Genomic DNA, 57,671 nt, shown 5'->3' with positions numbered 1-57,671 from the left:
GGCGCTGAATAGGAATTGACGCTGACGGCGGTGACCCCTCTGGGGTCGCCGCCGTCAGTCATTCGCGGTCCCGCCTGGCGGTCATGTGGTTCACTACAACGGGTCTGTGCTCCTCGCGTGCGCGGGCGGCGTTAGGTGTGCGGGGGCACTTCTCAGCGATGGGGTCCGACGGCTCCCGGGGTTCACCGGCAGCAGGAGGGGTTTGAGATGCGACGTGCGTTGATTGCCATGCGGGCGGTGCTGCTGACCGCGGTCCTGGCGGCCGGGCTGTGGACTTCGTCGGTCCTCACCGGAGCTTCGGCCCGCGCCGACGGTGTCGAGTACCTGATGGTGCCCTCGGCCGCGATGGGCCGCGATATCCCGGTGGCGTTCCAGGGCGGTGGACCGCATGCGGTGTTCCTGCTCGACGCCTTCAACGCGGCCCCCGACGTGAGCAACTGGGTCAACGCCGGGCACGCGATGAGCACGCTGGCAGGCCGCGGCATCTCGGTGGCCGCCCCGGCCGGTGGGGCGTGGAGTCTCTATACCAACTGGGAGCAGGACGGCAGCAAACAGTGGGAAACCTTCCTCAGCGAGGAGCTACCGAACTGGCTGGCCGCCAACAAGGGGCTGGACCCGGGCGGGCACGGCATCGTGGGTGCCGCGCAGGGCGGTACCGCGGCAGTGACGCTGGCCGCATTCCACCCGGACCGGTTCCGCTTCGCCGGCTCGCTGTCGGGCTTCCTGACGCCGTCGGCCACCACCATGAACGGCGCCATCACCGCCGGGTTGGCGCAGTACGGCGGCGTCGACAGCTACGGCATGTGGGGTGCACCGCAGCTGGGCCGGTGGAAGTGGCACGACCCGGACGTGCACGTGCAGCTCCTGGCCGATGCCAACACCCGGCTGTGGGTATACACGCCCGACACGATGACCTGCAGCGATCCCCCCGCGATGATCGGTGTCTGCGATCAAGCCCAGGGCAGCAACCGGGCGTTCTACTCGCACTACCGTTCGGTCGGCGGCGGCAACGGCCACTTCGACTTCCAGGGCGGCGGCCAGCATGACTGGGGCAGTTGGGCTCCGCAGTTGGCCCAGATGTCGGGCGAGCTGGTGGCCACCATCAAGTAACCGTGGCGAATTCGGCTGTCCCGGGGCACTTTTTGACAGCCGGTACCGTGGAGCCGTGCAACGCTCGGTACGGTCGGCCACCCTGGTTCTCGCGGCGTCCGCGGCGTTGTTGCTGTCCGGCTGCGGCATGGGCAGTGACGTGATGGAGCCGCTCGCCATGCCGACATCGCAAATCAACGATGCGCACCCCCAGTCGGGTGCCCCCTCGTCGACGCCGAGTTCTCCGGTCCTCAACGCCCAGCAGCGGTCGTATCTCGATGCGCTGGCCGCTGCCGGGGTGAAGCCGTCGAGCGATCTTCAAGCCCTGACCATCGGGTCCTATGTCTGTCAGGCTCGGGCCGCGAAGCAGAATGATCAGGCGGTGTGGGATCTTGTGCTACCCCTGGTGCGCAGTGATGTGCACGCCGAACACGCGGTGGACGACACAGTGCCGGCCTGGGACGACTCGGCCGGGGACGTGTCGGCCGGTGAAGTCACCACCGCGGCCACCGACTACATCCGCATCGCAACCGAACAACTCTGCTAGCAGGGAGACATGGCAAAAAATTCTCGACGCAAGCGGCATCGCATCCTGGCGCTGATCGCTGCCGGCGCGATGGCACTCGTCGTGGTGCTTGTGGTGGCGATCGTGGTGATCGTGATGCGGCGGCCGGAGACCCCGTCTGGTCCGCCCAGCGCCCAGCCGTCCCCCGGCGTGCAGGTGCCCCCGACGGCGCGCAAGCCGCGTCCCGCGTTCCAGAGCGCGGACTGCCCGGACGTCTTCGTCCTTTCGATCCCCGGCACCTGGGAGTCCTCGGTGCAGCTGGACCCGACCAACCCGGTGCAGTTCCCGATGGCGTTGCTGCTCAACGTGACCAATCCGCTGCGGGACCAGTTCGACAACTCACGGATAGAGACCTACACCGTTCCCTACACCGCGCAGTTCCACAATCCGTTTTCCGCCGACAACCAGATGTCCTACAACGACAGTCGGGCCGAAGGCACGCGGGCCGCGGTCAAGGCGCTGACGGACATGAACGACCGTTGCCCGTTGACCAGTTACGTGATCATGGGTTTCTCCCAGGGCGCGGTGATCGGCGGGGACATCGCCAGCGACATCGGCAACGGTCGCGGCCCGGTCGACGAGGATCTCGTGCTCGGCGTGACCTTGATCGCCGACGGACGTCGTCAGATGGGTGTGGGTAACGACGTGGGCCCCAACCCCGTCGGGCAGGGTGCCGAGGTCACGCTGCACGAGGTTCCGACGCTGTCGGCCCTCGGGTTGACGATGACCGGAGCCCGCCCAGGGGGCTTCGGTGCCCTCAACGACCGCACCAATGAGATCTGCGGCACCGGTGACCTGATCTGCTCCGCTCCGGAGGAGGCGTTCTCGATCGTCAATCTGCCGGCCACGTTGTCGACGCTGTCCGGTAGCACCGCGGGTCCGGTGCACGCCCTCTACAACACTCCGCAGTTCTGGGTTCTCAATGGTCAGACGGCCACCCAGTGGACGCTGGCGTGGGCGCAGAACCTCATCGAGAACGCGCCGCATCCCGCACACGGATAACAGTTCGGCCACGCGCGCGCCGGATTTGGTTGGGACCGCTGGACTCCCTTAATGTTAAGAGAAAAGTAAGGGCTTCATATATGTGTGGCGAGTCCGATCGCGCGTACCATCTTCGGGGTTTGGGTACGCGCGGTCGGTTGACTGGCTGAGGCGCACCGTGAATGACGTGCGACAACAGGCTTCACGATGAGTGCGGCTCCGACGGGAGAAGAGATATGCCGTTCCACAATCCGTTCATCAAGGACGGACAGATCAAGTTTCCTGACGGCGCCAGCATCGTTGAACACGTCGAGCGCTGGGCCAAGGTGCGTGGCGACAGGCTCGCTTACCGGTTCCTCGACTTCTCCACCGAACGCGAGGGCGTCGCCCGCGACCTGACGTGGGCGCAGTTCAGTGCTCGCAACAAGGCCGTCGCCGCCCGGCTGCAGCAGGTCACCCAGCCGGGAGACCGGGTCGCGATCCTGTGCCCGCAAAATCTCGACTACCTTGTCGCGTTCTTCGGCGCCCTCTACGCGGGCCGCATCGCGGTGCCGCTGTTCGATCCGTCCGAGCCGGGCCACGTGGGCCGGTTGCATGCGGTGCTCGACAACTGCCACCCGTCGGCGATCCTGACCACCACCGCCGCCGCCGAGGGCGTCCGCAAGTTCTTCCGCAGCCGGCCCGCCAACCAGCGGCCGCGCGTGATCGCCGTCGACGCGGTCCCGGATGACGTCGCCGCCACCTGGGTCAAGCCGGATCAGCCCGACGAGACCACCATCGCGTACCTGCAGTACACCTCCGGGTCGACCCGTATCCCCACCGGTGTGCAGATCACCCACCTGAACATGGCCACCAATATCGTGCAGGTGGTCGACGCGCTGGAAGGCGAGGAGGGCGACCGCGGCCTGTCCTGGTTGCCGTTCTTCCACGACATGGGTCTGGTCACCGGGTTGATCGCACCGATGATCGGCCACTACTTCACCTTCATGACCCCGGCAGCGTTCGTTCGCCGTCCCGAGCGCTGGATCCGGGAGATGGCCCGCAAGCCCGACGACACCGGTGGGGTGATCTCGGTCGCGCCGAACTTCGCGTTCGACCATGCCGCGGCCCGCGGTGTGCCCAGAGAGGGCTCGGCGCCGCTGGACATGTCCAACGTCAAGGCCGTGCTGAACGGCAGCGAACCGATCTCTGCGGCGACCGTGCGCCGGTTCAACGAGGCGTTCGGCCCGTACGGATTCCCGGCCAAAGCCATCAAACCGTCCTACGGACTGGCCGAGGCAACGCTGATGGTGTCGACTACCCCTGCCGCCGAAGAGCCCAAGATCATCACCGTCGACCGTGACGAACTCAACAACGGCCGGATCGTCGAGGTGTCCGAGGATTCCCCGAAGGCCGTCGCACAAGCCTCCGCAGGCCAGGTCGGCATCTCCGAATGGGCCGTCATCGTCGACGCCGAAAGCGCCACCGAACTGCCTGACGGTCAGATCGGCGAGATCTGGATCAGTGGCCAGAACATGGGCACCGGCTACTGGGGCAAGCCGGAGGAGAGCCGCGAGGTATTCCAGAACATCCTCAAGTCACGGACCAGCCCCTCGCACGCCCAAGGCGCGGCCGACGACGCCACCTGGGTGCGCACGGGCGACTACGGCGCCTTCTACGACGGTGACCTCTACATCACCGGCCGCGTCAAGGATCTGGTCATCATCGACGGCCGCAACCACTACCCGCAGGATTTGGAGTACTCGGCGCAGGAGGCCAGCAAGGCTGTGCGCACCGGGTATGTGGCGGCCTTCTCGGTGCCGGCCAACCAGCTGCCCGACGAGGTCTTCGAGAACGTCCACGCCGGGCTGCACCGTGACGCCGACGACACCTCTGAACAGCTCGTGATCGTGGCCGAGCGGGCGCCGGGCGCACACAAGCTCGAGGTCGGCCCGATCTCCGACGACATCCGTGCCGCCATCGCGGTGCGGCACGGCGTCACCGTCCGCGACGTGTTACTGACCGCCGCGGGAGCCATCCCGCGCACGTCGAGCGGCAAGATCGGCCGCCGCGCGTGCCGGGCCGCCTATCTGGACGGCACCCTGCGCAGCGGCAAGATCGCCAATGCCTTCCCCGACGAGACCGACTGATGAGCGCTTGCGCGAAGAAGAGATGGCACTGATGAGCGCTTGCGCGAAGAAGAGATGGCACTGATCTGCGTTAGACGCGTCGCCGACTCCCGCGGCCGGTCTGAGACAACAGTGAGCTGAACCCCGCACGCGAGGAGGACAACCCGCGATGGATGAAACACAGAACGACTCGAATCTTCCAGCCGACACTGGGTCTGCCGGCCGATCGACGTCGCGCCCCGACATGACGGTCGCGGAGATGCGTGAGTGGCTGCGTAAGGCGGTGGCCACCGCCACGGCACAGTCGCCCGATGCCATCGACGAGACCACCCCGCTGATCGAACTTGGCCTGTCTTCGCGGGACGCGGTGGCGATGGCCAGCGACATCGAGGATCTCACCGGTGTGACGCTGACGGCCACGGTGCTGTTCCGGCACCCGACCATCGAGTCGTTGGCCACCGTGATCATCGAGGGTGAGCCCGAACCCGAGAACACCGGTGACGAGGACTGGTCACGGGATGTGGACGAGGACAGGTTCAACATTGCCATCGTCGGCGTGGCAACCCGCTTCCCGGGAGACCTGAACACCCCCGACGAGATGTGGACCGCGCTGCTCGAGGGCCGCGACGCCATCACTGATCTACCCGAGGGCCGGTGGGAGGAGTTTCTCGACGAGCCGCGCATCGCCGAGCGAGTCGCCAAGGCCCGCACCCGCGGCGGCTACCTCAAGGACATCAAGGGCTTCGACTCCGAGTTCTTCGCGTTGTCGAAGATGGAAGCCGACAACATCGATCCGCAGCAGCGCATGGCGCTCGAACTGACGTGGGAAGCCTTGGAGCACGCCCGGATTCCGGCGTCGAGCCTGCGCGGGGCCAGCGTCGGGGTGTACATCGGCAGCTCGACCAACGACTACAGCTTCCTGGCGATGAGCGACCCGTCCGTCGCGCACCCGTACGCGATCACCGGAACCGCGAGTTCGATCATCGCCAACCGGGTTTCGTACTTCTACGATTTCCGCGGCCCGTCGGTCGCGGTGGACACTGCATGCTCCAGCTCGCTGGTGGCCGCACACCACGGCGTGCAGGCGTTGCGCTCCGGCGAGGCCGACGTCGCGGTGGTGGGTGGCGTGAACGCGCTGATCACCCCGCTGGTGACGGTCGGTTTCGACGAGGTCGGCGGCGTGCTGGCGGCTGACGGACGCATCAAGTCGTTCTCGTCGGATGCCGACGGCTACGCCCGTGCCGAGGGCGGCGGCATGCTGGTGCTCAAACGGGTATCCGATGCGCGCCGCGACGGCGACCACATCCTGGCGGTCATCGCAGGTAGTGCGATCAACCATGACGGCCGGTCCAACGGTCTGCTCGCGCCCAACCCCGACGCGCAGGAAGCCGTGTTGCGCAAGGCTTACCAGGATGCGGGAATCGACCCGCGGACCGTCGACTACATCGAGGCGCACGGCACCGGCACCATCCTGGGCGACCCGATCGAGGCCGACGCGCTCGGCCGGGTGGTCGGCCGCGGTCGTGACGCCGACAAACCAGCCCTGCTGGGTGCGGTGAAATCCAATGTGGGACACCTGGAGTCGGCCGCTGGCGCAGCCAGCCTGGCGAAGATGACGCTGTCGCTGGCCAACGACAAGCTGCCACCGTCGATCAACTATGCGGGGCCCAACCCCTACATCGACTTCGACAAGGAACATCTCAAGGTCAACGACACCCTCTCGGAGTGGCCGCGCTACAGCGGGCACGCCGTCACCGGTGTGTCGGGCTTCGGGTTCGGTGGCGCCAACGCGCACCTCGTGCTGCGTGAGGTACTGCCAAGCGATCTGACCGAGCCCGAGCCGGAACCCGAAGCCGTCGAGGACAAGTCGGCTTCCGACGATGCCAACGCGGTCTATGTCGGTGGCGTGCGGATGGACGAGTACGGCGAGTTCGTGCACGATGAGCCGCTTGCGCGAAGAGCAACAGACAGCGATGAGCCGCTTGCGCGAAGAGCAACAGACAGCGATGAGCCGGAAGCGGACGAGTATCCGGCCTACGACGAGTCGACGCATGAACCCCCCGACCTGACCGACGAGGCCAAGCGCCTGCTCGAGGTGGCCCGCGAGGAACTGGCCGCCGCTGAAGCCGCCGAGCCCACCAAGAAGCTTGTCCCGCTGGCGGTTTCGGCATTCCTGACGTCACGCAAGAAGGCCGCCGCGGCCGAGCTGGCGGACTGGATCGATAGCGCTGAGGGCCGGGCGTCGTCGCTCGAGTCCATCGGGCGTTCGCTGTCGCGACGCAACCACGGCCGCTCCCGCGCGGTCGTGCTGGCTCACGATCACGACGAGGCCGTCAAGGGCCTGCGTGCGTTGGCCGAGGGTAAGCAGCATCCCAGCGTGATCACCGCCGACGGGCCGGTCACCAACGGGCCGGTGTGGGTGCTGGCCGGATTCGGTGCGCAGCACCGCAAGATGGGCAAGAGCCTGTACCTGCGCGACGAGATCTTCGCCGAATGGATCAACAAGGTCGACGCCTATGTGCAGGACGAGCTGGGCTACTCGATCGTCGAGTTGATCCTCGACGACTCGAAGGACTACGGCATCGAGACCACCCAGACCGTGATCTTTGCGATCCAGGTCGCGCTCGGTGAGCTGCTCAAGGCGCACGGCGCCAAACCCGGTGCGGTCGTGGGCCAGTCGCTCGGCGAGGCCGCCGCGGCCTACTTCGCCGGCGGCCTGTCGCTGGCCGACGCGACCCGCACGATCTGCTCGCGCGCGCACCTGATGGGTGAAGGCGAGGCGATGTTGTTCGGCGAATACATCCGGCTCATGGCGCTCGTGGAGTACTCGGCCGACGAGATCAAGACCGTCTTCAGCGATTTCCCCGATCTTGAGGTGTGCGTCTTCGCCGCGCCGACCCAGACCGTCATCGGCGGCCCGCCCGAGCAGGTCGACGAGATCATCGCGCGCGCCGAATCGGAGGGCAAGTTCGCCCGTAAGTTCCAGACCAAGGGCGCCAGCCACACCCAGCAGATGGACCCGCTGCTCGGTGAGCTTGCCGCGGAAATTCAAGGGATCCAGGCTCATCCACTGACCACGGGCTACTTCTCGACCGTGCACGAGGGCAAGTTCATCCGCTCCGGAAGCGAGCCCATCCACGACGTCGAGTATTGGAAGAAGGGGCTGCGGCACAGCGTCTACTTCACCCAGGGGATCCGCAACGCGATCGACAACGGGCACACCACGTTCCTGGAGCTCGCTCCGAATCCGGTGGCGCTCATGCAGGTTGGGCTCACGACGGCGTCCGCGGGGCTGCACGATGCGCAGCTGGTCCCGACGCTGGCCCGTAAACAGGACGAGGTCGCCTCGATGACCACGGCCATGGCACACCTGTATGTGCACGGCCACGATCTGGACCTGCGCACGCTGTTCCCGCGCAAATCCAGTGGCTTGGCCGGGGCGCTCGATTTCGCCAACATCCCCCCGACCCGGTTCAAGCGCAAGCAGCACTGGCTCGACGTGCACTTCACCGGTGACAGCTCGACGGTCATGCCGGGTAACCACGTCGCGACCCCGGACGGCAGGCATGTCTGGGAGTTTGTGTCGAAGGGTGCGAGCGACCTGGCGGCCCTGGTGAAAGCCGCTGCCGCACAGGTTCTTCCGGATGCCAAGCTGACCGCGTCTGAGCAGCGCGCGGTACCCGCCGAGGGATCGCGACTGGTCACGACGCTGACCCGGCACCCCGGCGGCGCCTCGGTGCAGGTGCACGCGCGTATGGATTACGGGGCCGAGTCTTCCTTCACCCTGGTCTACGACGCGATCGTGACCCGAGGTGGTGCGGCGACCACGCTGCCGACCGCCGTGGGCGCCGGTGTTGCCGCGCCAGTGATCGGCCAGGCAGTGGTCGAGGACGACGCTGAGCCCGATGTCGCCGCCGGAGCGGCTCCGGAGATCCTGCAGGACAACCTGACCCAGGGCGCCAATCTCGGTGCGGGCTTTGCCAAGTGGTCACCGGACTCGGGCGAGACCGTCGCACAGCGACTGGGCACCATCGTCGGTGGCGCCATGGGCTACGAGCCCGAGGACCTGCCGTGGGAGGTGCCGCTGATCGAGCTGGGTCTCGACTCGCTCATGGCGGTGCGGATCAAGAACCGCGTCGAGTACGACTTCGACCTGCCGCCGATCCAGTTGACCGCGGTGCGTGACGCCAACCTCTACAACGTCGAGGAACTGATCAAGTACGCGATCGAGCACCGCGACGAGGTCGATCAGCTCGCCGAGTCCCAGAAGGGCAAGACCGCCGAGGAGATCGCCGCCGAGCAGGCCGAGCTGCTGGGCGGGGCGTCGAGTGTTGCCGAGGTCGAGGCCAAGCTCGCTGAGGCGAGCGGAGCGACGGGGAATAGTCCGGCGGCGAGCGGAGCGACGGGGAATAGTCCTGAGGCGGCTATCCCGGCACCGCCCACCGATCCGAGCGGGCCGGCAGTGCCGCCGCCGCCGCCGCCGACCGATCCTGCGGGCCCGGGCCCTGCCAAGGCCACCGCGGCTGCGGCAGCAGCCAAGGTGCTCACCCAGGAGGCGGTGACCGAGGCACTCGGTGCTGACGTGCCGCCGCGTGACGCCGCGGAACGCGTCACGTTCGCGACGTGGGCGATCGTCACCGGCAAGTCACCCGGCGGCATCTTCAACGAGTTGCCCGCGGTCGATGATGCGACCGCGACCAAGTTGGCCGAGAGGCTGTCCGAACGCGCCGAGGGCACCATCACCGTCGACGCCGTCAAGTCGGCCACGACCATCGAGGACTTGGCCACGATCGTCCGTGACCAGCTTGAGGAAGGTGTGGTCGACGGGTTCGTCCGCACGCTACGGGCTCCTGTAGAAGGTTCCGCACGCGTCCCGCTCTTCGTGTTCCACCCGGCCGGCGGATCCACCGTCGTCTACGAGCCGTTGCTGAAGCGGCTGCCCGCCGACACCCCGATCTACGGGTTCGAGCGGGTCGAGGGTTCCATCGAGGAGCGCGCGGCCGAGTACGTGCCCAAGCTGTTGGAGATGCACAAGGGTCCGTTCGTGCTGGCGGGCTGGTCGCTCGGCGGTGCCCTGGCCTACGCGTGCGCCATCGGGCTCAAGCAGGCCGGTGCCGATGTGCGCTACGTCGGGCTGATCGACCTCGCGCTTCCGGGGGAGCCGATCGACCAGAGCAAAGAAGGGATGCGGGCCCGGTGGGACCGCTACGCACGGTTCGCCGAGCGCACCTTCAACGTGGAGGTTCCCGAGATCCCCTACGAGGAGCTCGAGAAGCTCGACGACGAGGGCCAGGTGAAGTTCGTTCTGGAGGTCGTCGCGCAGAGCGGCGTGCAGATCCCGGGCGGGATCATCGAGCACCAGCGCACGTCATACCTGGACAACCGCGCTCTGGACACCATCGAGATCCAGCCGTACGACGGGCACGTCACGCTGTACCTGGCCGATCGCTACCACGATGACGCGATCGTCTTCGAGCCCGCGTATGCGACGCGTAAGCCCGACGGCGGCTGGGGTGAATTCGCCAAGGACCTCGAGGTGGTGCCCATCGGGGGCGAGCACATCCAGGCCATTGACGAGCCGTACATTGCCAAAGTGGGTGCGCACATGAGCGAGGCGCTCAACCGTATCGAAGCTGAGAGCGAGAGCAAGTGACGACTGAACCGTCCCCCGCCCATTCGCCGAGAACCACCGCTGAGCTGCTGGCCGACCTCCGCGAAAAGCTCGAGGTCGCCAAGGAACCCGGCGGTGAGAAGGCCCTCGCCAAGCGCGCGAAGAAGGGCATCCCCAGTGCCCGCGCGCGGATCCACGCGCTGCTCGACCCCGGCAGCTTCCTGGAGATCGGCGCGCTGTGCAAAACCCCGGGTGACCCGAACGCACTGTTCGGCGACGGTGTGGTCACCGGCCACGGCACCATCAACGGCCGCCCGGTCGGCGTGTTCAGCCACGACCAGACGGTGTTCCAGGGCACGGTCGGTGAGATGTTCGGCCGCAAGGTGGCCCGGCTGATGGAATGGGTGGCCATGGTCGGCTGCCCGATGATCGGCATCAACGACTCCGGCGGCGCGCGCATCCAGGACGCGGTGACCTCGCTGGCCTGGTACGCCGAACTCGGCCGCCGCCACGAGCTGCTGCGCGGCATGGTGCCCGAGATCTCCATCATCCTCGGCAAATGCGCAGGCGGCGCAGTGTATTCACCGATCCAGACCGACCTCGTGGTCGCGGTGCGCGACCAGGGCTACATGTTCGTCACGGGACCGGACGTCATCAAGGACGTCACGGGTGAGGACGTGACCCTCGATGAGCTCGGCGGCGCGGACGCGCAGGCCCGCTACGGCAACATTCACCAGGTGGTGGAGGACGAGGCCGCGGCGTTCCAGTATGTGCGTGACTACCTGAGCTTCTTGCCTCCCAACACCTTTGACGATCCGCCGATCGTCAACCCGGGCCTGGAGCCCGAAATCACGCCGCACGACCTCGAGCTGGATTCCATCGTGCCGGACGCCGACAACATGGCCTACGACATGCACGAGATCCTGTTGCGGATCTTCGACGACGGCGACGTGTTCGACGTGGCCGCACAGCGCGGGCAGTCGCTGATCACCGCGTTCGCGCGGGTCGACGGGCACCCGGTGGGCGTGATCGCCAATCAGCCGATGCACATGTCCGGTTCGATCGACAACGAGGCGTCGGACAAAGCCGCCGGTTTCGTCCGGTTCTGCGACTCCTACAACCTGCCTTTGGTTTTCGTGGTCGACACCCCGGGCTTCCTACCGGGTGTCGAGCAGGAGAAGGGCGGCATCATCAAGCGCGGCGGGCGGTTCCTCAACGCCGTCGTGGAGGCCGACGTGCCAAAGGTGACCATCACGATCCGCAAGTCCTACGGCGGCGCGTATGCGGTGATGGGCTCCAAGCAGCTCTCGGCCGACCTGAACTTCGCGTGGCCCACCGCACGCATCGCAGTGATCGGCGCTGAGGGTGCGGCGCAGTTGCTGGTGAAGCGCTTCCCGGATCCGAATGCGCCCGAGGTGCGTAAGATCCGCGACGAATTCATCAAGGGCTACAACGAGAACATGGCCACGCCGTGGATCGCCGCCGAGCGCGGGTTCATCGACGCGGTGATCCAGCCGCACGAGACCCGGCTGCTGCTGCGCAAGTCACTGCATCTGTTGCGCGACAAGCAGAATCACGAACGCATCCAGCGTAAGCACGGCCTGACCCCGATTTAGCGCGAGCAGACACTGCGGTCCCCGACGCGCCGCCGTTCGGGTACCGCGGTGCCTGCTCGGCAGGGGTTGGGCGTGGTTAGCACCGCCGCGACGTTCGACGGTCGGACCCGGTACTTCACGGAGTTGAAGTGAAGGTTGAGTTCTTCGCCCGCCGCCTTGTAGCTGGCCTCCGTACTCAGTTACACCCGGAGTGTGTCACGTAGCCGCGCATCGTTGGCGGTGTCCGACGCCAGTTCGCCGAGCGCGTCGCCGACGAATTCGCGTGCCGCATTGAGGTTCTCGCCCAGCAGCGCCACCGCAGCGAGCCCGGGATCGCTTGCGGTGGTCACACCGTCAGTGCCGGCGGCGATGGCGACCGCGCGGGCCTCACGGCTTGGCGCCCCGGATGTACACCCCGCTTTACACATACATAGCTCACGCATACTTTCTTGCCAGAACTCCGATAACATCGGTCGCTAGAGTCCCTCCTGTAACAAGCATTTCGTCATGAAGGGAGAGATCATTGTCGAGTAGGGTGCACCGTAGCGTGTTCGGAACGATCGCCGTCTCCGCCGGACTATCCCTGGCGGCGTTGGGGTTTGGCGCCGGAGTCGCCAGTGCGGCACCGCCACCGCCACCGCCTCCGGGCCCGGGAGCCCCCGGTCCTGGGCCCGTGCAATGCGGACCTTTCCAGCCGTGCCCACCCGGACCGCCCGCGCCGCCCCCGGGTCCGTCCGGGCCACGGCGCTGACGGATTCGTGAGCGTGCGGTGCGGATCGGCGTGCCGCACGCTCACGTGCGGGAAGCCATAGCTTGCGCACATGAACTCCACAGTTGACGGCTAACAGGGGCTACGACGATCGGATAGTGCCAACATCCGAAGCAGTCACCGGACGGTCCGTGATGACCCGAGCCGACGGTAGTTCCGTCCGGGTCCTGGTGGTCGACGATGAGCCAGGGCTCGCCGAACTCGTAGCGATGGCGCTGCGCTATGAAGGATGGCAGGTGACGACGGCTCCAGACGGCACCACCGCGATCCGTCTGGCTGAGCAGGACCCGCCCGACGTGGTTGTCTTGGACGTGATGCTGCCCGACGTATCCGGCCTGGCGGTACTGCAGAAACTGCGTGCCGCACGGCCGGGTCTTCCGTTGCTGCTTCTGACGGCCAAGGAGACGCTCGAGGACCGCATCGCCGGACTTGAGGCCGGTAGCGACGATTACGTGACCAAGCCGTTCAGTGTCGAGGAATTGGTGCTGCGACTGCGGGCACTGATGCGACGCAGTGGCGCGGCGGCGGACAACAGTGATGCCCGGCTGATCGTTGCGGATCTGATCCTGGACGAGGACAGCCACGAGGTGATGCGCGGTAGCGATGAGATCCAATTGACAGCAACGGAATTCGAGCTGCTTCGGTTCATGATGCGCAACCCGCAACGCGTGCTCACCAAAATGCAGATCCTGCAACGGGTCTGGAACCACGAGGATGACGGGCGTTCCAACGTAGTCGAACTGTACATCTCCTACCTGCGTCGGAAGATTGACGCCGGACGCATCCCTCTGATCCGCACCGTTCGCGGAGTCGGCTATGTCCTCAAACCACCCCGCTGATCTGCCTCTGGCCACCCGGATCTGCAGTCCGCACACGTGGTCACTGCGGACGCGGCTGGTGGTGGTGCTGGTCGTTCTGTTGGCGTGCGTCTGTGCGGCCGTCGGCGCGGGAACACTGCTGGCGACAGAACGGTTCCTGCTGCGGCAACTTGACAACCAGGTGCGCGATGCGGCCTCACGGTCGGCGACATTTTACGACCTGGGGCCGCCGCCGGGCCTTCACTTCGAGGGACCGGGTCCCGTATTCCTCGACGCGCCAGGTCAATCGACGGGAACTGCGGGAGCGGTCGTCGTCGGTGGACGGGTCGACGAGGCTGCGGTGATCAGCATCGACGGTACGCGGGAACAACTGTCGATGGACGCCGCGAGCCAACTGGGCGATGTGCCCACGGGCCATCCGGTCCGTGAGTTTCTTGATGGTGTCGGAGAATACGAGCTGATCGCCATTCCGGCGGCAGACGGCAACTACGTGGTGGCCGGGCTCTCGCTGGAGGGCGTGAACCAAACGCTGGTGTCGCTGATGGGCATCTTCTGGGGTGTCGCCGCGGTTGCGCTGATAGTGGCGGTGGCGGCCGGCGTTGTCGTCATCCGCCGTCAGTTCGCACCGCTGTCACGGGTTGCCCTGGCTGCACGGCGAGTAGCGCAGCTGGAGCTCGATCGGGGCGAAGTGTGTTTTCCCACAGTACTTGTCGGTATCGGCCCGCAGTCCCCGTACACCGAAGTCGGGCAACTCGGAATGGCGTTCGACCAGATGCTGGACCGAATCGCGGATGCACTGTCGGCTCGGCACGCCAGTGAGATGAGAGTGCGTCAGTTCGTCGCCGACGCCAGTCACGAACTCCGTACCCCGCTGGCCTGCATCAGCGGCTACACCGAATTGGTCGCTCTGCGTGCGCCGTCGACATTGCCGCCGGACCTCGCCTACGCGATCAGTCGGGTGGACGCAGAAGCCAAACGTATGACACGGCTCGTGGGGGACATGCTGTTGTTGGCCCGCATGGATGCCGGATGCCCGCTGGAGTTCGGCGAGGTCGACGTGTGCGTGCTTGCCGCCGACATCGTGATGGATGCGCGGGTTACCGGACCGGAGCATCAGTGGTCAGTCCAGGTGCCCGACGAACCCGTCATCGTCACCGGAGACGGCGTTCGACTGCATCAGGTGCTCGCCAACCTGCTCTCGAACGCGCGCATCCACACCCCGCCCGGAACCCACGTCAGCACCACATTGAGCTGTCCCGAGGGTGGGCTGGCGGTGCTGAGGGTCACCGATGATGGTCCGGGAATCCCGCAACACCAACAACCCGAGATCTTCGAACGTTTCACCCGCGGTGACTCATCGCGTTCTCGCCGAGCCGGCAGCACCGGCCTCGGGCTTGCAATCGTCTCATCACTTGTCAAGTCCCACAACGGAACCATCGCTCTGCATAGCGTCCCCGGTGCCACCACTTTCACTATCACCCTGCCGAGAGTGCACTCAACCCAGCTGTCCAAGCTGCACCGGTAGCAACCGGTGCGCGGCTACGATTCGAACCGTGTCAGGCCTAGAGGATCACCCCGTGGTGACGGTTGCCGCGGGTGCGGCAGCGACCGCCGTCGTCGGCGTCGGCGCGGTCTACCGCGGTGTGGAGCGGCTGCCCGTGATAGGTGGGCTGCTCAAGCAGGCGCGCGGCGATTTGTCCGCGCGTGGCGAGCGCGTCATCGCCGCAGGCGTCGAACCGGTCAAGGCGGTGGTGGCCGCCATCGCCGTGCAGGTCGTCGACATGGTTCTGGACGAGCTCGACCTCAACGAACTGGTCCGCCAGCGCGTCGACCTCGTCGGGCTGGCCAACGAGGTGGCCGACGGAATGGACCTGCCTGCGATCATTCGCAAGTCGACCGATTCGGTGACCGCCGAGGTGATGACGGACGTCCGCAGTCAGAGTGAACGGGCCGACGACGTGGTGTCCGGCTTCGTCGACCGGTTGCTGGGCCGCGGGTCACGGCCGTGACCGAGGATATCCGAACGGCCGGAATCGTGAGTCGGGGAGTGGCTGCGGTGATCGATCTGGCCGTCGTCGGAGTCGTGCTCTCAGCGTTGTACATCGGCCTGATCCTGACGCGGTTGATGTTCGGCCCCACCACATTCATCCTGCCGACGGTGTCGGCGATCTTCTCCTCTCTGGTGATGTTCGCCGTTTCGGTGCTCTACCTGACGGTGTGCTGGGCGGTGTCAGGCTGCACGGTCGGCGCGGTCACGATGGGGCTGCGAGTGGTGGGCCGGCGGTGCGAGCGGCTGCCGCCGGTGGTGGCGCTGCTGCGCGCCGTGGCCTACGTGCTGTTCCCGGTCGGCCTGCTGTGGGTCGTGGTGGATGCGCGGCGAAGATCGTTGCAGGACATCGTCTTGGGTAGTCGCGTGGTGTACGTGCGGGTATAGCCCTGTTTCCGCTGCGGCCCGGCAGCATCCGAGGTTGGATGGGCATCATGTCCAACCACTTCACCGGGCTGAGCCTCGGGCCACCGCTGGGCGATCAGCGACTCGATCTGTGCGATCTGTATGCCTTCCAATCACCGGCAGATCCGGAGCGCACGGTGTTGATCCTCAACGCCAATCCGCAAGCCGACGCCCTACATCCCGATGCCATCTATCGCCTGGCCATCGACAACGATGGTGACCTGCGCAATGACATAGCGTTCAGCTACGTGTTCTCCGAACCGGCCGACGGCCGTCAGACCGTGGACGTGTACGTGGCGTCCGGCGACGACGCGGAATCACCCGAAGCGGTGGGGGAGCGGATCTTCACGGGCGTCGAGGTGTCGTTCGGGCGGGAGCCGGTGATCGCCCGGACGGATGCCTACACGTTCTTCGCGGGTGCCCGCAGCGACGCCTTCTTCTTCGACTTCGACGGCATCAAGAACCTGTTCGACATTCGCGGCGGGCGCAACTTCACCGCACTGCACCTCAGTGGCCAATTCCCGTGGACGGGTGTGGATTCCAACCTCGAGGCCAATGTGTGCTCGATGGTCTTTGAGTTGCCGACCGAACAGCTCGGCGCCGACCCGGACATCCGGATCTGGGGCCGGTGCAGCGTGCGCGTCGATGGCGAGCTCCTACACGTGGACCGGGCCGGGCATCCGTCGGTGAGCAGCTTCTTCAACACCGACGACACCAAGCTGGAGTACAACGCCAGCGTGCCGATCCACGACCGGGAGCGTTGGATGGGCCAGTTCATCCACCTGCTGGGGCACACCGGTGGCTACTCGCACGACGAGGCGATCGCCGCCATCGACGCCGAGGGCATCCTGCCCGACATGTTGACGTTCAACCCGTCGAAGCCCGCCAAGTATCCGAACGGCCGGGTGTTCACCGACGACGTGATCGACTACCGGCTGGCGTCGTTGACCAAGGGTGACTGTCCGCCCTCAGGGCTCAGCCCCCATACCGACACCCTGCAGGTGTTCCCGTATCTGGGGCCGCCGCACTGAAGTGCTTTCCCGCCGAATGGCCAGTTATGTACGCGCGCCGCGAAAAAGCGTGCAGTAACTGGCCACTCGACGCGAAGTGCTAGGGCTGGATGCGGATCTTGCCCGGCGTGTACAACCCGCTGCGGGTAGCAGTGCCCAGGTTGATCTGCGCCGGTGTGGCGTCGACGATGGTGTCGAACCTGCGCAGTGAGCCCCAGTCGCGGCCCCAGTCCTTGTTCAGATACGCCGCCATCACGTGTTGCCGCAGCAGCACGTCGGTGATGCCCAGCAAGCCACCGTTGAGGCCGTCCTCCCAGGTGTCGGTGTCTTTCATCTTGGCGTTGTAGTCCGGCGTGATGCGGAACTTCGGGATCTCGGTGACGCCATTGGCATGCAGCATCGGGTGTTGGCACGGGAAGGCCAGGCCCACGGCCCAGTCCATCAACACCGGCTGCTCTGAGCCGATGTACTCCTGCACGGTCTTGACCTCGGGCACCCGCGGCGGGGTGACGGCGATCCAGTCGCCCAGGCTCAGCGACTTGTCCTCGGCGATGACGCGGACGAACGTCGCATCGGCCGGGATCTGACTGCGGTCGAACCGCAGATTGCGCCATGACGGGATAGGTCCGAGGTCATAGGGCACCAGCCGGCCTGCGGGCAGCGGCGCACCGTCGGGCCCCGGACGCCCATATTCCAGCTCCACGGTCTGACCTTCGGTGCGGCCGTTGAAAACGCTGTTGCCCGTGATGGTTCCGGCGGCGGTGACGACCACCAGCGGGCTGCCGGGATCGGGCGCGGGCAGCTGGTACCAGGCCGAGGCGAGCTTGCTCTCCCGCTGCGCGGGCCCTTCCACGTAGCTGCCGGCCACCGGCACCCGAGCCGGATCCAGACCGTAGGGCAGCGGCACGGTCGAGCCGTTGATGCCGGGGTTCTTCAGCTTGGCCGGAGCATCCCAGTCGGAGTCGATACCCGGCATCGGCACGGTCAACCGAATCGCTTCGGCGACAATGTGATCCGGCACGCCGTTGGGCGTGAAACCAGTCGGTGCCGTTCCGCCCAGCGGGCCGAGTGGGCCGTAATCACCGGGCAGCGGCGTCAGGAAGCCGTTGTTGGGGTCGGGTTCGACCAGCACGTCGTCGGCCAGCCCGCAACCACCACCGAACGCCTGCAGGTTCGAAGACGCGTTGGAATAGGTGCCGTGCTGGCGCACCACGCCGTAGAGCATCGAGCCGACGAACACCACACACATGAACCCCGCCGCGAGCGGCACCGGCGCCGTGGTCAGCACCCGGGTCAGCTTGCCGCCTGTTCCCGGACGGAAATGCAGCCAGAACGCCCACAGCGCGGTGATCGCGAACAGCGTGAAGAAGATGGTGCTGACGGTGACGCCACCGATGGCCGGCTTGTCGTTGTTGAACGGCACGCCGTAGCTGGAGACGTACCACCAGCCGTTGGTGGTGGCGAAACACAGTGCCATCACGAACAGCACAGCCGAGGTGAATGCCATGCGGTTGCGCGCCGACCGCAGCACCGCCGGCGCGGCCAGCACGGTGACCACCGCGGCCATCGCTGCACCCACGGCGGCGAACAGGCCGAAGTGGTGCACCCACTTGGTCGGGGTGAACATCAGGCAGAACATGGTCGCGAAGATGATGCCCATCAACCGCCACACCGGGCCGCGGGCCACACCCGGCACCCGTTTGCGCCGCAACATGATGAACATCGAGGTGAACAGGCTCAGCGCGGTGATCATGAAACCGAACCGGCGCGACAGCGATCCGTCCACGGTCGGCAGGATCAGGTAGTAGTAGCGCAGGTTCTCGGTGTACCAGGCCTGGCTCGGTCCGATGGCCGTGCGAATCCTGGTGGCCTCCAACACTGTTGCCAGTGTTTGGTCGGCGAACACCACCGTGAGGATCACGGTTCCGGCGGCCAGCAACGGCAGGATCAGCGGCCAGGTGCCGACCACCTTGTGGCGCTGTACCAGGATGCGCACGATCGGGCGTCCGCCGGCCAACAGCGCGGCGACCGCGATGAGTCCGGTGGGCTGGATGCCAAGGGTGAACGCTGCCGCGATGATCGCCAGCGCGGCTGGGGTGACCCTGCTGGAGATGATGGCGCGTTCGATCAGCACGTAGGTGATCAGCGCGCCGGTGGCGATCTGGCCCTCGGGACGCAGACCGTTGTTGAACGGCATCCAGGCAGCCATCAGCACCAGGCCTGCGGCCCACAGGGCGGGCTTGCTCGCGATGACGGCGGGCCCGAGCCGCGGCAGCACCTCGCGGGAGAGCAGCAGCCAGCACACCAGCGCGCAGATCAGGTCGGGCAGCCGCATCCAGATGCTGGCGTCGCTGACATGGGTCATCAGCGCCAGCAGGTTGTAGAACCAGCCGAACGGGTCTTCCGGGCTGCCGAACCAGCGGAAGTAGTTCGACATGTATCCGGCGTGATCGGCCACGCGGGCCATCTGCAGGATGTAGCCGTCGTCCGACGAGTTGGCGCCGATCACATGCCACACCAGGAACCCGCCGACCACCACCACGTCGACGGCGCTGAACGTGCGCCAGCGCGACGGGATCAGGCGGTGCATCCGCCGGCCGTCGAGCCGGTCGAGGCGCCACAGTGCGAGCACCGCGATCACGGTGGCCGCGATGCCCAGCAGCATCGCCGTCAGCTTGAGCGCGGTGGGGGTGGTGGTGAATCGCGTGTCGATGGTCGCCGACAGTGAGAGCCCTTGTGGCGCAGGCCCGCTCAGCTCGGTGAAGACGCCGACGATCGCCGGCCGCAGGTTCGGGTCGGCGAAGCCGGTGCGCAGCTCTTTCCCGTCGGTTCCCGTCAACCCGACGAACGTGGCGAACGTGCCGGCTTCCGACGACGTGATCTCGATGCGGGAACAACCGGGGCTACCGGCACCGCCGACCGCTTTCTCCCGGGGAACGCTGGCGATCACCACGTTGCGGTCGGTGATGTCGACGCGCTGGCTCGTGACGTTGACGAACAGCGCGTTGAGCGGGGCCTGCCTGCCCTCCTTGGGTGCGGTGCCCAGCACCAGGGCGCCCTGCGGCGGCAGGGAGCGGATCAGGTCACAGGGGATCGTCGCCGTCATGTTGACCGGCGTCTCGCTGATCAGCGGTGCGGTGACGCTGTTCAGCTGACCCGCTGCGCCCGATGTCGCCGCCGTAGCGGTTCCGGAAGGCCAGTTCAGCGTCGCCGTCGTCTGCACCACCGGCAGCAGCGGCGTCAGCACCGAGCAGATGAACCCGATCAGGCCGGCGATCATGGCGACCCAGCGGGCCGTCTTCACGTCCTTGGCCGCCGTCGGCTCGCTCTCGGCGGGCTTGAGTTCGGTCGTGGTCATGGCAGGGCCCGGATCGGTCCGGGCCGGCTGAAGCCGAACACTCGCTTGGTTCCTTGATCGATGTGGGCTACGGGCGCCAGCTCAGGCGGTACCACCGGGTCGTATTTCTCGATCGAGCCCCAGTCCCGGTACCAGTCGTCGCGCAAGTACGTCGGGATGGTCGACGTGCGCAGCAGCGCCTGGATGAACAGGAAGGGCCCACCCTTCTGGGCGGACTGCCACATATTCGACGACACCACCACTTGCTTGACGTTGGGCAGGATGCGGTACTGCGGCAGCTCCGCGACACCGAGGTGCTCGGAGAACGGGCGCTGGCACGGGAAGTTCGCGGCGGTCGCGATGTCCATCATGATCGGCGTCTGCGAACCGAGGAACTCACTCGCGGTCTGCAGGGTCGGCACCCGCGGCGGGGTGAACCCGAACCACTGGTCATCGCTCAGGTTCGGGTCGTCGGCCACGATGCGCGCCACGTTGGCCTCCGGCGGCGCCCAAGCCAGCGGGAAACGCAGGTTGCGCCAGGCGAACTGGGCGAACACGTCGATCGGCTGCACCGAGTCCAGCGCCTGGTAGCTGCCGTCGGGACGGTGCACGCCCCACTGCAGCTTCAGCGACTGGCCGTAGTGGAATTCATGCTCTTCGTCGTAGTACCAGATGGCGCCGGCGGCCGCGACGGTGACGAGCGGCCGGTCGGGGCTGCGTGGCGGCAGCTGGTACCAGGCCGAGGTGGCCTTGGCGGCGACGGTGTTCTCTTTATAACTGCCCATCACTGGGGTGCGGGCGGGGTCGAGGCCGAAGGGCAGGAACACGCGGGATCCGTTGACGCCGACCGGACCGTAGCCGCCACCGGTGCCCGCGGCGTACGCGATACCGACGTTGGGCTTGTTGGGTGAGCCGTCGGAGTTCACGGTGCCGGGGTTGGCGACGACGGGCTTCGGCGGCTCCAGGGTGTCGCTGATCCCGTTGGGGTTGAACCCGACCGGGTTCTCGCCACCCAACGGCCCGTACTCGCCGTAGGTCTGGCCCGGCACGGGCTGCAGCATGCCCGCGTTGGTGTCGGCCTCGACCAGCACGTCGTCGGCCATGGCGCAGCTGTTGCTCGAGAGCCCCGAACTCAGCGCCCGCACGTTGGCCGCCGCTGTGGTGTAGACGGGGTAGCGCTGGACGAAGCCCTTGGCCATCGAGCCGACCTCGAGCACAACCATGATGATCGCGACCACCAGCAGCGGTGTGGAGGCCAGCACACGGTTACGTCGGGTGTTGGCGACCTCGGTGTGCCCGGCGTAGTCGATGCGGAAGTGCAGCCAGCCGGCGAGCACGGCGGTGATGATGGCCAGCACCAGGAACATCGTGGTCACGGGGTGCCCGGCGAGCACGGGCTGGCGGTCGAACCACGGCACGCCGAAGTTGCCGACGTAGAACCAGCCGTTGATCCCGGATGTCGCCCAGGCCAGCACGAACAGCAGCGCCGTCACGTACAGCGCGAGGTTGCGTCGGCTGTGCAGGCCCACCAGGGCGAACGCGAACGCCGTCACCCCACCGAGCGCACCGGCCAGCCCGGCGAACTCGCCGAACTGCACGGCCCATTTGGTCGGTGTGAAATGCAGCAGCAGCAGGCCGATCGCGGTGACACCGAGCAGCCGCCACACCGGCCCGCTCGCCAGCCCGGGCACCCGGCCCTTGCGCAGCAGCACAGCCATCATGCCGAACAGGCACAGCAACATGGTCAGCACCGCGAACCGCCGAGTCAGCGAGCCGTCCACAGAATCTTCCACGGTGAGGAAGTAGTAGCGCAGGAACTCCTGGTACCAGGAGATGGTCGGGCCGACGGTGTACTTGATCCGGGCCGATTCGGCGACCGTGGCCAGGGTCTGGTCGCGGAACACGATGACGAAGACCAGCGCGGCCGACCCGGCCAGGGCCGCCAGCGCGGGCAGCACGATACGCCGGGCCCTCATGATGCCGACGACGGCACGAGCCCCGACCAGCAGCGGCGCCAGTGCGATGAGGCCCTGCGGGGCCAGTGTCACGCTAAACATCGCCACGATGACGGCCGCGCAGGCAGGCCACAAACGTCGTGTTCCAATCGCATTTTCGATAAGAGCCCACACCGCGAGCACGCCGAAGGCGATCAGCGGCTCGGGGCGCAGGCCGTTGTTGAACGGCAGCCAGGCCGCCAGAAACACCGCACCGGCCGTCCAAACCGCGATGCGGTTGGTGGCGAGCCTGCGACCCAGCCGGGGTAGCACCCAGCGGCTCAACAACAGCCAGGTGCCGATGGCCGCCAGGGTTGCGGGCAGCCGCATCCATACGCTTGCGGTGCTGATGGCTGCGAAGTGCGCGAGCACCGACTGATACCAGTCGAAGGGAGCCTCGGTGGTGCCGAAGTAGCGGAAGTAGTTGGCGGTGTAGCCGGCATCGGCGGACACCCGTGCGATGGTGAGGTTGTAGCCGTCGTCGGACGAGATGGCGCCGATTATGTGCCACAGCAGCAGCGTGCCGATCACGCCGATGTCGGCGATCCAGGTCGCGACCGGAACCTTGATGAACCGGCGCCACGCACCGCGGACTCGGTGGGCGCCGCTGGGTTGAATGTCGCCGCCGGCGCAGCTCCGGTGGTCCAGCACGGCCAGCGCCGCGATCGAGGCCACCACGCAAACCACGCCGAGCGCCATCACCAGCAGCTTGAGTGCCGTCGGGCTGGTGATGAATCGGGTGTCCACGTCTACCCGCGCCGACAGGCCGGGTTGTGGCGCCACCTTCAGATCGGTGAACACACCGGCGACCTGGGGTTTCTTCTCGACGGCCGCGGTGCCGGTTGCGCCGGGAATGCCGGCGAAGTCAGCGCCCACGCCGCCGAGGTTGGCCCAGATGTGCAGCGCGCTGCACGTCCCCGCGTTGACTGCGGCACGTGGCGCGACGGCGGTGACGGTGTCTCGGAACGCGACGAAGACGGTGTCGGCGGTGGCCCGGACGAACAGGCCGTTGCGGGTGGCGTCGATGCCATCGGGCGGAATGGTGGAGAACACCAGCCCGCCCGCCGCGGGCAGGGTCGCAATGGCATGACAAGGGATCGAGACGTCGAGAGCCTGCGGGGCCCCGGACACCAGCGGCGCCGTGATGTTGGTGATGTTGCCGTCGGTACCGGTGCCCTGCGGCCACAGGATGGTCGCGGTGGCCTGTTTGACCGGAAGCAGTGGGACCAGACCGCACAGCACCACACCCGCGACACCGGCGATGATCGCGATCAGGCGAGCGATGCGGGATCGATCAGTGGCTGGATTACCTGTTTCTCGCTCATGTCGCTCATCGCCCGGCACGAGGGTCGATGGTATGCGACCCACATGTGAGCACCCGTTTCCCCTGCCGAGTGACCAGTGATGTCGCCGTATCGGTCCCACTGTGTGACATGACCCCCAGTTCGGGGACAAGCCGATTCCTCCCATTTTGCTGTGAGTCGGTAATACCATCACAGCCGCGCTCGGTGATCACCTCGACGACAGGAACACGATGGCTTTGACCCGCAAGATTTTTGGATTTCTTGGCATGGCTGTCGTCGCCGCGACGATCTCGGCAGGTTCGGCATGGGCGGGCGGCGGGGATGGCATGGTCGACGGTGGTGACGACATGTCCAGGGCCGTCGGCTCCGGTGTGCTCAACGGGGAGCTGGTCGGGTTCACCGTAACCGGCCCCACCAATGAGGCCGCCACGGCGGCCGTCGTCACCGCATGCCAGCAGGCGGGCGCCCAAGACTGCACCCGGGACGAGGTCACCAACGACAATCTCTGCATAGTGTCGGTCGGCGCCGATGACGACAGCGGCGTCGTGGCCGGCGGGGCAGGCTCGACGCTCGAGGCGGCTCGCGCCGACGCGGTGCGGCATGCTCAGGACGCCAATGCGCCCCTCGGCCCGGGCGCCCGGATCCTCACATCGGCCTGCCCGTGACGGGGCCGGTTCGGTCACATCCAGATACCGCGGTGAGGGAGAGGTCCATGACTGTGCGCAATAAGTGCTCACTACTACCGGTGGCGGTGCTGGTGGCGTCGCTGATCCTGGCTCCCGCGGCCGGTGCCATGCCGACATGCCAGGACGTGGGCGGCAACGTCAGGTGCGAGACGAGTGGCAGCGTGTCGATCAAAGCGGTGCCGCAGACGCGCGCCCCCCACGTGGGAGAGATCAACCCGCCGCGCCGCGGCATTGTCTGGAGCTGGTAGCCCCGCCGCTCAACTGGGTCGTAGCGGAGCCGGGCTCCACCACCCGCTGCGGGTGGCGGTCCCCAGGTCGAGCCGGGCCGGTGCGGCGTCGGTGTACCACGGTGTCAGCCGCTGCAAAGAGCCCCAGTCCCGGAACCAGTCGTCCTTGAGATAGGTCGGCACCGTCGCGGCCCGGAACATCAACTCGGTGATGCCCAGCGGCCCGCCGCCCAGGTAGTCCATCACCGGCGAGTTGGCCTCTGCGCCGAACCGGTCCGGCAGGATCCGCCACTTCGGCACCTCGATCACGCCGTACTGGTGGCCGAACGGCCGTTGGCACGGGAAGGCGAGGCCCACCAGCCAGTCCAACATCACCGGATCGGTCGAGCCCACCACGTCCTGCAGGGTGCGCAGGGTGGGGATTCGCGGCGGGGTCACCGCGATCCAGTGCTGCGGGGCCAGATCGTCGTCGGTCGCGACCAGCCGGATCTGGGTGGCATCCCGCGGGATGGCCGACAGCGGCGCCCGCAGGTTCCGCCACGCCGGGGCTGCCCCGACGTCGGCGAAGCCGACCCTGCCCCCGGGCCGGTCCGCGGCAGCCTGCTTGTCGGTAGCCCACTGGACCACGACCTCGCCTGCACTGAACCGTCCGGCGGCTGCCACCACGAGCAGGGGCCCGGCGGTATCCCGGTTCGGCAGCCGGTACCACGCCGAACGCAGCTCCGACGGAATCTGGCTGCCGGCCCGCCAGCTGCCCAGCACCGGTGTGGTGGCGGGGTTCAGGCCGAAGGGCAGCCGCGCGCGCGACCCATTGGCGCCTGCTGCGGCGGTGGTACCGCCCTCGGTCCCGCCTTCGCTGGCGGTCGTGGTGCCGGATTCGGTGTCGGCGAAGTTGGTGGAGCCGGGTTGCTCCATCACCGGGTCGGCCGAGACGTCCGACGGAATGCCGTTGGAGGTGAACCCCTGTGAGGTGACCGCACCGAGCGCCTGGCCGAAGGGCTGGTCGATCGGCGTGAGCATGCCCGCGTTCGGATTCTCCTCGACCATCACGTCGCTGGCCAGCCCGCACGTCTTACCGGTCAGGGCCTCCAGATTGGAGCGTCCCACCGACCAGGCCGGGTACTGGTTGATCATCGCCAGCGTCAGTGAAACCACCTCGAACATCACCAGCACCCACGCGGCGATCGCAAGCGGCGCCTGCACGAGCCGCTGCCATCGGCTCGGCGGGCCATCGGGGGACAGGTCACGTCCGCTGAAGTGGAACCAGGCGGCCAGCAGCAGTGCCAGCACCGAGAACCCGAGGAGGATCGTGGTGAAGCCGAAGTGCCACTGCGGGAACGAGTTCGACCACGGCACGCCGAAGTTCGACACGTACCACCAGCCGTTGACGGTCGCGAACGACAGCGCCGTCACGAACAGCACCGCCGCGCCGAACATGGCCCGGTTGCGTCGCGACTTCATCGCCGCGGCGGTCACCGCCACCGCGGCCAGCGCGCCCAGCGACCCGGCCAGCCCGGCGAACACGCCGAAGTGATGCGTCCACTTGGTGGGGGTGAACATCATCGCGAAGAACGAGATGATCGTGATGCCGATGATGCGTCGGCTCGGACCCGCCGCGGTGCCGGGCACACGGCCCTTCCGTAGCGACATGGCGATCGAAACTGCCAGCGCCAGAAGGAGAGTCAGCACTGCGAAGCGTCGAGCCACCGAGCCGTCGGGGCTCGTGGTGAACAGCCGCTCGTAACGGATGTGTTCGTCGAACCAGGCCAGGCTCGGACCCACGGTGGACTTGAAGGAGCTGGCCTGGATCTCACCGATCAGCGTCTGGTCCCGGAAGATCAGGATGATGGTGACCGTGCACGCCGCCAGGATCGGGGCCAGCAGGGCCAGATGCCCGAAGCGGGAAGTATGCCGAGCCACAATGGTTTTCAGCGGACCGACGGCCACCAGCAGCGCGCCGACGGCGGCGATGCCGGTGGGACCGGAGAACAGGGTGAGCGCGCCGATGATGATCGCGATGGCGACCGGCAGCATCCGGTTGGTGGCGACGCCGCGCTCCACCGAACACCAGGTCAGCAGGATGCCGAGGGCGATGATCGGCTCGGGGCGCAGCCCGTTGTTCAGCGGCAGCCAGAACGCCAGGAACATGCCTGCCGCGGTCCATGCCGCTGCCCGGCTGTGTTTGACGGCGTGCCCGAGTCGCGGGATGACCTCGCGGCTGATCACCCACCAGCAGGCCAGCGCCATCACCAGCGTCGGCAACCGCAGCCATACGCTGGCGGTGCTCACGTGGGCCCACAGCGCCAGCAGGTCGTAGTACCAGCCGAAAGGGGCTTCAGGGGTGCCGAACCAGCGGTAGTAATTGGCCATGTAGCCGGCGTGTTCGGACACCCGGGCCATGGTGAGGATGTAGCCGTCGTCGGACGTGTTGGAGCCGACGAAATGCCACCACACCAGCACAGCGCCGACCAGCGCGTCCAGTGGCGACAACGACCACCAGCGGGCCGGCAGGAAGTGCCGCTGTTTGACGCCGTCGGCGGAGTCGAGCACGTGCAGAGCGCCCAGGGCGACGACGGTCATGGCGACGCCGATGATCATCGCCAGCATCTTGAGCAGCGTGGGGGAGCTGCTGTACCGCGTGTCGATCGTGGCCGAGAAGGTAAGACCCTCCGGCGCGGGGCCGGACAGATCGGTGAAGACGCCGACGATCTGCGGGCGGAAGTCGTAGCCGCTGCGCTCACCGCGCAGCGGCGCATTGGGATCCTGGGACGGGTCACTCGACGGGCCCTGGGTGAGCCCGACGAACTCGCCGGTGATCTTGTCGGCGTGCGCCGTGAAGGTCAGGTACTTGCAGGCCGGGCTGAGCACCCGATCCAGCGAGGCGCTGACCACCGGGGTGTTGCGGACGATGACCAGCAGGTCGTTGTTGACGCGTTCGATGAGCAGACCGCGGTCGACAGCCTTGGGCGCCTGCTTGGGCACGGTCGACAGCAGGACCGTTCGGTCGCGGTTCTGCGGGCCGGCCAGCCCCGCGGCGGCCTGGCACGGCACGTTGATGGTCAGGTCGGTGGCGACATACCCGATCAGTGGGGCGTTGACGCTCTGCCAGGTGCCGTTCTGCGGCCAGTTGAGCTGCGCAGTGGTCTGCTTGACCGGCAGGAACGGGGTGGCGATGGCCATGAGCGCACCGAGCAGACCGGCGACGATGGCGATGAGTCGCGCTGTCCGGTGGTTGGCGCCCGTAGCGATCACGGGTTTCGATGCTATCGGCGCGTCAACGGCCATCGGGAGTCGCTTTCTGACTGGCGTTCTGATCGGGCTTGCGGATGGCCAGGACGAACGGCCCCACATCCGACAGATAGAACCGCGGATCGTCGAACAACGCCGAGTTCAGCTCCACGTGATAGCGGCGCACATTGGGCTGGTTCGGATAGACGTCGGAGGCCAGCCGCAGGGTGTAGGTATCGCCCGCGCCGCGGCGCATGAGAAACACCGTCGGCGGTTTCCAGGGCAACCCGTCGAGAGCCTTGATGAACTGGTCGGGGGTGCTCAGCGTGCCCCAGCCCTCGATGGCGGCTGCGCGTTCCTTGAACTGGGCCAGCGGGTTGGCGTAGTGCGATGTCAGCCCCTGGAAGCCGTAGTACGGGTAGTACGACAGGAAGCTGTAGTCGGCGGTGAGCACCACGGTCTGATCCCGGGGAACGCCCGTGACCTCAAGGATCTTGGCGTCGACCTCGCGGTAGTACTGCTCGGCGCCGGGCGGCCTGCGGTCAGCGCGCACGCCGGTGCCGTCGGTGTCGGTGTAGGCGACGTTGATGTCGGGACGCAGCACGTCGGGAATGTCCTGGCTGAACGTGAGGGCGCCGACGGTGCCGATCGTCGCTGCCACCGCGATGACACGTCGCCTCGTTTCGGGCTGGTAGCGCCGGGCGATCGCGAGCGTCGCCTCGATGAACCCGAACGCCCCCGCGGTGGTCAGCAGCACGGTCAGCATCGACTGCAGCCGGAACGACAGCAGCGTGGTGCCCACGAGCGTGGTCAGCATCGACAGCAGCGACCAGGCGTAGATCGCGACCACGCCGAAGGCCAGCGCTGCAGCCGTCGTGGAATTGCGATGAGCCTCTCGGGCGAAGAGCCCCCAGCCCGGCGCCCGCACCACCAGCCACAGCGTGCCGACCAGGCACAACGCGCCCAGCAGCGTGAAGCTCAGCATCGGGAAGGTCAGTTGCGCGCCCGCATCGGGCAGATAGTGCTGGGCGGTGCCCTTGTCGGCGGGCCGGCCCTTGGCCGCCGCCAGCAGGTACGGGCCCCAGCTGATCAGGGCGATCAGCCCCGAGATCGCGGCGATGACGACCAGCCGCAACAACGGGTCCCAGTGCCTGCGGGCCGCCGCCAACAGCAGTCCCATGATGGCCAGCGTGAACGCGCAGTAAGCGAACAGCAGCGTGTAGAACAGCGCGGCCACGCCGAGGAAGATGCCGGTGCCGACGATCGCCGCCCACCCGCCGTTGCGGGTGCTGCCGTCTCCTTCCGTGCTCCTCGCGTGCGCGCCCAGCCCCGACCAGGCCAGCACCAGCACGGGCGGCAACAGCACCGTGATGATCGCGGCATACGGTTCGGCCGGCGAATAGGCCAGCATGGCAGCGGTACTGGCCGTGGTGACGATCAGCGCGTACTCGAACCGGACCATGGCCGCCCACAGCACGAGTGCCAGTGCCGCGGCGACGGTGATGGAGCCGATGGCCCACGGTTTGAACATCTCCCAGGCCGGGGTCCCGGTCCAGGCGGCGATGCGCCCGCCCATCCAGAACCAGCCCGCCGGGTAGTAGGGCGGCAGCCCGAAGTAGGTCATGTCATGCAGGCCCGCGGTGTCGGTGAGCCGGGTCAGATACTCGGTGCGGAACTGCTGGTCTACCGACACCCCGAACAGGTACAGCTTGGTGGCGCCCAGCGGCATCGCCAGCGTCACCACCGAGAATGCCGACAGGAAGATCAGCGCGGCGAGCCGGGCCAGGGTGCGCCGACCCCGCCGCCAGATCAGGCCTGACACGAAAAGCCCTGCCAAACAACCGAACTGGCCCACGGTGGTCAGGGCGTGCAACTGATTGGAGGTGTTGTAGGCCGGCCACTGCACCCGGGCGATCGCAGTGATCGCCACCCCGGCAACCACCGAGGCGATCAGGACGGCGATGACCATCTGGCCGACCACCCTGGCCGGACCGAGGAGTCCGGCCCGCATCAGATGGGGAGCCGACGGAAGATGGGTCGCGGGATGTGCCGCAACACCATCATCACGTAGCGGAACGCCCCTGGCGCCCAGACCAGCTCTTTGCCCTTGGCCGAAGCGGTGACCGCCAGGTCGGCGACGTATTCCTTGTCGACGGTCAGCGGGGCTTCCTTGACGTGCGCGCTCATCCGCGTGCGCACCTGGCCGGGCCGGATCACCAGTACCCGGACGCCGAATTCCCGCAGCGCCTCACCGAGGCCGAGATAGAAGCCGTCCAGGCCGGCCTTGGTGGAGCCGTAGACGAAGTTGGAGCGACGCACGCGCTCACCGGCCGCGGAGCTCATCGCGATGATGCGCCCGGAGCCCTGAGCACGCATCTTCTCGCCCAGCAGCACACCGACCGAAACAGCTGCGGTGTAGTTGATTTCGGCGATCTGCACGGCCTTGCGCTGGTTCTGCCACAGTTCCTCGGCATCCCCGAGCAGCCCGAACGCCACGATCGCGACGTCTACATCACCACCGGCAAAAGCCTTGTCGATGACCGCGGGATGGCTGGCGGTGTCGACGGCGTCGAAGTCGATAACCTCGACCTCTTTGGCGCCTGCCGCACGCAGCTGGGCCACCGCACCGTCGCGGCCCGGGTCGTCGGGCAGCGCGGCCAGCACGATACGGGCCGGGGCGTCGCGCAGATAGCGCTCACAGATTGCCAGCCCGATCTCTGAGGTGCCGCCGAGCAGCAGGATCGTCTGGGGGTTACCTACGGCGTCGAACACCATCTAGCGCAGCTCCAAGCCTCGGGGGACATCGTGACGAGGGTACCGTGCGGCGTTCTCACCACGGCCGAACGCCGAACGCCCAGGCGGCCGCGAGGCCGTCCTGGGCGTCCGGATACTTCGGTTACGTGCCGATCAGACCTCGAGATCGAACCGGTCGTTGTCCATCACCTTGGCCCACGCCGCGACGAAGTCCTTGACGAACTTCTCCTCGGAGTCGTCCTCGGCGTAGAACTCGGTCAGCGCCCGCAGCTGAGAGTTGGATCCGAACAACAGATCGACACGGCTGGCGGTGTACTTCTGTTCGCCGCTGAGCAGGTCCTTGCCGACGTAGGTGCCGTCATCGGCCGACGACGGCTCCCATTTGACGCCCATGTCGGTGAGGTTGACGAAGAAGTCGTTCGTCAACTGTCCCGGCCTCTGGGTGAGGACCCCGAGCTTGGTGCCGCCGTAGTTGGCCTCCACCGCCCGCAGTCCGCCGATCAGGACCGTCATCTCCGGCGCCGACAGGCCCAGCTGGTTGGCCCGGTCGATGAGCTGGTACTCGGTCGGGACCTCCAGGCCCTTGCCCGCGTAGTTACGGAAACCGTCGGCCCGCAGCTCCAGGTAGGCGAACGACTCGACGTCCGTCTGGTCCTGGGTGGTGTCGCCCCGGCCCGAGGTGAACGGCACCTGGATGTCGTATCCGGCCGCCTTGGCCGCCTGCTCGACACCGACGTTGCCCGCCAGCACCACCAGGTCGGCAAAGGACACGTCAACGCCCGCACTCGACTGGATCTCCTCGAGCTTGCGGATCACCTGGGCCAGCTCGTCGGGTTCGTTGGACTCCCAACCCAGCTGCGGCTGCAGCCGGATCCGGCCGCCGTTGGCGCCGCCGCGCATGTCGCTGGCCCGGAACGAGCCCGCCGCCTTCCATGCGGTCGAAACCAGCTGCGGCACGGTCAGGTCCGAGCCGGCGATGGCGGCCTTGAGGGTCGCGATGTCGGCGTCGGACAGCGTCTTCCCAGCCGGGGTGACGTCCTGCCAGAGCCAGGTCTCCTTCGGCGCCAACGGGCCGAGGTAGCGGGTGACCGGGCCGAGGTCGCGATGCAGCAGCTTGAACCAGGCCTTGGCGTACTCCTCCCGGAGCTCCTCGGGGTGGTCCAGCCAGCGCCGGGTGATCTCGCCGTAGATCGGGTCGAACCGCATCGACAGATCGGTGGTCAGCATCGCCGGGTGCGTACGGCCCTTGAGGTCTGCGGTCGGTACCGAGTTGGCCCAGCCGTTGTCCTTGGGACGCCACTGCTGGGCGCCGGCGGGGCTCTTGAACAGCTCCCACTCGTTGCTGTAGAGGATCTCCAGGAAGCTGTTGTCCCACTTGGTCGGGGTGTGCGTCCAGGTCACCTCCAGCCCGCTGGCCACCTTGTCGTTGGGGTTGCCGGTGTCGTGGGGGTTGCGCCAGCCCAGACCCATGGTCTGCAGCGGGGCGGCCTCCGGCTCGGGCCCGAGCGCGTCCGCGTCGCCGTTGCCGTGAGTCTTGCCGAAGGTGTGCCCGCCGCAGATCAGCGCGGCGGTCTCGATGTCATTCATCGCCATCCGGCCGAAGGTCTCGCGGATGTCGATGGCGGCTGCCAGCGGATCTGGATTGCCCTCGGGGCCTTCGGGGTTGACGTAGATCAAGCCCATGGTGGAAGCGGCCAACGGGTTCTCCAGCCTGCGCCGGTCGCCGTCGGAACCGCTGTAGCGCTCGCGGGTGCCCAGCCACTCCGCCTCGGCGCCCCAGTAGATGTCCTCCTCTGGCTCCCAGTAGTCCGGTCGGCCGAAAGCGAAACCGGCGGACTTGAAGCCCATGTGTTCCTGGGCCCGGTTGCCCGCGTAGACGATCAGATCGGACCAGGACAGCTTCTTGCCGTACTTCTTCTTGATCGGCCACAGCAGCCGGCGGGCATTGTCCAGCCCGACGTTGTCCGGCCAGCTGTTGGTCGGGGCGAAGCGCTGCTGGCCCCGACCGCCGCCACCGCGGCCGTCCTGCACCCGGTAGGTGCCGGCGGCGTGCCAGGACATCCGGACGAACAACGGGCCGTAATGGCCGAAGTCGGCCGGCCACCAGTCCTGCTCCGTGGTCATCAGCTCATCGAAATCACGCTGCAGCTCATCGAAGTCGATGGTCTGCACGGCCGCGCGATAGTCGAAGTCTGCGTCGTTGGGATCGATGATGTCGGGATTCTTCTGCAGGATCTTGAGATTCACCGCATTGGGCCACCAGTCGCGGTTGCTACCGCCCTCGACTGGGCGCCTGATCATCATCGGACAACCGCTTTCGGCGGGTTCGGTCTGAGCTTCGCCAATGGGGGGGTGAGTTTGGGTCTCGGCCATGACAAATCCTTTCCGGGCTGGGTGGGCTGGTTTGTGAGTTATCTACTTGGAGCAGTGGAACATTCGGGGCAAGTGCCCCAGTAGATGACCTCGGCTTCGTCGATCTCGAAGCCATGGTCCTCTGACGCGGTCAGACAGGGGGCTGAGCCGACCGCACAGTCGATGTCGGCGATGGCGCCACACGAGCGGCACACGATGTGGTGATGGTTGTCGCCGATCCGTGACTCGTAACGGGCTACGGATCCGGAGGGCTGGATCCGCCGCACCAGGCGCGCTGCGGTCAACGCATGCAGCGAGTCGTAGACGGCTTGGTGTGACACCTCGGGCAGCTCTTCACGCACGGCGCGGATGATCGAATCCGTGTCGGAGTGAGGATGCGCATGCACCGCCGTAAGCACCGCCACCCGGGGGCGGGTCACTCGCATACCAGCGGTCCGCAGCATTCGCTGGAGGTCCGCAGTCGTTGCCACGTTCTGCAGTCTCGTCCCTTTTCTGGAATTAGTCAAGAAAAAGTTCTCGGCTACTCCCGCCGCCGTTTTCGGCGCGTCAGGACTACAGAAGTTCCAGCCGGCGCGCCATGTCGGAGGCGAACACCCCGTTCGGATCCACCTTGCGCCGCACCGCGATCCACTCGTCGACCCGCGGATACATGGCGTGGAACGTCTGGGCCGTCGTGCGCGAATCCTTGGCGGTGTAGAGCCGCCCACCGAACTCCAGTACGCGTCGATCCAGGTCGGTGAGGAAGTCGCCGACGCCCGGTTTGACGGGGAAGTCGACACACACGTTCCAGCCGGGGATCGGGAAGCTCAACGGCGCCTGATTGCCCTTGCCGAACAGCTTGAACACGTTGAGGAATGAGTAGTGTCCGGAGCGCTGGATGTCGTAGATGATGCCCTTGAACTCCTCGACGGCCTCGGTGGGTACCACGAACTGGTACTGCGTGAATCCGGCCGGGCCGTAGGCGCGGTTCCACTCACCGAACATGTCCAGCGGGTGATAGAACTGCGTCAGGTTCTGCACCTTGTTGCGGTATGTGCCCGACTTGCGGTACCAGAGTTCGCCGATGGGGCCGAAGGTGTACTTGTTGGCCAGCCCGTTGGGGAACACGTCGGGCAACGTGAGTAGTTGCGGCGCATCGAATTTCAGCGGGTTCTTCTGCAGCTTGGTGGGCAGCTGGTCGAGCTTGGCCAGGGATCCGCGGGAGATGGCGGCGCGGCCCAGCTTCGGCGGGGCGCTGATGGCGTCGAACCAGGCCGACGAGTACGTGTAACCGTCCTCGCTGCCGTCGCTGTGGAAAGCGATGGTCTCGTCGAGGGTGTGCGTGACATCGCCGTCGGCGATGAAATACGCGGTCTCCGTCGGCGTCATCTCGATGGTGGCGCGCAGGACGATGCCGGTCAGCCCGTTGCCGCCGACGGTCGCCCAGAACAGCTCGGCTTCCGGGCCGTCCGGCGTGAGCTTGCGCACCTCGCCGTCGGCGGTCAGCAGATCCATGCTGCGGACGTGGTTGCCGAAGCTTCCCGCGCTGTGGTGATTCTTGCCGTGGATGTCGCAGCCGATCGCCCCGCCGATGGTGACCTGCCGGGTACCCGGCAGCACCGGGACCCACAGCCCGAACGGCAGCGCCGCCTTCATCAGCTGATCGAGGTTGACCCCGGCGTCCACGTCGACGATCCGGGTCTCGGCGTCGATCGAGTGGATCCGGTTCAGCGCGGGCATGTCGATGACCAGGCCGCCGCCGTTCTGCGCGTTGTCGCCGTAGGAGCGGCCGAGACCGCGCGCGATCACGCCACGTCCGCCCTGCTCAGCGGCGTGTGTGACGGCCTTCACGATGACCTCGGGATCAGGTGTGGAGAGCACCTGCGCGACGGTCGGTGCGGTGCGGCCCCAGCCCATCAGGCGCTTGTCCGTGGTCGGGAAATCGGTGGTCGACATCGTGACAGAGGGTACCGCGCCGAGACCACGGTTCAGTGCAGGCGGAAGATGACTGCTCGCTGCACGATGAAGTTGATGACGGTCGCGGTCCCCTGGGCGATGACGAAGGCGATCGGCACCCGCCAGGGCTGGTTCTCGAACTGCATGTAGAACACGAAGTTGATGCCGACCTGCACCGCATAGGTGACCGCGTAGAGAACACAGACGGCGATGAACCGGGCCGTGCTCGGTGGCGCCTGGAAGGTCCAGCGGCGATTGATCAGATATGCCGTGGTGGTGCCGGCGATGAAGCTCAGGGTCTTGGCGACATTGACCCGGATGTCCTCGTCGACGTGCCAGGACGTGGCGAACAGCCGAAGGAAGGTGACATACAGGCCGAAGTCCACGATCGCGGCGAGTCCGCCGGTGACGATGAATCTGACCGCCTGGGCTTTCAGGCTCAGGGTCGGCGACATGACGGGTTCGGCCACCACGGCAGCTTAGCGAGCGCCTACGGTTCAGACGTGTTGCAGACGGTCCTCAACTACGGCGGTATCGCGGTTTTCGCCTCGTCGGGGGCGATGGTCGCGATCCGCAAAGGCTTCGATCTGTTCGGCATCGCGGCGCTGGGCGTGCTGACGGCGGTGAGCGGCGGTGTGCTGCGTGACCTGTTCCTCGACGTCACCCCGCCGACGTCCATCCAGCACTGGCCCAACGTCACGGTCGCCGTGGTCGCGACGGCGGTGGCGACGGCGACGGCCCGGATCTTCATCCGGATGCGGCGGATCGTGCTCACCCTCGACGCCGTCGGGATGGGTTTCTTCGCGACGTCGGGTGCGGCGTTCGCCACCGACCATGGGGCGACCTGGTTCGCGGCCGTACTGATCGGTGTCACCACCGCGATCGGCGGCGGCATCGTCCGCGATGTGCTGGTCCGCGAGATCCCGCTACTGATGGGGCAGGACGATCTGTATGCGGTTCCGGCGATGATCGGTGCGACGACCTATGCCGTCATCGACTACTTCGGTCCGCAATGGATCGGGCTGGTGGCCGGGACGGTGTTGGCCACCGCGTTGCGGCTGGCCGGTCTCGCCTTCCGCTGGCGGCTGCCCACCGGCCCGCGCGACCTCTTCGTCGGCGGGAAGTCCTAGCGCAGCACCTCGGCGAGCACCGTTCGCAGCGCCTCGACGGCTGGTCCGAAGGCGTGCTCGGCGGGAGCGCCGAAGCCGACGATGATGCCGTCGGGGTCGGGGATCTGCGGGCCGGCCGCCGGGTGCCGCATGATCGACAGCCCCTGCAGCAGGATCCCGGCCTCCCCGGCCCGGCGCAGCACGGTCGGCTCGGCGCCGTCGGGCAGGGGCAGCGTAATGCTGACGCCGGCGGCCAGACCCCGGATACCGACGTCGAAATCGTCCAGTGCGGCGAGCAGGGTGTCACGCCTGCGCCGGTACCGGTTGCGCATCCGCCGGATGTGCCGGTCGTAGCCGCCGGTGGCGATGAAGTCGGCCAGCGTCAGCGCACTGATGACATCGACGTGGTACTGCTGTCCGCCCGCCGCGTCGATCACCGGATCGATCAGCGCGTCGGGCAGCACCATCCAGCCCAACCGCAGCGTCTGGGCCATGCTCTTGCTCGTCGAGCCGAGATAGACGACTCGTTCGGGATCGAGCGCCTGCAAGGCGCCGACGGGCTGGCGGTCGTAACGGAACTCGCCGTCATAGTCGTCGTCGAGCACGTAACCGTCGGTGCGCTGCGCCCACGCCACAGCCGCGGTGCGGCGCGCCGGCTGCAGCGCCATGCCGTACGGGTTGTGATGCGCAGGCGTCAGCAGGACCGCCGGGGTGTCCAGCGCATCGAGATCCTCGATCACCGCACCGTCGTCGTCCAGCCCGATCGGTGTGGTCGGCACTCCCGTCGCAGTGATCGCATCACGAAAGATGAAGAGCCCGTAGGCTTCCACCGCGATCGGCCGACCGGATCGGAATACCCGGGCGAGCAGTTCGACGCCATCACGGACGCCTGCGCACACGACGATCGATTCCGGCGTCGTCCGCACACCACGAACCCGGCCCAGATATTCGGTGAGTGCCTCGCGCAGCGCGAGCGGGCCGCGCGGGTCGCCCATCCGCAAAGACGCCACGGGTGCATGGGTGAGGGCGCGCCGGGCCGACGCGAGCCACGCGTTGCGCGGGAACTCCGACACATCGGGCGAGCCGGGCATCAGGTTGTGCCGCGGTGTGACGGGTACGCGGCGCGGCCGCGGCGGCGCGGGCCGGGACGTGCCGGACCGAGCCACCCAGGTGCCTGCCCCCTGCCGTGACGCGAGCCAGCCCTCGGCGACCAGCTCGGCGTACGCCTCGGCAACGGTGTTACGGGCCAACCCCAGGTCGCCGGCCAGGGCGCGGGACGGTGGTAGCACGGCACCGGTGGCCAGCCGACCCGATCGGATGCCGTCCCGCAAGGCGTTGATCAGCTGCTCGCGGGCGGTGCGGCTGCCTGGTTCGATGACGGCCCGCAGCTCCAGGTGCAGATCTCGGCTGCCCAAATTGGCCCGTGAAGCCATGCCTTGATTGAACCACCTTGGCGGTACTTTCGTGGCTACCGTTGTCGGTATGACACAGACACTCGAACCTGCTCAGACCACCGGACGCCTGAAGATCTACAAGACCTCACCCGAGTTGTACGACGCGATGCTGGGATTGTCGAACGCCTCGGCCAAGGACGCCGATCCGACCATCGCCGAGCTGATCAAGATCCGGGCCTCGCAGATCAACCGGTGCGCGTTCTGCCTCGACATGCATACGCGTGACGCCCGCAAACAGGGCGAGACCGAGCAGCGCCTGGCGCTGGTCGCAGCGTGGGAGGAGGCCGGCGATCTGTTCACCGAGCGGGAGCAGGCCGTACTCGCACTGACCGAGGCCATCACCAATCTGAACCACGGGCCGGTGTCGGATGCGGTGTATGCCCGGGCCGCCGCGGCGTTCACCGAACGTGAACTGGGTCAAGTGATTTCGATTGCCGTCACCATCAACGCATGGAACCGGATCAATGCCGCGGTGAAGATGCCGGCTCCGCGGCGCTGATCCACGCGCCATGTCATCCCGCGCCGCGCCCTCAGAAGGGCGGTGGGTCTGCGGCGTAGCGGGTGCGGTTGGATCTTCGTTCGGTTTCGATCCGGTAGGCCTTTTCTTGCGCGCGGGTGCGGCGACGGGTGGGCATGGCCAACCCGCGTGCCGGGATGTCCAATCTCGGGGTCTTCGGCAGGGTGAGTTCGCCGGTGGGTGTGGCGAGTTGAGGGAAGAACAGGGCGCCACGGGGTGTGGTGGTGTAGGTCCGTCCGGTTGGCGAGGTCCAGATCACCGTCCCGTCGGGGAGTTGTTGGTCGTTCCAGGTGCTGTAGAAAGTTTTCATCAAATGATGAACGGCACAGGATCTTCAGGTTTGTCGCAAGTCGGGAATCTACCCCCATGACGGACTGGCTCACCGAGCGTGCACCCAGTGCGAAAAACCACAAAGAAAATCGCAGTGTGTGCACGTTGGACGCGGATTTGCTCGGGCGGCGCAGTGCCAGGGCGCGGGCACGGCTGATGCCGAGTTCGGCGGCTACCTCGGCGGCGACGACATCTAAGTCATCGACACACCAGAAGTCGTGCTTATCAGCCTCCTCGTCCATGCGCTGAATGGCGTAGGTGCCGATCGCGATGAGCTGTTCGGCTATCCCTGAACGTTCGGTGCGCTGGGCGCGGACGGCGGTGCCGAGGAGCTCCTGCGGCCTGTCCAGCAAATATTCTCGGGAGCGGTGTGTGCCGGCCCGGCTGTCGATAGGGTTCGGGTATGGCGCCCGAGTATCCGGTGTCGATCCTCGGTGAAGACGAAAGCTGGCGGTTGCTGGCCAGCGTGGCGCTCGGTCGCCTCGTCACGACGATCGGCACCAGAATCGAAATCTTCCCCGTCAACTTCGTCGTGCAGCGGCGCACCGTGCTGTTCCGCACCGCCGAGGGCACCAAGCTGATCACCTCCATACTCAGCGACCGGGTGGTGTTCGAGGTTGACGACCACAACCTGATGAACGGCTGGAGCGTGATTGTGCGCGGCGCCGCCGAACTGTTGGAGACGCCCGAGGACATCGCCGCGGCCGAGCGGGCGCAGCTACTGCCCTGGACGGCGACCGTGAAACGTCGCTACGTGCGGATCACGCCTCACGAGATCTCCGGGCGCTACTTCGAGTTCGGCACTCAGCCCGACTGACCCGTCACACCCAGTACGGCACCCGCGCGCGGTACTGGCGCATCGCGACTGCCGCGAAGCCCCAGCCGATCACCGTGAGGGCAAGAACCACCACCCAGTGCCGCACCTCCTGGTCGGCGCCCAGCAGCGGGTCCCGGACGATGTCGAGATAGTGCAGCAGCGGGTTCAATTCGACGATCTTGGCCCACGATCCGGCGCCCTGCTGCCGCAGCGTGGATTCGTTCCAGATGATCGGCGTCATGAAGAACAGCAGCTGCACCACCGAGCCCAGCAGCGGGCCGATGTCGCGGTAGCGGGTGGCCAGGATGCCGAAGCACAGCGACACCCACACACAATTGAGCATGATGAGGCCCAGAGCCGGGATGACCGCCAGATCAACCCATTTCCACGGCTTGGGATAGACGATCGCGATCACCACGAAGATGACGATGTTGTGGGCGAACAGGATCATCTGCCGCCACACCAGCCGATAGACGTGCACCGACAGCGGTGTCGGCAACTGTTTTATCAACCCCTCGTTGGCGATGAACACCTCGGAGCCTTCGAGGATGGACGCGTTGATCAGGTTCCAGAGGATCAGCCCGAGTGTGACGTAGGGCAGGTGCTCCTCGAGCGGCAGCTTGAACAGCTTCGAGTACAGCAGGCCCATCGCCACTGCCGTGGTACCGGTGGCGATCGTGATCCAGAACGGACCGAGCACGCTGCGGCGGTACCGCTGCTTGATGTCCTGCCAGCCCAGGTGCAGCCACAGCTCCCGTTTGCCGAACCCCTCGGTCAGGTCGGCCCAGGCCCGGGCCATGGTCTTGGACTGCGCCGCGGCATCGGTGAACGTCATCGCCTATCTTTCCCGTCGCTTCGCTCGCCCCGAGGTCTTTTCCCGTCGCTTCGCTCGCCCCGAAGGTCCCTCCCGAACCTTTCGCGTCTACCCAAGCGCCGCAGGCGAATCCATTCGCGCAGACCCGCGGGGTCGCGACGGGACACCAGAAAGTACCAGCCGAACCGCACCCACTCCTGCGGAAGCAGTTTGCGCAGCCCCGGCTGGGCGAGGAGATAGCCGCGGTTGCGGTAGGTGAAAAACCGCTTGGTCTGGTCATCGGGGTACTGGGTGTGCATCCGTCCGCCCAGGATCGGTTTGAACTCATCGGTGCCGCACGGGTGCAGGTACTTTGCCGTCAAACAGGTTCCGAACGGCAGCCCGGAGCGCACCAATCGGCGGTGCAGTTCGACCTCGTCGCCGCGGACGAAAAGGCGCAGATCGGGAACGCCCACGGCCTCCACGGTGGCGGCCCGGAACAGGGCGCCGTTGAACAACGACGCGATGCCCGGCAACAGATCCCCGGAAACAGACGAGTCCTCGGCCTGCAGCTCCGAGACCAGCCGGCGCCACACCACGCCGCGGCGCAGTGGGAAGGCCAGCCGGTCGGGATCGTCGAGATTGCACACCATTGGTGAGACCTCTGCCAGGCAGTGCTGCTCGGCGCACGCCAGCAGGGTGGCCAGCACAGTGGAGTCGGCTGGGCGGCCGTCGTCGTCGGCCAGCCAGATCCAATCGGATCCCAGAGCCAGTGCGTGCAGCATGCCGAGCGCGAAACCGCCTGCGCCGCCCAGGTTCCGGCGAGACCCGAGATAGGTCGACGGCACCGGTTGCCCCGTCACCAGTTCGCGCACCGCGGGGTCGTCGTCGTTGTCGACGACGATCAGATGTTCCGGGCGACGTTGTTGGCCGACCACGGCGTCCAGAGACTTCGCCAGCAGTTCGCGGCGCCGATGGGTGACCACCACCGCGCAGACTGTGTCAGGCTCCACGCGCGGTTTCCTCCAGCACCTCACGGACAGTGCGTGCGGCGTCGTCGCCCTCGTACGCGCGGACGACCTCTTCGATGCCGCCGGCCATCTTGATCGTGCCGTGGTCGATCCACATGGCGGTCTTGCACAACCTGGCCAGGAACTCGTTGGAATGGCTTGCGAACACCAGGATTCCGGACCGCTCGACCAGACCCTGCAGCCGAGACTGTGCCTTCTTGAGGAAGTCGGCGTCGACTGCGCCGATGCCCTCGTCGAGCAACAGAATCTCCGGGTCGATGCTGGTGACCACCCCCATCGCGAGCCGTACCCGCATACCCGTCGAGTATGTGCGCAGTGGCATCGACAGGTATTCGCCCAGCTCGGTGAACTCGGCGATCTCGTCGACCTTGGCCAGCATCTGCTTACGGGTCTGTCCGAGGAACAGCCCGCGGATGATGATGTTCTCGTACCCCGAGATCTCCGGGTCCATGCCGACGCCGAGGTCGAAGACCGGTGCCACCCGGCCGCGAACCGTGGCCGAACCACGGGTCGGCTCGTAGATGCCCGAAAGCAGGCGCAGCAGCGTGGATTTCCCGGCGCCGTTGTGGCCTACCAGCCCCACCCGGTCGCCCATCTGCAGCGACATCGTGATGTCGCGCAGCGCTTCGATGACGACGACGTTGGACTGGTTGCGCCCGATGGCACCGCCGGCCCTACCGAGGAACGCCTTCTTCAGCGAGCGGGTCTTGGCGTCGAAGATCGGGAACTCGACCCACGCGTCACGCGTGGAAATATGCGGATCGGACAACGGCGGACCTACAGGTACTGCCCGGTGCCCGGGTGCGCGGACCCGCCACGCTGGCCGCCTGGCCCGCCCGTGCCCGGGGGCAGTGCACCCTGGCGCATCTGTTCGAGCTGGGCACGCGCGGCCATCTGCTGCGCGAACAAAGCCGTCTGGATGCCGTGGAAGAGCCCCTCCAGCCAGCCGACCAACTGGGCCTGGGCGATACGCAGCTCGGCATCCGACGGGATGGAGTCCTCGCTGAACGGCAGCGTCAGCCGCTCCAGCTCGTCGCGCAGCTCGGGCGCCAGCCCGTCCTCCAGCTCGGAAATGCTGGTCCGGTGGATGTCGCGCAGTCGGTTACGGCTGGCGTCGTCGAGCGGAGCGGCCCGCACCTCTTCGAGCAGCTGCTTGATCATCGTGCCGATCCGCATCACCTTCGCCGGTTGCTCGACGAGGTCGGTCAGCGATTTGCCGTCGGCGTCGGCGTCAGCATCCGGATCGCCGGCGTTGCCGGCCAGGATCTCGATGTTGTCGTCGTCGGGGTTGATGGTCATGACCTTCCCGTCGTCTGTTGGTCTCCGCGCCAGCGGTAGATGCGGTCTTTGCCGTCGTCGTAGATCTTCTCCCACGACTTCGACTTGTCTAGCGACACTAGCCCGTCCGGCATGGTGAACCCACGCACCACCGGAGTGCTGGTCAATACGTACTTGATGTTGAGGGCCTTGACGGCCGCGGCAACACGAGGATCAGTGTCAGCATCGTCGGCGTATGCCCAGAAAATGAACCGGTTGTACCCAGGGCCCTGCTGCACGGGGTAGTCGTAGTGGGTCCACAGCGGGTGCAGCCCGGCGATCGCGTACATCCACGCCGTACCGTCGGTGTTGGCGTCGCCGATCACCGTGGTGTGCGCGTCGGGTAAGCCGGCCAGGTAGGCGAACGCGCGCAGTTTGTGGTCGGCCACCATCACCGAGTCGTATTTGTCGCCGAACAGAAACCGGTGCCGTGGGAAGTAGTGCCAGGCCAGCCCCACCGCGGTGGCGACCAGCACGACGCCCGCTGTGGTCCTGATCAGCGTTTGCCGCTGCGTCACGCGGCCCAGCAGCACTGTCAGACCCAGAACCAGGGTGCACAGGCCGATCGCCGCCATCGGCGCGTAGAGCAGGGTGACCACCGCGGACAGCCGGCGCGGGTCGCTGTAGAACAGGTCGCTGAACCTGCCGGTGATGGTGCCTACCGGACCACCGAACGGGGCACCCGAATGCACGATCGACACGATCAGCAGCGCCCAGACTGCCAACGGCCACCAGATCTTCTTGACCAACATGACTAGACCACCGATGGCCGCGAGCGCGATCAGGACGTTCTGGATCGGGTAGTCGTTGAGGTGACGCGTGTGCTGCACCACGGCCGCGAACAGGGAGCTTTTGCGGCCCAGATTGTTGACGAACGCGTGCCCGGCGATGATTTCGGCCTGGTCGGCGACGGTGAGGAACTGCGGCAACATGATCAGCAGGGCGGGTATCCCGACGATGAGCAGTGTCACGAAATCGGGTAGCCGGCCCCGCACCGGGCGGCGCAGGCAGTCCAACAGCCACCACGCACTGACCAGCAGCACGGTCACGACACCGCCGGTGATGTGCACCGAGAAAACTCCGACCAGCGCCAGGATCGCCATCGGTATGCGGTCCCGGTGCCGCAAGGTCGAGGCGACCAGGACGAAGGCCGGCACCGCCAGGCCGTAGGCGACCAGGTTCGGTACAGCCGCGACATCGAACTCGACGTAGGGCACTGCCGTGAACGATGCCGACAGCGCAGCCGCCGTCGCGGAAACCACCGCCGTACGCCACGGGCAGGTGAGCGGGCGCACGATCTTCCAGGTCAGCATCGCGGCGCTGAGCGGGAACAGCCACACCGACGCGGCGACCGTGCTCACGGTGTAGGCGGTGGTCGCAGCGGCGCCGGTCACCTGGCTGTACACCGCGGCGAGGGCGTGGAAAGCCGACGGGTAATACAACACCTCGTGGGTCTCCACATTGCGCAGCTCACCCATGTGCGTGGGGGAGGCCTGCCCGGTGTCGAGGATGAACCGCACGGTGTTGGCGTGCCACACCGAGTCCCACGTGCTCGGCGCGGACTGCCAGTGCACCACCCCGGCCGCAGCCGCCCACATGATCAGCAGGGCACCCAGCACGACGCCCGCGCCAACGATCAGAGCCGGCCCCGTCGAAGGCGCCAACTGCTCGGCGTCGCGGTCCCGAAACCGCCCCAGCACCATCCGCAACCCCGCTGCGGCCACAGCGGTGATGGCCACAGCAAACAGTGCCGACCACTCGTTCCATGGCACCCCAATGGCACCGAATGGGACGATGAACAGGGCGACGATGCCGTAGGTCAGGGCCGGCCCCACAGCCACGGCTACCGGCAGGCTGAGGCCACCGGCTCGTGCAGTCAACGACCCGGGGATCACTAGCAACAACAGTGCAACTAGCACTCCGAACCCGAAGCCCACTGGACTAGTATGGCTGCCCAGGGCGACTCGGTCCTGCGCGGCCTACGTGGCCGAAACACGCGGTCGAGCGCCCACCTCGATTGTCTCGGTTTGTCATATTTGCGAACGCTCTAAGGTGGCTGGCATGGCTTACGACGTCGCCCGGGTGCGTGGTCTGCATCCCTCCTTGGGCGACGGGTGGGTGCACTTCGACACCCAGAACGGCATGTTGGTTCCCGACGCAGTCGCGACGACAGTCTCGACGGCGTTCCGCGGCTCCATGCCGACGACGGTCGGTCCCCACCCGTCTGCCCGCCGCAGCGCTGCCGTGCTCACCGCGGCCCGCCAGGCGGTCGCCGATCTGGTCAACGGGGATCCCCGCGGTGTGGTGCTCGGGCCCGACCGCGCGCACCTGCTGACGGCGCTGGCCGAGGCTTCCTCGGCCAGGGTCGGTCTGGGCTACGAAGTAGTGGTGACGCGCCTGGACGACGAGGCCAACATCGCTCCGTGGCTGCGGGCGGCGAATCGTTATGGCGCCAAGGTGAAGTGGGCCGAGGTCGATATCGAGACCGGCGAGCTGCCGTCCTGGCAATGGGAGGGGCTGATCGAGAAGCCGACCCGGCTGGTGGCGATCGCATCGGCGTCGTCGGCCGTGGGAACTGTCACCGACCTGGGTGAAGTGACCAAACTGACCCACGAGGTCGGCGGTCTTGTAGTGGTCGATCATTCGGCTGCCGCCCCGTACCGGTTGTTCGATCTCGACGAGGTCGACGTCGACGTTGTCGCGCTGAACGCCGTCGTGTGGGGCGGCCCGCCCATCGGCGCCCTGGTGTTCCGGGATCCGTCGATCATCGACTCTTTCGGCGCGGTGTCGCTGAATCCGGACGCAACCGGACCGGAGCGTCTCGAGATGGGTGTGCATCAGTACGGCCTGTTGGCCGGTGTCGTGGCCAGCGTCGAATACCTGTCCAACCTCGACGAGGCGGCGACGGGTACACGGCGCGAAAGGCTTGCGGTTTCAATGCAATCCGCAGCGTCGTACCTGAGCCGGCTGTTCGACTACCTACTGTCCTCGCTGCGCTCGCTGCCGCTGGTGATGGTGATCGGCCACCCTGAGTCGCCCATTCCGGTGCTGAGCTTCGCGGTGCGCGACGTGCCGGCCGAACGGGTGGTGCAGCGGCTGGCCGACAACGGCATCCTGGCGGTCTCCAACACCAGCTCGCGCCTGCTCGACGTGATCGGGGTCAACGACATCGGCGGCGCGGTGACAGTAGGGCTGGCGCACTACTCGACCATCGCCGAGGTCGATCAACTGGTGCGCGCCCTGGCGTCGCTGGGCTGATTTGTGCTCCTCGCGTGCAGGCCGATTTGTGCTCCTCGCGTGCGCAGGCTGGCTTGTGCTCCTCGCGTGCGCGGGCTGATCTCCTACACCCGCAACAGCACTTTCCCAGACACTTCTCCGGAAGCTAGTAGCTGATGGGCGCGTTGCGCCTGGTCAATCGGCAGCTCGGCGCCGATGACCGGGCGCACCCGCCCGTCGGCGACCATCGGCCACACGTTGTCGACGACAGCCGCGACGATCTCGGCCTTACCGCCCGGGCCGTCGACCGGCCGGGGCCGCAGGGATGTGCCGATCACGCCGGCCCGCTTGCTGATGAGCTTGCCGATGTTCAGCTCGGCCTTGACGCCACCCTGCATGCCGATGATGGTGATGCGCCCGCCGGGGGCCAGCGCATCGACGTTGCGGTCCAGGTAGGCCGCGCCCATGATGTCGAGGATCACGTCAGCGCCGCGGTCGGCTTGCACAACCGCCACGAAATCCTCGTCGCGGTAGTTGATGGTGATATCGGCGCCGAGACTGCGGCACAGGGCGAGCTTCTCGGCCGATCCGGCGGTCACCGCGACCCTGGCGCCGAGCGCATGGGCAACCTGGATGGCGTGGGTGCCGATGCCGCTGGCGCCGCCGTGCAGGAGGACGAGCTGTCCCGCCGTCAGGCCTGCTGTCATCACCAGGTTCGACCACACAGTGCACGCCACCTCGGGCAGAGCTGCCGCCTCGTCCAGGCTGGCGCCGTCGGGGACGGGCATCACCTGCGCAGCGGGCACCGTGACGTATTCGGCGTACCCGCCACCAGCCAGCAGGGCGCACACGGGCTGGCCGACAACCCACCCGGTCACGCTGTCGCCGAGCCCGGCGATCACACCGGAGACTTCCAGTCCGATGGTCTTGCTCGCCCCCGGTGGCGGCGGGTATTTACCCGCAGCCTGTAGCAAGTCCGCACGATTGACTCCCGCGACACCGACGCGGATCAGAACCTCGCCGTATCCCGGCGCGATGTCGGCAACATTTTCCCAGGTCAGAGAACCGTCCGCGGCAGCGACAATTGCACGCATTTGTCGAACGCTACAACGATTGGATTTCGGGCACCCAGCAATACCGACGTCCCTTACGATTGCGGCCATGTCAGGCATGATTGCCGGGCGTACGGCAGGTGATATGCCGGGCCTGGATATTGCCGAGCAGAGGTCGTGGCAGCACTATCTCGACTCGGCTTTGCGGTTGTATGCGACTCTGAACCGGTCGCTTGTTGATGAGCATCAACTGACGCTCAACGATGTCCGGCTGCTCGACATGCTGGACAAGTCGGCGACCGGATCCGCACGGATGGGGGATCTGGCGGAACGTCTGATGTCGCTCCCGAGCCGGGTCACCCGGCAGATCCGCCGACTGGAGGTACAGAACCTCGTCACAAGGTGTGCAAGTCCCGACGATGGCCGCGGCGTGATCGCGGCCATCACCGACGACGGCCGAATGGCGGTGCGAGGTGCGATGGTGACCTACGGGCAGTGCGTCCGTGAGCACTTCCTGGGCAGGCTGTCGCGCCCGCAGATCGCGGCCATGGGGGAGAACTGCCGGCGCATCAGCGTTGCTCTGCAGTCCGGAGCGCCGCCCGCCAAGTTGGGCCGGGTGTAGACCCTCTACGCTTATCGGCGGTGGCGTGGCAGAGCGGCCTAATGCACTCGCCTTGAAAGCGAGAGACGGCTAACACCGTCCGGGGGTTCAAATCCCTCCGCCACCGCAGGTCAGGGGGATTTCGGTGTCAATCCGGGCGCAGGCCGCTCCTGAAAATTGACACTTTTTGACACATCCGTTGCGGAACGTCGCGCCGGACTGCAGCCAGGTACAACCGAAGCCAAGTTCAAGACGGTCGACGAGGCCAAGGACTGGCACGCGCACATGATGCCGATCAGCGCCGAGGCCGCTTCTAACCCGATCCAGGCCGTGGTCGTGCGAACGTGCGTTTCTCCTCACCCAGAGACGGCGGCTCCGTATGCGAGGCCGTTGTGAACGGATCGAAACCCCTGAGCCACAATCGGATACGAGCGCCGAAATGATTCCAGTGATTGATGCCGCAACGCGCGAAGAATGCGCGACGGTAATTTAGTACAGGCGTTGGCCACCGCACGACGGACGATTCCGCCGGTGGTTCCAGAGCTCGATCGAGTCACCCGTTGTCATTCATTCGGAATCGCCGCAAATCGGACGATGTGGTGACGTTCAGTGTCTGATCCAACAGTTTGCTGTTGGTGTGGGGGCAGCGGATTTGCCGAGGTCAGATGAAGGAGCGCGATTCATCAGCGTGTACCGAAAAATTCGAAGACTACTCATTAGCAACATTCCTTCTGCTATCTCATTCAATCCAGGCGGTGTGATAAATGTGGGTCGCACGAATTTGCTTAGGACTGCGTTGGTGCGTTATGACCTTGCGTGATGCGGATCACTGCACGTTAGATGTCGACCAATTCTCGATTGAGTGAGTCAGAAGGAATGAACGCCCACAATGATGGTTGCGAAAGGTCCCCGGTTCTCTGAGTCCGACCGCGCGGCACTCCTGCGCATCGCTGCATCGCGGCAAACGCCCCAAGGTGTGGCGACCCGCGCCCGGGCCGTCATCGACTGTGCGGACCTTGGCATCGCCGAAGCCGCCCGACGGTCCTCGGTGAGCCGCACTACGGCGGCCAGATGGTGGCACCGCTACCTCGACGCCGGCGTCGAAGGTTTACGCGATGTCTCACCCGCCGGCCGCCCTGCGGCCCCCGATGAGGTTGTCCACCGCGTCCTGAGCTGCTCCCTCGATGATCCCCCGGGCGGCCGCCAGCGATGGTCGACCCGAGCCGTCGCCGAGGTCACCGGCGTCAGTCAGGCGACCGTCAGCCGGATACGGCGCCACTACTTCCCTCCGCTGCAACCGGGAGCAGCTGTCCTACAGGACTTTTCGACATCGATCCTCGACTACATCGACGTCCACCAGTCAGGATGCGCCCTGGGCTTCCTCGCGTCGAACGAGGCCTCACCGCGCCGCACACCGCCAGCCGTCCGCCTCGACATCGTGGAGACGATCATCTGCGCAGCACTTCTGCGCTTGCCGAGTCGCGGACAGGTGGAGACCGTAGACGCCGCTCCCGACGCGGTTACCCTCCTCGAACGCGCGGTTGACCGACTACCCTCCACGCCGGCGGTGACTCTCGTCATCAACGCCAAACTCGACGCAGCCGCCCGACGATGGCTCTCGCATCACCCCGAGATCACCGCACACGCGGTCACGGGAACAGACTGGTTCGGTCTGCTGCACTCGGTAGCCGACGCCATCGACCCGCGCCAGCTGGCCGAGCTACGCGAGGTTCAGCAGCACATCCGCCACGCGCGACGCGACGGCGCCGACGAGTTCGTCTGGTGCCGAGCAGTCACTCCGCCGTCGCCGGTAGCGAGCCGGACCGCTTCCGATGCCGAGACCGAGCCTCCCGCAGGCAACTTCACTCACGTTATTCGAGGTATCTGCGCCGCTGTCGCCGAAGGCGAGTTGCAGCCCGGCGACACCATCTCCGCACGCCACATCGCCCGGAAATGTGGTGTCTCCCCGGGTCGCGTTGCCGATACCCTCGCACAGCTGGCGGAAGAAGCTCTGGTCGACAAACAGGCCGGCCGTTACCTGTTGCCCGTTCCTACGCCCCGCGATGTCATCGAGACCTACACCGCTCGCAGCCTACTCGGCACCGTGATCACCCGGCGGCTGGTCTCCACCACGCGCATCGAGCTGCCGCCCGTTGTGGACGAGTACTTTGCCGGATTGGTTCGATGCGACGAACTCGGACGCGTCTACGAGGCCGGCGACCTCGACCTGGATCTGCAGGACGAGTTGGCGACGACGGCGGCGATGCCGCGGATCGGATCGATGTTCATCCGGTTGACCCTGCAATTGCGGCTGTTCGTCACGATTTTCGGATTGAACTACCGCTATCCCACCGATGAGATCGTCAGGGATGACCGTCGAATCCTCGACGAGATTCGGCGCCGCGATCTGGACGGAGCCGTGAGCGCATGGCATAGCAAGATCGACAACTGCGCGCGCTTCATGCTCACCCATCTCCGCCCGATCCAATGACGCCCAGCGTGCATGTAACCCGTGTCGTCACGCCTCAAATGTTCTGACTCAAGCGGTCGGCGCATATTGACACTTTGCCTCCGACGCCGAGTATCTGACGAAGGATGCAAGTCGATTGGAGGTAATCGCGCCGATCATCAAGCACCGGGCGTTCTCTGACATCAGTCCCGCCGCCGAGACCGGTCTTCCGGTCGGCATCAAATCTGGTTGGGGGCTACCGTCTTTCGCCGATCAAGCCGGTGGATCAGGGCCGGTGTCGGCAACGGCTCGGTGGACCCTTCGCTGCTCTGGGAGATTTCATGACTGAAAAGCGGTTGGATAAGCCCGGTTTCGTTGTTGTCCGGTGGGGCACACACGGCGCAGCCTATATCCGCTTACCGATCTACGCCGTTCGGGAAGCCGCGCTGGCCGCCCTCATCAACGAGACCTGCGAGCTGGTCGTCGCGTGGAAAGGTACGGACACCGACACTCTCGCTGGGATCAGCGAACACAGCTGGAGCGTGACACGGAGGCACTGACTGGGTGGTGTGCAGTCTGCCGGTTTCACGCGGCGCGCCGTAGTGGCCGTGCTGTACCTCGGCAGTGGCTTTTCGTCGCAACGGTGACGTACGGGAGAGCATGTGTCCCGCTGGACCTCGCCGTCGGTCTGCGCGGAGAGACGTTAACCTCGGCGGGCCGGTCCCGCCGACGCCCTCGGTAGTGGCCGCCAGGGCGTGCTCGCAGTCGCTCTGACCCGGGGTGGCGACCAAGACCGGTAAGCCTTGATCGTCGCCGACGATCGGCGGTGCCCACCCGGTGAAGTAGGACGCCTTGTCGGAGGCCAGGAGACCAGGAGGCAGTATTTACGAATAGCTAGCCGGAACAATGCTGATCCCGGCCATGGCGACGAGAAACAGGCGAGGAGTAAACCATGAAAATCACTGCAGTCGAGGCGATTCCGTTCGGCATCCCATTTCTCAAGCCGGTGAAGTTCGCCTCGGGTGAGGTGTATACCGCCGATCATGTATTGGTACGCGTGCACACCGACGACGGCGTCGTCGGGGTCGCCGAGGCGCCGCCCCGGCCGTATACCTACGGCGAGACGCAGGCCGGGATCGTCGCCGTCATCGAGCAGATCTTCGCGCCCGCGCTGGTCGGGCTACCCCTCACCGCTCGCGAGGTCGCGGGTAGACGGCTGTCTCGCACGGTGGGGAACCCGACCGCCAAGGCGGCGATCGACATGGCGATGTGGGATGCATTGGGCCACACCCTCGGTTTATCGGTCGGCGACATGCTCGGCGGCTACACCGACCGCATGCGGGTCAGCCACATGCTGGGTTTCGATGATCCGGAACGCATGGTCGCCGAAGCCGAGCGAATGCGAGACATCTACGGCATCGGCACATTCAAGGTCAAGGTCGGTCGTCACCCGGTGTCGTTGGACACCGCGGTGGTACGCGCGCTGCGAGCGCGGTTCGGGGACTCGGTCGAACTCTACGTCGACGGTAACCGCGGTTGGTCTTCCTCGGAATCGTTACGCGCAATGCGCGAAATGTCGGATCTGGGACTGCTTTTCGCCGAGGAGTTGTGTCCGGCCGACGATGTGTTGGGACGGCGCTGGCTGGTCGGCCAGCTCGACATCCCGTTCATCGGCGACGAATCCGTGCCGACACCCGCCGACGTGACCCGTGAGGTGCTCGGTGGGGCGGCCACCGCGATCAGCATCAAGACGGCACGCACCGGCTTCACCACCTCCACCCGGGTGCACCACCTGGCAGAAGGCCTCGGGGTGGAGTTGGTGATGGGCAACCAACTGGACAGCCAGATCGGAAGTGCCTGCGCGGTGGCCTTCGGTACCGCGTTCGAGCGCACGTGCCGTTACGCCGGCGAACTGTCCAACTACCTCGACATGAGCGATGACCTGCTGAGTGTGCCCCTGCAGATCACCGACGGTCAGCTGCACCGCAGCACAGGTCCGGGCCTGGGTATCGAGATCGACCCGGACAAGCTCGCCCGCTACCGCACCGACAAGTGAGACCGTCACCAACCTGCGATGGAGATATCCGGGATGCCAGCAACGGACAGGCAACTAGACGCCGATCACCGCAGCGGTGATCGAGATCAGATCCGCGGGCGCCAACTCGACGTCCCGACCAGATCGGGATCGGTCACTCTGAAAATTGACACTCCTCGGGTCGGGTCGGCGAAGCGGGTGCCGACCAGCTGGCGAGCATGCGCAGTTTCTCGTCTGACTCGCTGCCGGGGGCGGCGGTGTATCTGTTGAGCACCAGTCGGTCATCACCGGTGGAGCGGACGTCGAGGGAGTCGTAGGCGAGGTCGATGGCGCCGACGACGGGGTGGTTGAAGTGTTTGAGCCCGGTGCTGTGGTTGCGGACGTTGTGGGCGCCCCAGCGACTGCGGAAATCCTCACTGCGGGTGGCGAGTTCGCCGACGAGGTCGGTGAGGTCCTTGTTGTACGGGTCGCAGCCGGCCTCGGTGCGCAACAGCGCGACGGTGGTATCCATTGACCCCCCGTAGTCGGGGAAGAAGTCGGCAGCGCGTGCGTCGAGGAAGTTGAACCGGGCGATGTTGGCTTTCCAGCCGGGCTCGTCCAGCACCGGGGCGTACAGCGCCCGGCCGAGGGCGTTGGTGGCGATGACGTCCAGCCGTCCGTTGCGGATGAATGCGGCCGCTCCGGTCATCGCGTCAAGCAGCTGCTGCAGGCTCTCGGGCAGCTTGGCAGGTGTGCGTCGGCGCGGAGTACGTAGGGGTTTGGCGGCGCGGGCCAGATGGAACAGGTGGGCGGTCTCGGCGTCGTCGAGCAAGAGCGCGCGGGCGACGGCGGACAGTACGTCGTCGGAGACGCCGCGGATGTGGCCCTTCTCGAGGCGGGTGTACCAGTCGGTGCTCACCCCGGCGAGCACGGCGACTTCTTCACGGCGTAGTCCGGGAACCCGCCGTGAAGTACCGCCGGCCGGGAGCCCGACCTGTTCGGGGGTGATTCGGGCGCGGCGGGTGGCGAGGAAGTCGCGGATGTCGGTCCGGTCTGGGATGCCGCTGGTGTTCACTCTTCCGACGGTACGACGGGCCACCTTGGTGATGGGGGTTGTGTTTATACCCCCTCTGGCTCGACCTGCCGCGCGGAGCTGAGACGGGGTTCTCTGGTTGAGGTGATGATCCGGGAATCCACTCTCGGTGGCGCCAGCACTGACCAGCACTTCCCGAGGAACGGAACGATCGATGTCCGACGAACAGAACACCGGCTGGACCGGCGGCCAGCGCGCCTTCGGAGACTTCGCGCCCGGCATGGTGCATTACACCGATCGCGTGCTGTTCGACGAGGTGTGGGAGCGGCCTGGACTGTCCAAGCGGGACCGTAGCCTGATCACCGTTGCGGCATTGACCGCCATGGGCAAGGCCGAGCAGTTGACCTTCCACATCGACTTCGCGCGTCGCAATGGGGCCACCGAAGAGGAGCTGAAAGAGGCGATCCTGCACCTGGCCTTCTACACCGGCTGGCCCAACGGCATGTCCGCCATGGGTGTCGCCAAGCAACTCTTCGGCGATACCAACGATGGGACGGAGAACTGAACCTGTACGGAGCAGTCATCCACGCTCCCGGCGAGGTCCGCGGTGGATGAACGGCGCCGTCAAAGTGCTACTGCAGCCATAGCCATAGTTCCGCAACGCAATTCGAGTAATACAGAACGGATAGCACATGAAATACACAACACTCGGATCAACCGGTGTGCAGGTCTCTTTGCTGTGCTTCGGTGCGATGTCGTTCGGAACCGAAGCCGATGAGCAGACGTCTGCGGCGATGTACCGGCGCGTGCGCGACGCCGGGATCAACTTCTTCGACACCGCCGACGTCTACGGCGGTGGCGCGTCGGAGAAGATCCTCGGCCGGCTGATCAAGCATGAGCGGGACGAGGTAGTGATCACCTCGAAGGTGTTCTATCCGACCAGCACCGACCCCAACGCTGCCGGCCTGTCCCGCCGCCACATCAGCCTCGCGGTCGACGCCACCCTGCACCGCCTCGGCACCGACTGGATCGACGTCTACTTCGTCCACGCCTTCGATGAGAACACTCCGATCGAGGAAACCCTCCGCGCCCTCGACCAGGCGCAGCGGGCGGGCAAGATCCTCTACCTCGGGGTGAGCAACTGGGCCGCCTGGCAGATCGCGCTCGCGCTCGGCATCTCCGCTCGCGAAGGCCTGGCCCGGTTCCAAGTCATCGAGCCGATGTACAACTTGGTCCGCCGACAGGCCGAGGTCGAAATCCTGCCGCTGGCCGTCGAGCAGCAGCTCGGCGTCATCACCTACAGTCCACTCGGCGGCGGGCTGCTGACCGGCAAGTACACCACCACCGACAAACCGGCCAGCGGACGACTCGTCGATGTTCCCCGCTATACCGATCGATTCGGCCTCGACAGTGACTTCACCACCGCCGAACGCTTCACCGCCCTGGCTGCCGAACTCGACGTCAGACCCCCGGCTCTCGCCGTCGCCTGGACCATGGCCAACCCCGCGGTCACCGCCCCGATCATCGGCGCCCGCAACCTCGACCAGCTCGAAGGCTCCCTCGCCGCGCTCGACATCACCATGACTGAGGAGCTGTACCGCCGGATCACCGCCCTGTCCGCCACTCCCGCCCCGGCCACCGATCGCACCGAAACCCTGAAACCGGGCTGGACCTGACCCGACCAGCCCGTCGGCCTGGTCGCTCCTCACCCGGCGACGACGTTCGGCACGACGTGGGCTGGATCCCTATTCCCCGGTGAACTGCGGGGGGCGTTTCTGGAACATTGCGGTAACGGCCTCGGCCAGGTCCTTCGACGGCAGGAACGCCGAGTTCCAGGCCGCCACATAGCGCAGGCTCTCCGACACCTGGGCGATGCGCTGCTGATCGAGCACGTCCTTGACCCCCGCGACCGTCAGCGGTGGATTGGCCGCGATCTCGCCGGCGGTGGTGTGAGCGGCCGCCAGCGAGGCGTCGGCGTCGGCGTAGACATCGTTGACCAGGCCGATCTTCTCGGCGCGGGCCGCGTCGATGTCCTTACCGGTCAGAACCAGTTCCCGCAGGTGTCCGTCGGACAGGATCAGCGGCAGCCGGGCGAGGCTGCCGACATCGGCGACGATCGCCAGCTTGGTCTCGCGCACCGAGAATTTCGCGTCGGCGCTGGCGTAGCGGATGTCCGCGGCACTGATCAGGTCGACACCGCCGCCGATGCACCAGCCGTGGATGGAGGCGACGGTCGGAGTTCGGCTGTCGGCCACCGCGGTGATCGCGGCCTGCATTCTCTGCAGCTTCTTGTGGAACTCGGCGCGCGCCTTGGCGCCCGCGTCCAGGCCCGGGAGAGTAGCGCCCATGGCGGGCAGATCCAGCCCGTAGCTGAAGTTCTTGCCCGAACCGGTGAGCACGATGGCGCGCACCTCCGGATCGGCGTCGAGGTTGCCGAACACCTCGGGCAGCTCCGCCCAGAACGCTGGGCCCATCGCGTTGCCCTTGCCGGGCCCCAGCAGAGTGACCTGGGCGACGTGGCCCGTGATGTCGACGGAAACGGACTCGTAGGTGTCAGCCATGCTGGCGACACTACCCAACCGGTCGGTCGGGTAGTGCGTCCAGTTGTTGCGGCGCTGACGAGCGCGCAAAACGCAACATTGCCGGGCCCAGCGGGGACAAAATCGAGTATGGACGAACTCGAATCCGCCGAGGCAACGCTGGGGGTACTGCAAGGGGTCCTTCACGGCATCACCGCCGAGGACTGGGCGCGGCAGACGCCCTGTCGAGAATTCGACGTGGCTGCCCTGACCGATCATCTGCTGAACTCGATCACGGTGATCGGTGGAGCCGCTGGAGCAGATATCCCGGCCCGCGACCCGCACGCCCCCGTGCATGATCAGGTCCTCGCAGCGGCACAACCCGCCCTGGCGGCGTGGCGGCAGCGCGGCGTCGACGGAACTGTCCCGTTTGGTGACGGCGAGGCGCCCGCGGCGATGCTGGCCCGCATCCTCTCCCTCGAATTCCTCGTTCACGCATGGGATTACGCCCAGGCTGTCGGCAAGCCCGTCGATGTGCCGGACGCACGAGCGGAACCCGTTCTGCAGTGGGCCCGGGAAATCATCACGCCTGACGGGCGGGTGGGCGCCGGCTTCGACGATCCGATCGAGATCGCGGCAGACTCGACGGCGCTGGACCGGCTGCTGGCATTCACCGGCCGCCAGCCCACAGGCTAACCGTCAGCGTCGAGGCACACCAGCGGCTTGGCGTTCGACGCCGAGTTGGTCACTTGCCGTTTCCGATCCAGCGTCGCGCGAATTCGAGGAAGGCGTCGTTCTCGTGCGGGGCACCGATGGTGGCGCGCACACCGTCGTCGCCGTACGGCCGGACGACCAGCCGGTTGTCGGCGGCCCGCGCCACGAAATCCTGGGTGCGCTCGGCCAGCGGCAACCAGACGAAGTTGGCCTGTGACTGCGGCAGTGTGAATCCGGCCTCACGCAGTGCGGCGGTCACCCGGGCGCGTTCGGCGACGACGGTGTCCGTGCGGGCCAGCAGTTCGTCGGCGGCGTCGAGGCAGGCGGTGGCGGCGGCCTGCGACAGGCTGGTGGCGCTGAACGGCACATACACCTTGCCGAGCGCAGTGGCGATGTCCGGGTCGGCCACGGCGTAGCCCACCCGCAACCCGGCCAGTCCGTAGGCCTTCGAGAAGGTGCGCAGGACAACCACATTGGGGTGGTTCCGGACCAGGCCGAGGCTGTCGGGCGCCAGGCCGTCACGGATGTATTCGACGTACGCCTCGTCGAGCACGATCAGGATGTCCGACGGGACCGCGGCGACGAACCGGGCCAGGGCCTCCGGGGCGACGACCGTGCCAGTCGGGTTGTTCGGGTTACAGACGAAGATCAGCCGGGTCCGGTCGGTGATGGCGGCCAGCATGGCGTCCAGATCGTGGGTGTAATCACGTAACGGCACCTGTACCGCGGTGGCGCCGGCGGTCCGTACTTGCAGCGGGTAGATCTCGAAACTGCGCCACGCGAACAGCACCTCGTCGCCGACGGTCGAGGTGATCTGGATCAACTGCTGGCACAAGCTCACCGAGCCGCAACCCACCGATATGTGCCCGGGTGTGAAATCGGTGTGCTTGGCCAGTTGTTCCCGGAGATCGCTGTAGCCGTTGTCCGGGTACCGGTTGAGGTTGTCCATGGCTTCGGTGATCGCCGCCCGCACGCTCGGTAGCGGACCGTGCACGGTTTCGTTGCTCGCGATCTTGATTGCGCCGGGAACCGTCTTGCCGGGCGTGTAGGCGGGAATCTGGTCCAACACAGGGCGCAAACGGACGGTCACCTGACCAGCATAGGGTGGCCGAAATGCCGCTTTGCTTCTAGCGGTCAGGCATGTGTAGGCTTGCCCCTCGGCGGTTCCGGGGACCAGTCTGAAACCCAGATGGGGTCCGGTACTCTCAAGAAGTTCAGGAGGCGTGCCAGAGCGGCCGAATGGGGCTCACTGCTAATGAGTTGTCCCCCTCAAAGGGGACCGGAGGTTCAAATCCTCTCGCCTCCGCCACGGTTGATCCGTCAACCGCATAACTGAATACACGCAAGCGCCCGTAGCTCAACGGATAGAGCATCTGACTACGGATCAGAAGGTTAGGGGTTCGAATCCCTTCGGGCGCACCATCATTGCAGGTAGGGCGGTGTTTGCCGGTTAGCTGGTAGACACCGTTTCTGTATGTCCCGCACTTTCCTGCAAATTCGAATCTCAGGCGCCGTTGTCAGCCCGCTTGTCCAGTACCGTGCGCATCCGGGCCCGCCGTTCGCCGCTGCACTTAGCCTCAATCCGTGGATCGACCTTGTTGAGGTGTTTCGGGGGTGATTTTGCCGGGCTTGCGGGTGTGTGCAGCCTGTAACCGCTGGTCTGTCCAGCTTTTCCTGTGTGCTCCGGTCGGGCCCTTGCGGCGGGTGGTCAGGTGGTGGTGGTCGGGGGTGGGCTGTAGCCGATGGTGTTGCGCCACAATGTGAGCCACTGCTGTGCCCACGGCCAGTGCGTTGGTAGGTGCAAGATGGGCCTGCGTTGGGGTCGGGCCAGGCGGGCCGCGATGGTGATGATGCGTCGGCGCAGGGTGG

At 66.5% G+C, this 57,671-nt stretch carries 45 protein-coding genes, 3 tRNA genes and 1 pseudogene; 27 read left to right on the top strand and 22 right to left on the bottom strand.

Annotation, left to right across the window (positions count from 1 at the left end):
• Positions 1–207 precede the first annotated feature (207 nt).
• The 6 genes from H276_RS0117570 to H276_RS0117545 all read left to right on the top strand — a co-directional run bounded on the left by H276_RS0117570 (position 208) and on the right by H276_RS0117545 (position 11,970).
• Positions 208–1,110, top strand: a complete 903-nt coding sequence (locus H276_RS0117570; RefSeq protein WP_019972605.1) for an alpha/beta hydrolase-fold protein — start codon at positions 208–210, stop codon at positions 1,108–1,110.
• Positions 1,111–1,165: 55 nt separating this feature from the next.
• The gene (locus H276_RS0117565) at positions 1,166–1,636 is read left to right on the top strand and encodes a hypothetical protein (RefSeq protein WP_019972604.1); all 471 of its coding nucleotides are present in this window, start codon (positions 1,166–1,168) and stop codon (positions 1,634–1,636) included.
• A 9-nt stretch (positions 1,637–1,645) separates the two neighbouring features.
• The gene (locus H276_RS0117560; protein WP_019972603.1) at positions 1,646–2,656 is read left to right on the top strand and encodes a cutinase family protein; all 1,011 of its coding nucleotides are present in this window, start codon (positions 1,646–1,648) and stop codon (positions 2,654–2,656) included.
• 215 nt (positions 2,657–2,871) lie between these two features.
• On the top strand, positions 2,872–4,764 hold the full coding sequence (gene fadD32 / locus H276_RS0117555; RefSeq protein WP_019972602.1) for a long-chain-fatty-acid--AMP ligase FadD32: 1,893 nt from the start codon (positions 2,872–2,874) through the stop codon (positions 4,762–4,764).
• Between the two features lie 148 nt (positions 4,765–4,912).
• Positions 4,913–10,396, top strand: coding sequence for a polyketide synthase Pks13 (gene pks13 / locus H276_RS0117550; RefSeq protein WP_026357129.1), 5,484 nt, complete (start codon positions 4,913–4,915; stop codon positions 10,394–10,396).
• Positions 10,393–11,970, top strand: a complete 1,578-nt coding sequence (locus tag H276_RS0117545) for an acyl-CoA carboxylase subunit beta (protein WP_019972600.1) — start codon at positions 10,393–10,395, stop codon at positions 11,968–11,970. The genes pks13 and H276_RS0117545 overlap by 4 nt, the downstream gene beginning before the upstream one ends.
• A gap of 179 nt (positions 11,971–12,149) precedes the next feature.
• Here H276_RS0117545 and H276_RS25045 read toward each other — a convergent pair whose 3' ends face one another.
• Complete coding sequence (locus tag H276_RS25045; protein ID WP_019972599.1) at positions 12,150–12,299, bottom strand: hypothetical protein; 150 nt, start codon at positions 12,297–12,299, stop codon at positions 12,150–12,152.
• A gap of 553 nt (positions 12,300–12,852) precedes the next feature.
• Here H276_RS25045 and H276_RS0117535 point away from each other — a divergent pair.
• Genes H276_RS0117535 through H276_RS0117515 form a run of 5 tightly spaced genes read left to right on the top strand, consistent with a single transcriptional unit; the run spans position 12,853 to position 17,019 of the window.
• The gene (locus H276_RS0117535) at positions 12,853–13,557 is read left to right on the top strand and encodes a response regulator transcription factor (RefSeq protein WP_019972598.1); all 705 of its coding nucleotides are present in this window, start codon (positions 12,853–12,855) and stop codon (positions 13,555–13,557) included.
• The gene (locus H276_RS0117530; RefSeq protein ID WP_019972597.1) at positions 13,535–15,061 is read left to right on the top strand and encodes a cell wall metabolism sensor histidine kinase WalK; all 1,527 of its coding nucleotides are present in this window, start codon (positions 13,535–13,537) and stop codon (positions 15,059–15,061) included. The genes H276_RS0117535 and H276_RS0117530 overlap by 23 nt, the downstream gene beginning before the upstream one ends.
• Positions 15,062–15,113: 52 nt before the next feature.
• Positions 15,114–15,545: a hypothetical protein gene (locus H276_RS0117525; RefSeq protein ID WP_019972596.1), complete on the top strand. Its 432-nt coding sequence runs from the start codon at positions 15,114–15,116 to the stop codon at positions 15,543–15,545.
• The gene (locus H276_RS0117520; RefSeq protein WP_019972595.1) at positions 15,542–15,970 is read left to right on the top strand and encodes an RDD family protein; all 429 of its coding nucleotides are present in this window, start codon (positions 15,542–15,544) and stop codon (positions 15,968–15,970) included. Before H276_RS0117525 ends, H276_RS0117520 begins: the two co-directional genes overlap by 4 nt.
• A 47-nt stretch (positions 15,971–16,017) precedes the next feature.
• On the top strand, positions 16,018–17,019 hold the full coding sequence (locus H276_RS0117515; protein WP_026357128.1) for a DUF4331 family protein: 1,002 nt from the start codon (positions 16,018–16,020) through the stop codon (positions 17,017–17,019).
• 79 nt (positions 17,020–17,098) lie between these two features.
• On the opposite strand, the gene H276_RS0117510 is transcribed toward H276_RS0117515, so the two are convergent.
• Positions 17,099–20,356 (bottom strand): arabinosyltransferase domain-containing protein, encoded by a 3,258-nt coding sequence (locus H276_RS0117510; protein ID WP_019972593.1) that lies wholly within the window; start codon positions 20,354–20,356, stop codon positions 17,099–17,101.
• Positions 20,353–23,673 carry an arabinosyltransferase domain-containing protein gene (locus H276_RS0117505; protein WP_019972592.1) on the bottom strand — a complete coding sequence of 1,107 codons (3,321 nt, stop codon included), beginning with the start codon at positions 23,671–23,673 and terminating at the stop codon, positions 20,353–20,355. The genes H276_RS0117510 and H276_RS0117505 overlap by 4 nt, the downstream gene beginning before the upstream one ends.
• 226 nt (positions 23,674–23,899) lie before the next feature.
• On the opposite strand from H276_RS0117505, the gene H276_RS0117500 reads away from it, so the two are divergent.
• Positions 23,900–24,298 (top strand): DUF4189 domain-containing protein, encoded by a 399-nt coding sequence (locus H276_RS0117500; RefSeq protein WP_019972591.1) that lies wholly within the window; start codon positions 23,900–23,902, stop codon positions 24,296–24,298.
• A gap of 47 nt (positions 24,299–24,345) precedes the next feature.
• On the top strand, positions 24,346–24,567 hold the full coding sequence (locus H276_RS0117495) for a hypothetical protein (protein ID WP_019972590.1): 222 nt from the start codon (positions 24,346–24,348) through the stop codon (positions 24,565–24,567).
• A gap of 9 nt (positions 24,568–24,576) precedes the next feature.
• Here H276_RS0117495 and H276_RS0117490 read toward each other — a convergent pair whose 3' ends face one another.
• The 7 genes from H276_RS0117490 to H276_RS0117460 form a co-directional block, all read right to left on the bottom strand.
• Positions 24,577–27,831 carry an arabinosyltransferase domain-containing protein gene (locus tag H276_RS0117490; RefSeq protein ID WP_036461298.1) on the bottom strand — a complete coding sequence of 1,085 codons (3,255 nt, stop codon included), beginning with the start codon at positions 27,829–27,831 and terminating at the stop codon, positions 24,577–24,579.
• Complete coding sequence (locus tag H276_RS0117485) at positions 27,821–29,785, bottom strand: galactan 5-O-arabinofuranosyltransferase (RefSeq protein WP_019972588.1); 1,965 nt, start codon at positions 29,783–29,785, stop codon at positions 27,821–27,823. The genes H276_RS0117490 and H276_RS0117485 overlap by 11 nt, the downstream gene beginning before the upstream one ends.
• Positions 29,785–30,549: a decaprenylphospho-beta-D-erythro-pentofuranosid-2-ulose 2-reductase gene (locus H276_RS0117480; RefSeq protein WP_019972587.1), complete on the bottom strand. Its 765-nt coding sequence runs from the start codon at positions 30,547–30,549 to the stop codon at positions 29,785–29,787. Before H276_RS0117480 ends, H276_RS0117485 begins: the two co-directional genes overlap by 1 nt.
• Positions 30,550–30,681: 132 nt before the next feature.
• Positions 30,682–32,901 carry a catalase/peroxidase HPI gene (gene katG, locus H276_RS0117475; RefSeq protein ID WP_026357124.1) on the bottom strand — a complete coding sequence of 740 codons (2,220 nt, stop codon included), beginning with the start codon at positions 32,899–32,901 and terminating at the stop codon, positions 30,682–30,684.
• 38 nt (positions 32,902–32,939) lie between these two features.
• A complete protein-coding gene (locus H276_RS0117470) occupies positions 32,940–33,344 on the bottom strand; it encodes a Fur family transcriptional regulator (RefSeq protein ID WP_019972585.1) in 405 nt (134 codons plus the stop codon).
• 109 nt (positions 33,345–33,453) lie between these two features.
• Positions 33,454–34,836, bottom strand: coding sequence for an FAD-binding oxidoreductase (locus H276_RS0117465; protein ID WP_019972584.1), 1,383 nt, complete (start codon positions 34,834–34,836; stop codon positions 33,454–33,456).
• 32 nt (positions 34,837–34,868) lie between these two features.
• Positions 34,869–35,291, bottom strand: a complete 423-nt coding sequence (locus H276_RS0117460; RefSeq protein ID WP_026357122.1) for a GtrA family protein — start codon at positions 35,289–35,291, stop codon at positions 34,869–34,871.
• A gap of 48 nt (positions 35,292–35,339) precedes the next feature.
• On the opposite strand from H276_RS0117460, the gene H276_RS0117455 reads away from it, so the two are divergent.
• Entirely contained in the window at positions 35,340–35,966 is a 627-nt protein-coding gene (locus H276_RS0117455) for a trimeric intracellular cation channel family protein (RefSeq protein ID WP_019972582.1), read from the top strand.
• Here H276_RS0117455 and H276_RS0117450 read toward each other — a convergent pair.
• Positions 35,963–37,378, bottom strand: coding sequence for a PLP-dependent aminotransferase family protein (locus tag H276_RS0117450; RefSeq protein ID WP_019972581.1), 1,416 nt, complete (start codon positions 37,376–37,378; stop codon positions 35,963–35,965). The genes H276_RS0117455 and H276_RS0117450 overlap by 4 nt on opposite strands.
• 49 nt (positions 37,379–37,427) lie before the next feature.
• On the opposite strand from H276_RS0117450, the gene H276_RS0117445 reads away from it, so the two are divergent.
• Entirely contained in the window at positions 37,428–37,898 is a 471-nt protein-coding gene (locus H276_RS0117445) for a carboxymuconolactone decarboxylase family protein (protein ID WP_019972580.1), read from the top strand.
• Between the two features lie 31 nt (positions 37,899–37,929).
• On the opposite strand, the gene H276_RS0117440 is transcribed toward H276_RS0117445, so the two are convergent.
• Positions 37,930–38,226: a hypothetical protein gene (locus H276_RS0117440; RefSeq protein ID WP_019972579.1), complete on the bottom strand. Its 297-nt coding sequence runs from the start codon at positions 38,224–38,226 to the stop codon at positions 37,930–37,932.
• Positions 38,227–38,649: 423 nt separating this feature from the next.
• Between H276_RS0117440 and H276_RS0117435 the strand changes: the two genes are divergently transcribed.
• A complete protein-coding gene (locus H276_RS0117435; RefSeq protein ID WP_019972578.1) occupies positions 38,650–39,063 on the top strand; it encodes a pyridoxamine 5'-phosphate oxidase family protein in 414 nt (137 codons plus the stop codon).
• A 4-nt stretch (positions 39,064–39,067) separates the two neighbouring features.
• On the opposite strand, the gene H276_RS0117430 is transcribed toward H276_RS0117435, so the two are convergent.
• From H276_RS0117430 to H276_RS0117410, 5 genes are read right to left on the bottom strand one after another with little or no spacing between them, the layout of a single operon-like run.
• Positions 39,068–39,898: an ABC transporter permease gene (locus tag H276_RS0117430; protein WP_019972577.1), complete on the bottom strand. Its 831-nt coding sequence runs from the start codon at positions 39,896–39,898 to the stop codon at positions 39,068–39,070.
• The gene (locus tag H276_RS0117425; protein WP_019972576.1) at positions 39,895–40,869 is read right to left on the bottom strand and encodes a glycosyltransferase; all 975 of its coding nucleotides are present in this window, start codon (positions 40,867–40,869) and stop codon (positions 39,895–39,897) included. Before H276_RS0117425 ends, H276_RS0117430 begins: the two co-directional genes overlap by 4 nt.
• On the bottom strand, positions 40,859–41,656 hold the full coding sequence (locus H276_RS0117420) for an ABC transporter ATP-binding protein (RefSeq protein ID WP_019972575.1): 798 nt from the start codon (positions 41,654–41,656) through the stop codon (positions 40,859–40,861). The genes H276_RS0117425 and H276_RS0117420 overlap by 11 nt, the downstream gene beginning before the upstream one ends.
• Positions 41,657–41,664: 8 nt before the next feature.
• Entirely contained in the window at positions 41,665–42,186 is a 522-nt protein-coding gene (locus H276_RS0117415; RefSeq protein ID WP_019972574.1) for a bacterial proteasome activator family protein, read from the bottom strand.
• The gene (locus H276_RS0117410; RefSeq protein ID WP_019972573.1) at positions 42,183–44,141 is read right to left on the bottom strand and encodes a DUF6541 family protein; all 1,959 of its coding nucleotides are present in this window, start codon (positions 44,139–44,141) and stop codon (positions 42,183–42,185) included. Before H276_RS0117410 ends, H276_RS0117415 begins: the two co-directional genes overlap by 4 nt.
• A 124-nt stretch (positions 44,142–44,265) precedes the next feature.
• Here H276_RS0117410 and H276_RS0117405 point away from each other — a divergent pair, with 124 nt between their 5' ends.
• Positions 44,266–45,462: a cysteine desulfurase-like protein gene (locus H276_RS0117405; protein ID WP_019972572.1), complete on the top strand. Its 1,197-nt coding sequence runs from the start codon at positions 44,266–44,268 to the stop codon at positions 45,460–45,462.
• Between the two features lie 83 nt (positions 45,463–45,545).
• On the opposite strand, the gene H276_RS0117400 is transcribed toward H276_RS0117405, so the two are convergent.
• Positions 45,546–46,514 carry an NAD(P)H-quinone oxidoreductase gene (locus tag H276_RS0117400; protein WP_019972571.1) on the bottom strand — a complete coding sequence of 323 codons (969 nt, stop codon included), beginning with the start codon at positions 46,512–46,514 and terminating at the stop codon, positions 45,546–45,548.
• Positions 46,515–46,581: 67 nt separating this feature from the next.
• Between H276_RS0117400 and H276_RS0117395 the strand changes: the two genes are divergently transcribed.
• The 5 genes from H276_RS0117395 (at position 46,582) to H276_RS0117375 (ending at position 51,578) form a co-directional block, all read left to right on the top strand.
• A complete protein-coding gene (locus tag H276_RS0117395; protein ID WP_026357121.1) occupies positions 46,582–47,094 on the top strand; it encodes a MarR family winged helix-turn-helix transcriptional regulator in 513 nt (170 codons plus the stop codon).
• A 19-nt stretch (positions 47,095–47,113) separates the two neighbouring features.
• Positions 47,114–47,200, top strand: a tRNA-Ser gene (locus tag H276_RS0117390).
• Positions 47,201–48,049: 849 nt separating this feature from the next.
• On the top strand, positions 48,050–49,564 hold the full coding sequence (locus tag H276_RS0117385) for a helix-turn-helix domain-containing protein (protein WP_231376708.1): 1,515 nt from the start codon (positions 48,050–48,052) through the stop codon (positions 49,562–49,564).
• Between the two features lie 299 nt (positions 49,565–49,863).
• Positions 49,864–50,082, top strand: a complete 219-nt coding sequence (locus tag H276_RS23220) for a hypothetical protein (RefSeq protein ID WP_019972568.1) — start codon at positions 49,864–49,866, stop codon at positions 50,080–50,082.
• A 392-nt stretch (positions 50,083–50,474) separates the two neighbouring features.
• The gene (locus H276_RS0117375; RefSeq protein WP_019972567.1) at positions 50,475–51,578 is read left to right on the top strand and encodes a mandelate racemase/muconate lactonizing enzyme family protein; all 1,104 of its coding nucleotides are present in this window, start codon (positions 50,475–50,477) and stop codon (positions 51,576–51,578) included.
• A 133-nt stretch (positions 51,579–51,711) separates the two neighbouring features.
• Here the strand turns inward: H276_RS0117375 and H276_RS0117370 are convergent, their stop codons facing one another.
• On the bottom strand, positions 51,712–52,611 hold the full coding sequence (locus H276_RS0117370; protein ID WP_019972566.1) for a helix-turn-helix transcriptional regulator: 900 nt from the start codon (positions 52,609–52,611) through the stop codon (positions 51,712–51,714).
• Positions 52,612–52,783: 172 nt separating this feature from the next.
• Here H276_RS0117370 and H276_RS0117365 point away from each other — a divergent pair, with 172 nt between their 5' ends.
• Positions 52,784–53,134, top strand: a complete 351-nt coding sequence (locus tag H276_RS0117365; RefSeq protein WP_019972565.1) for a carboxymuconolactone decarboxylase family protein — start codon at positions 52,784–52,786, stop codon at positions 53,132–53,134.
• A 127-nt stretch (positions 53,135–53,261) separates the two neighbouring features.
• Positions 53,262–54,245 carry an aldo/keto reductase gene (locus H276_RS0117360; protein WP_019972564.1) on the top strand — a complete coding sequence of 328 codons (984 nt, stop codon included), beginning with the start codon at positions 53,262–53,264 and terminating at the stop codon, positions 54,243–54,245.
• Positions 54,246–54,314: 69 nt separating this feature from the next.
• Here H276_RS0117360 and H276_RS0117355 read toward each other — a convergent pair whose 3' ends face one another.
• Entirely contained in the window at positions 54,315–55,130 is an 816-nt protein-coding gene (locus tag H276_RS0117355; protein ID WP_026357119.1) for a crotonase/enoyl-CoA hydratase family protein, read from the bottom strand.
• A 108-nt stretch (positions 55,131–55,238) separates the two neighbouring features.
• On the opposite strand from H276_RS0117355, the gene H276_RS0117350 reads away from it, so the two are divergent.
• On the top strand, positions 55,239–55,784 hold the full coding sequence (locus H276_RS0117350; protein ID WP_019972562.1) for a TIGR03086 family metal-binding protein: 546 nt from the start codon (positions 55,239–55,241) through the stop codon (positions 55,782–55,784).
• A gap of 49 nt (positions 55,785–55,833) precedes the next feature.
• Here H276_RS0117350 and hisC read toward each other — a convergent pair whose 3' ends face one another.
• A complete protein-coding gene (gene hisC, locus H276_RS0117345) occupies positions 55,834–56,892 on the bottom strand; it encodes a histidinol-phosphate transaminase (RefSeq protein WP_019972561.1) in 1,059 nt (352 codons plus the stop codon).
• Positions 56,893–57,019: 127 nt separating this feature from the next.
• Here hisC and H276_RS0117340 point away from each other — a divergent pair.
• Positions 57,020–57,111, top strand: a tRNA-Ser gene (locus tag H276_RS0117340).
• A 37-nt stretch (positions 57,112–57,148) separates the two neighbouring features.
• Positions 57,149–57,224: transfer RNA gene (locus tag H276_RS0117335), tRNA-Arg, on the top strand.
• Between the two features lie 286 nt (positions 57,225–57,510).
• Here the strand turns inward: H276_RS0117335 and H276_RS24810 are convergent.
• Positions 57,511–57,671: pseudogene (locus tag H276_RS24810) on the bottom strand (IS1380 family transposase); the annotation flags it as partial.

Source organism: Mycobacterium sp. 141 (assembly GCF_000382405.1).
Classification (GTDB): Bacteria; Actinomycetota; Actinomycetes; order Mycobacteriales; family Mycobacteriaceae; genus Mycobacterium.
This window is presented reverse-complemented; position numbering and strand designations above follow the sequence as displayed.

What these genes read in the sequence shown, in the direction of transcription:
- H276_RS0117460 (WP_026357122.1), bottom strand. Translation starts at nt 35,291, where the DNA reads ATGTCGCCGACCCTGAGCCTGAAAGCCCAGGCGGTCAGATTCATCGTC.
- H276_RS0117515 (WP_026357128.1), top strand. Translation starts at nt 16,018, where the DNA reads ATGTCCAACCACTTCACCGGGCTGAGCCTCGGGCCACCGCTGGGCGAT.
- H276_RS0117510 (WP_019972593.1), bottom strand. Translation starts at nt 20,356, where the DNA reads ATGACCACGACCGAACTCAAGCCCGCCGAGAGCGAGCCGACGGCGGCC.
- H276_RS0117405 (WP_019972572.1), top strand. Translation starts at nt 44,266, where the DNA reads ATGGCTTACGACGTCGCCCGGGTGCGTGGTCTGCATCCCTCCTTGGGC.
- H276_RS0117400 (WP_019972571.1), bottom strand. Translation starts at nt 46,514, where the DNA reads ATGCGTGCAATTGTCGCTGCCGCGGACGGTTCTCTGACCTGGGAAAAT.
- H276_RS0117570 (WP_019972605.1), top strand. Translation starts at nt 208, where the DNA reads ATGCGACGTGCGTTGATTGCCATGCGGGCGGTGCTGCTGACCGCGGTC.
- H276_RS0117445 (WP_019972580.1), top strand. Translation starts at nt 37,428, where the DNA reads ATGACACAGACACTCGAACCTGCTCAGACCACCGGACGCCTGAAGATC.
- H276_RS0117375 (WP_019972567.1), top strand. Translation starts at nt 50,475, where the DNA reads ATGAAAATCACTGCAGTCGAGGCGATTCCGTTCGGCATCCCATTTCTC.
- H276_RS0117355 (WP_026357119.1), bottom strand. Translation starts at nt 55,130, where the DNA reads ATGGCTGACACCTACGAGTCCGTTTCCGTCGACATCACGGGCCACGTC.
- H276_RS0117465 (WP_019972584.1), bottom strand. Translation starts at nt 34,836, where the DNA reads ATGTCGACCACCGATTTCCCGACCACGGACAAGCGCCTGATGGGCTGG.
- fadD32 (WP_019972602.1), top strand. Translation starts at nt 2,872, where the DNA reads ATGCCGTTCCACAATCCGTTCATCAAGGACGGACAGATCAAGTTTCCT.
- H276_RS0117485 (WP_019972588.1), bottom strand. Translation starts at nt 29,785, where the DNA reads ATGCGGGCCGGACTCCTCGGTCCGGCCAGGGTGGTCGGCCAGATGGTC.
- H276_RS0117435 (WP_019972578.1), top strand. Translation starts at nt 38,650, where the DNA reads ATGGCGCCCGAGTATCCGGTGTCGATCCTCGGTGAAGACGAAAGCTGG.
- H276_RS0117365 (WP_019972565.1), top strand. Translation starts at nt 52,784, where the DNA reads ATGTCCGACGAACAGAACACCGGCTGGACCGGCGGCCAGCGCGCCTTC.
- H276_RS0117560 (WP_019972603.1), top strand. Translation starts at nt 1,646, where the DNA reads ATGGCAAAAAATTCTCGACGCAAGCGGCATCGCATCCTGGCGCTGATC.
- H276_RS0117440 (WP_019972579.1), bottom strand. Translation starts at nt 38,226, where the DNA reads ATGAAAACTTTCTACAGCACCTGGAACGACCAACAACTCCCCGACGGG.
- H276_RS0117470 (WP_019972585.1), bottom strand. Translation starts at nt 33,344, where the DNA reads ATGCTGCGGACCGCTGGTATGCGAGTGACCCGCCCCCGGGTGGCGGTG.
- H276_RS0117350 (WP_019972562.1), top strand. Translation starts at nt 55,239, where the DNA reads ATGGACGAACTCGAATCCGCCGAGGCAACGCTGGGGGTACTGCAAGGG.
- H276_RS0117500 (WP_019972591.1), top strand. Translation starts at nt 23,900, where the DNA reads ATGGCTGTCGTCGCCGCGACGATCTCGGCAGGTTCGGCATGGGCGGGC.
- H276_RS0117360 (WP_019972564.1), top strand. Translation starts at nt 53,262, where the DNA reads ATGAAATACACAACACTCGGATCAACCGGTGTGCAGGTCTCTTTGCTG.
- H276_RS0117450 (WP_019972581.1), bottom strand. Translation starts at nt 37,378, where the DNA reads ATGGCTTCACGGGCCAATTTGGGCAGCCGAGATCTGCACCTGGAGCTG.
- H276_RS0117530 (WP_019972597.1), top strand. Translation starts at nt 13,535, where the DNA reads ATGTCCTCAAACCACCCCGCTGATCTGCCTCTGGCCACCCGGATCTGC.
- H276_RS0117430 (WP_019972577.1), bottom strand. Translation starts at nt 39,898, where the DNA reads ATGACGTTCACCGATGCCGCGGCGCAGTCCAAGACCATGGCCCGGGCC.
- H276_RS23220 (WP_019972568.1), top strand. Translation starts at nt 49,864, where the DNA reads ATGACTGAAAAGCGGTTGGATAAGCCCGGTTTCGTTGTTGTCCGGTGG.
- H276_RS0117480 (WP_019972587.1), bottom strand. Translation starts at nt 30,549, where the DNA reads ATGGTGTTCGACGCCGTAGGTAACCCCCAGACGATCCTGCTGCTCGGC.
- pks13 (WP_026357129.1), top strand. Translation starts at nt 4,913, where the DNA reads ATGGATGAAACACAGAACGACTCGAATCTTCCAGCCGACACTGGGTCT.
- H276_RS0117495 (WP_019972590.1), top strand. Translation starts at nt 24,346, where the DNA reads ATGACTGTGCGCAATAAGTGCTCACTACTACCGGTGGCGGTGCTGGTG.
- H276_RS0117535 (WP_019972598.1), top strand. Translation starts at nt 12,853, where the DNA reads ATGACCCGAGCCGACGGTAGTTCCGTCCGGGTCCTGGTGGTCGACGAT.
- katG (WP_026357124.1), bottom strand. Translation starts at nt 32,901, where the DNA reads ATGGCCGAGACCCAAACTCACCCCCCCATTGGCGAAGCTCAGACCGAA.
- H276_RS0117395 (WP_026357121.1), top strand. Translation starts at nt 46,582, where the DNA reads ATGTCAGGCATGATTGCCGGGCGTACGGCAGGTGATATGCCGGGCCTG.
- H276_RS0117490 (WP_036461298.1), bottom strand. Translation starts at nt 27,831, where the DNA reads ATGGCCGTTGACGCGCCGATAGCATCGAAACCCGTGATCGCTACGGGC.
- H276_RS0117415 (WP_019972574.1), bottom strand. Translation starts at nt 42,186, where the DNA reads ATGACCATCAACCCCGACGACGACAACATCGAGATCCTGGCCGGCAAC.